Below are 57,671 nucleotides of genomic sequence, written 5' to 3'. Positions count from 1 at the left end.
ACTCCAGTATCCGAAATTAAAAAGGTCAAGATTTGACTTTCACCTGCATCGATTAAATTAGTCACTTGCAGTTTTACTTTTCCCGCAGGGGTAAACTTGATGGCATTGTTCAGAATATTATTAAGGATCTGACTGAACCTGCCGACATCACCAATCGGGCGCTTAGGCAGTGCGATATTTTCCTCATAAGTAAAGGTCAGCCCTTTGTCTTTCGCTTGCTGATAAGCCAAGGACTTGATTTCAGTTAAAGACTTTTGGAGGTCAAAAGGTTTATTTTCGAGGTTGAGTTCGCCTTTTTCAATTTTTGAGTAATCCAGAATGTCATCAATTGAGGACAGAAGCGATATTGATGAATACTTGATTACTTCTAGGTTTTCTCTAATTTTTTCGTCTGTAATCTCCGACATAATCGACTGCGAAAGTCCCAAAATCGCATTGAGTGGTGTGCGCAACTCATGGCTCATGTTGGAAAGGAAAAATGATTTGATTTCGTTGCTTTCCTCGGAGCGCTGAAGTGCCAGGTTTTGTGCCTTTTCTTTTTCATTTCGCAGGTCCCGAATACGGTTTGCCATCGAAAGTGATAGAAAAATTATTTCGAAGCCAGTTCCGATTTTAGCTGAATTTTCAGAAATAAAAGTTAGTGGAATCAAGCCAAAATTTGTGAGGATCAACATGACAAACCCAATAGTCAAGGAGCTAATACCTAAAGCAAAAAATAGATCAACCGGTTGTTTTTTGAGGATGCTGATAGTGACAGCATATACGCAAAGAAGAGTGAGCAATAATGCCAGTGCATTGACCAACGGATAATAAAGCGGTCTTCCTGCATTGACTATTAAAATCCCGACTAAAACGAATAACAAACCTATAATTATAACATTGAAAGTCTTATTTAATGATTTTGAGAAGCTCTTTAAGTGGATGAATTCTTGGGTATATTTTCCAAATAAAATTGCAGAAATGGTCGCAAAAATCAAGATACTTCGATCCGTAAACCATCCAGGATCTTTGGCTATATACTGGAAAAAGTAACCGTCCAAAGATGCATGAAGTAAGGCGACCGAGAGCACATAAAATGAATAGAGGAGAAAACTTTTCTCGCCAATTCCAAAATAAAAAAACAAGTAAATAAGGGCTGCCAAGGCCAATAGGCCATAAAAAAAGCCAAATACCAATTGATCTTGGAAGGTGGCTTTGATTAATGAAAAGTCGTCATGCAAAATGAGGGGCAAATTGATAGCCTCCCCATCACTTGACAGATGAAGATAAAATTGGATGTCTGAATTGCCTTCTAATTCAATAGGGAAAATTAGCTTTCTGTGCTCCAACTTCCTAGCTGAAAAAGGGGTCATATCACCATTTTCCTGCAAAGAGATTACCCCTGACTGATTGATTTGGTAAAGATTTGCTATATCAGTGATTGGCCTTGCTGTTTCCAAAAATATTTTCTTAGAATACTTTGAGTTATTGCTAAGCGTGAACTTGACCCAAAAATGATTTTTAGTGAAACCTAGGTTCGTGTTGGGACTCGTTAGTGGAGTGAATTCATAGGAGTTACGATTTGAAAGGATTGTTTCAAGCGGTACAAAATCGCTTTCCAAATCTAAAATTTCTGAATCAGCATGGATTGAGATGGGGAAATTATTGACAGAATTGACTTCAACTTTTTGAGCCAAAACCAAGAATGAAGTGGACAAAAGGGAAAGGGTCAGTAATACTTTAAGCATGGAATGAATGTAAAGTATCTTTAATTACGGTGAAAGGCCCTTTTTTGGATTTACTTTACAAAATCCTGCGCTTTGTATGTGGGGCTAGGATAAGTATAGAATCCTTCACCTGTTTTCTCTCCAAGTTTGCCTTGATCAATATATGTTTTAAGCAAAGCAGCAAAAGCGATCGAAGCTCGATCAGGCATTTTGTGAGTCACATGCCAAGCCGTATCCAATCCGATCGAATCCAGAATTCCAAAGGGACCCATGGGCATGTGAAAATTGACCATCCAAGATCGGTCGATGTCCTCGATGGATGCTACTTCTGCAGTCAATAACTTTCCAGCAGCTCCCAGTAAGGCCATCAGCATGGTATTGAAGATATAGCCTGGATTTTCCTTTTTCAGAATGACCGGAACTTGATTCAGTTTTCTGCCTAAATCTTCCAAAATTGGAATTAATGCTGGGTCTGTCCCCGGATGAGGCATGATATCGACTACCCGTGAATAAAAAACATCATGAAAGTGGAATGCACAAAATCGCTCTGGTCTTCCAGAGTCTCCAGCAAACATTGACGCTAGCATGTAGGAAGTATTGGTAGTAAAAATGGTTTTCTCCGGAGCGATTTCTCCAAATTGTTTCCAAACTTTCTTCTTGATATCAGCCTCTTCTGTCACGCTCTCATTGATAAAGTCGGCATCTTTCACAGCTGCAATTGGGTCCATGGTGAACTTCACTCGGGCAAGAATTTCTTGATCATCACCTTCTTGGATTTGACCTGCTTTGAATAATTGGCGCAGGATCTTTTTCATCGTGGCAAGAGCGAAATCCAAAGATTTCTGATGGATGTCATAGACTGTGACGTTGTATCCTGAAATTGCAGCTTGTAATGCAACTCTAGAACCCAGTGTTCCTGCGCCTAGAATGCAGATGTTTTTGATCGTCATTTGAATTAGATTTTTTCGTTAAGAATGCTTTTCTCTGCCATTTTTCCAGCGGCTTCCACTACATGAATTAATGCGGCAAATCTTGGGTCATTTGTGAATCCTTGCCTGAATCGCTTGTAAATCTGCTGCGCAATGACTCCAACTTTGAAAAGTCCAAAAACATAATAAAACAAGATGTTCCCAAGGTCAAAAGAGCCGCGTAAGTCGTAATAGCGAATCACCTCGGATCGAGTCATATTTCCAGGTAAATGCGTCAAATTAAACATTTTCAGAATTTCAGGATCATCAGCTTGCGCCCAATAGGCTAACGATGTCCCTAAATCCATCAATGGATCGCCAACAGTTGCCATTTCCCAGTCGAGTACTGCTTTTATTTCAGTTTTGGCATCTCGATCTAGGACCAAATTATCATATTTATAATCATTATGAATAAATCCGACATTTTCCTTTTTTGGAATATTAGCCTTGAGCCATAGTGCGACTTTTTCCATTTCTGGCAGTTCATTGGTTTTAGCCCTTTCATATCGATCCGTCCAGCCGGAGATTTGTCGCTCCACATAGCCTTCAGGTTTTCCGAGATTTATTAATCCAGATGTTTCCAATTCAAGAGAATGGAGTTCGATCAAACTGTCCAGCGTGTTTTCAGAAAGCTTTCTAAAATCATCTTCATTCAATGAAACCTCTGGATTGGGCTTATTCCTCAAAACATAGCCTTCCACAAACTCCATGACTAGGAGAGGAGCTTCATTGCCTTGTTGATCCTCAAAAAGTAAGATTGGCTTTGGAGCTTTCTTATAACCGGCTTTTTGAAGGGCTTCAAGGACCTGATATTCTCTGCCCATGTCATGGGCTTTGCTGATTTTTTCTCCGAATGGAGCTCTTCTCATCGCAAATTTTCCCAATGAGGTTTGGACCAAAAAAGTCAAATTAGAAAAGCCACCGGCGATTTGAGTGATATCTACAGAATTGGTGTCACAGGATAGCTTTTCGGATAGATGGATCTTGAAATTTGAAAAATCTAATAAATTAGCCATGGGAACGATAGTTTTTCAGAATACTTCTTGCCAAAGCGGATTTATGAACTTCATCCGGACCGTCATAAATCCTTGCTCCGCGCTCATGCCGATACCAAAATGAAAGTAAGGTGTCATCGGTAATTCCCAAGGCACCATGAACCTGAATCGCCCGGTCGATAACCTTCATCAGGACATCTGCCACAAAAAATTTGATGGTGGAAATGTCCTCACGAACAGCTTTTGCGCCATATTCCTGCATTTTTTCAGCCGTGTCGAGCACCATTAAACGACTTGCTTTGATTTCTGCCCGACTTTCTGCAATCCAGTTTTGGATGGTTTGCTTGTCAGCCAATGGTTTTCCATGATCCAGTTCTCTCGAAACTGCACGTTTGCACATCAGATCAAATACTCGCTCACAGATTCCAATCCAACGCATGCAATGATGGATTCTTCCCGGTCCTAGTCTTTCCTGCGCGAGAGCAAAACCCTGCCCTTCAGCACCGATAAGATTTGTGACTGGTATTAGGCAATTCTCAAATCGTATTTCAGCATGTGACATATAATCTTCTCCAGCCTCGCCCATGATGGGAATATTTCGGATAAATTTATAGCCCGGATTGTCCAAAGGGACGATAATCATACTTGCTCGTTGATAGGGTGATTCTGCTTCAGGATTTGTTACAGCCATCACAATTGTAAATCTCGCTCCATCAGCTGCTGTAGTAAACCATTTATGTCCGTTGATTCGGTAAACATCTCCTTCTCGAACAGCGGTCGTACTCATATTGATTGGATTACTGCCTGCGTGCTCAGGTTCAGTCATAGCAAAGCAACTTCGGATTTTACCTTCCTGAAGTGGTTTTAGCCATGTTTTTTTTTGCTCATCCGAGCCAAAAAGGTGAAGCAATTCCATGTTTCCGATATCCGGCGCATTACAATTGAATACATAATGACCGATTGGACTTTGGCCTAAAATTTCAGAAACCTGAGCAAATTGAACAAGATTCAACCCAATACCACCGTCCTCTCTTGAGAGATGAGGTGCAAAAAGTCCAAGAGTTTTAGCTTTTGATCGAAGTGCTTCAAGCTGTGGAAGGTAGGAGCGAAATGGACCTGTTACGACTTTCAAATCGATTGGGAAAAGCTCCTTTTTGACGAAGTCGCTATACTGATCAAGAAGTCTTTTTAAATCTTCCTGAGGGAAATTGTGGGTGGAATGCATGAGTAAGAATTAAATCGTAAAACCACCGTCGGCGGTAAAGACCGCTCCTGTGGTGTAGGAGGAAGCGGATGCAGCAAGGAAGAGCGCCATGGCACCGATTTCTTCGGAGGTGCCGGCACGCTTGATTGCCAACTGCTTCATGATCATATTCATAATTTTATCATTAGACCAAAGTGCTTCTGAAAATTTGGTCTGAATTAAACCAGGACATATTGCATTGACACGGATTTTGGCTTCACCCCATTCTTTGGCAAACACCTTTGTCAATGAAATTAAAGCAGCTTTTGAAACTGAATAAATCCCTAATCCATGTTCAGGTGAAATCCCACCAATCGAACTGATATTGATGACCGAAGCTCCGGAGGATCTTCTGAGATATGGGAAGCAAAGCCTACAAAGTTCAAAAGGTGCTTTGACATTCACAGCCATGATTTTGTCAAAAGCTTCCAGGGTCGTTTCATGGACAGGTCCAAAAACCGGATTGGAGGCTGCATTATTTACTAAGATGTCGATTGATCCATATTTTTCTACGGTTTTTTCAACCAGAAGCGGCAATTCTTCCATATTCCCCACATTACATGCAATTCCTGTGACTTCATATCCTTTGCTTTTCAGCTGATCTGCCATTTCATCCAGCAAGTTCTGTTTTCGGCTACTGATGACAACTTTGGCTCCTGCCGCTGCGAAAATTTCAGCTATAGAGAAACCAATTCCTTTACTTGCTCCCGTAATTAGAGCTACTTTTCCATGAAGGGAAAAAACAGTGGACAAATCCATATGTTTAGGTTTATATTGAACCTTAAGATAGGAAAATTTGCCTGAGAGAAAACTTTCTTTCATTACCGATCTTGATTAGTCTGATTAAAATCATATTTCTAAATCCAAAATGACAGAATTACTATTTGAACAAGCCGGCCAACCTCTAGAAGTTCTTCAACTTGTAGATAGTCCAATTCCGACTCCAAAGCCTCATGAAGTTTTGATTCGGGTGACCGCCAGGAATATCAATCCTTCAGACATCATGTTTGTGCGAGGAATGTATGGAATCACGCCTAAGTTCCCAAGCAGTGCTGGTTTTGAAGCCAGTGGAGTAGTGGAGAAAGGTGATGAAGCCGGAAAAGTGAAACCCGGAACATGCGTGATGTTCACTGCTATCGGGACTTGGAGAGAGTATCTTTGTCTGCCCGCAGCGATGGTGGTTCCGGTGCCTGATGGCATGCCGGATGAGGTGGCTTGTCAGGCTTTTGTCAATCCGATGACTGCATTTGGCATGATCGAAAAATCAGGATTAAAATCTGGCGAATGGCTTTTGATAACTGCTGGTGCATCAGCCTTTGGGAAGTTTGCTATCCAAATGGCAAAAGCAAAAGGGATCAAAGTAGCTGCCACTGTCCGTCATGATTCTCAAAAAGAGGTTTTAGAAAACCTGGGAGCAGACTTGGTGATAAATACTGAATCCGAGAAAATTCAAAAAATTGTTCCAGAGAAAACCGACGGAGGAGTGCATGTAATTTTTGATGCAGTAGGAGGGATGCTCGGTGCAAAAGCTTTGGCTTGCCTTAGACCAAAAGGTAGAATGATGGTTTTTGGGGCCTTGGCTTTGGATAATATGCCAATTAACAGCGGATTGTTGATTTTTAAAGATTTGAAAATCGAAGGGTTTTGGCTCTCTACTTGGATGGAAGAGATGAATGAAGCTGAGCGAGGAAAAGCTTTTAGATCGGTTTTTGGCTTTTTGATGAATGATAACTCTAAAATCGATATCGCTGGAAAATTCAAATTGGAAGAATTTAAGGAGGCTTTAGAAGCCTATTCTGAGCCTGGCAGAAACGGGAAAATTCTACTGATAAGTTAATTTCTCAGATATTTTTCGGGTAAAAAACATACTAATGGTCATCTTTGCACTTTAAACCAAACAGATTATTCAATGAATTGGGAACAGCTGGACAAGCAACTCACTGAAATCGTACAGAAAAGGAATCAACTCAGTCAGATGGATTATAGCGATGAAAGCTATGACGACCTTGAGGAAGAATTACATGACTTGGAGGACGATTTCAATGAAGCTTATGAGGAAGTGCTTGAACCTCAACTGGAAAAAATTTATTCCAAACTCAAATCAGACACAGATATTTTGCTGCCATCAGCTTATTTGGCAAATGCCTATAAAGAAATGCTGCCTGATGCAAATGGAGTTGTGACGTATGAAGTTGGGGGGAAAGTAGGTGTTCCAATAGAGTCAGATCAATTTGATAAGCTCGACGTTCGGATTGTTTTAATCCCAAATCCTGCCCGATTTGTGCTAGTCATGAATGGCAAGCAGATGAAAGATCTCTGGAAAAGTAGATGATTTTTCTAGTATCAAGTATCTAGATATTAGTATCAAGATCATAGAAGAAATTAGAAACAAGAGATAAGAAGCAAGAGCCAAGAAATTGAAAATATCAGTGTCTTGGCTCTTAATTTTTATGTCTTTGTAAGTTATGAAACGTAAGTGGTGAGTTGCAGTAGGCAGTCTCAGTTATTAGTGACATGTCACGTCTTGATTTTACTAAACACAATATATTACAAATTAACCGAAATTATTCAACCCTTTCAGGGTTGTCGTTCCTGATTTAATATCTTCAATTCCCCGCGTTTCACACGGGGCTATTCAAAGTTTAACCCTTTCAGGGTTGTTTATTTAGAATTTTTCGCTTGTTTCTTGTGTCTAAAGTCTTGCTTCTTGATACTTAAATCTTGATACTAATGTCTTAAAATAGACTTGTCTGGACGATCGCCGGACGGTTTGCCTGAATAGTACCTCTCAGCATTTCCTGCATCAATTTGATGTATCCAATCTTCCAAGCCTCAGCACTGATTTTGGTTTCCTTTCCTTCAAAGCCTACAAGACCGCTCATTTTTCCGAAACCAATAATCATACTCCACACGGTATAGAAAGTAATTTCGGGCTGCAGTTCAGGTCTAATACTTCCATCTTTGATTCCAAGCGAAACCATTTGCATTCCCAGCTTGACAGGCTCGTGATGGATTTCCAGTAGTTTGTGAAAATGAATGGAATCCAATATCATAGGATCAATTTCTTTTCTCAAAGATCGATCGTTGTATTTTTTTAACACATCCAAAAAGTTTACGATGGCATGGTAGTAAACAGGCTGTTCGATAGAAAAATTGATGATTTTTTCCATCAAATCAGTCAGCATCTCCAAGCCGTTCTTGCCTTTTGATCGCAGTACTTCCCTGAATTCTTCCTTAAACTGATCAAAGGCTTTTTTGGTCAAAGCCATGAAAAGATCCTCCTTGTTTTTATAATAAAAGTAGGTGAGTCCCTTGCTGATTCCCACACGTTTAGCGACATCTTCCATGCGGGTAGCATTGTATCCCTTTGTGGTGAAAAGTGCAACTGCTGAATCCAAAATGAGTTTTTCTTTATTTTTTTCCCCTGCCATAATTGTGAAACCAAGATTTAAAAGTCGACATCAAAGATATTAAATCAGGGTCAAAAACGCAGGGTAATTTTCAGTTTGGCCGGAATAAAAAAGGCCTCAAAATTTAACTTGAGGCCTTTTCGATTGGTGGTCAATTGATTATTTCACTTCCAGAATGTAATAGTTTTTCTTTCCTTTTTGAATCAGAAGATATTTGTTTTGAAGGAGGTTGAAATTTAAGCTTGCATTTGGATCATCAAGCTTTTCCTTATTGATACTGACACCACCGCCTTGGATCATCTTTCGGGCTTCACCTTTGGATGGGAAGATCTGTGCCTGTGTCTTTTCTCCGAATAGATCCAGCACATTTTCCACTGACTCATATTCAGTTTTGCTCAGCTGCACTTGAGGAACTCCCTCGAAAACTGCTAAAAATGTCCGCTCATCCAGCGAAGCCAAATCTTCAGTTGATGACTTTCCGAAAAGTATCTCAGAAGCCTTCACTGCCATTTCATAGTCTGCTTCGCTATGAACCATCATGGTTACTTGCTTCGCAATTTCTTTTTGCAGCAATCTCAAATGCGGTGCTTGTACATGTGCAGCCTCCAGATTTTCGATTGTTTCCTGATCAAGAACAGTGAAAATTCGAATGTATTTGGAAGCGTCTTCATCAGAGACATTCAGCCAAAATTGGTAAAAAGCATAGGGTGAAGTCTTCTCCGGATCGAGCCAGACTGATCCTCCTTCGGTTTTGCCAAACTTGGTTCCGTCAGCTTTGGTAATCAATGGAACAGTTAGGGCATAAGCACTTCCTCCGCCCATTCTTCGGATGAGTTCGGTGCCGGTGACGATATTTCCCCATTGATCCGAACCACCTAGCTGAATGGAGCAATCCATATTTTTCCAAAGATGATAGAAATCATAGCCTTGGATTAGTTGATAAGTGAATTCGGTAAAAGAAAGCCCATTTCCATCTTCCAGACGGCGTTTTACGCTGTCTTTGGACATCATGTAATTTACGGTGATATGCTTTCCCACATCCCGAATAAATTCCAGAAAGGAGAATTCAGACATCCAATCAAAGTTATTGACCAGTTCTGCTTTGTTAGTATTAGCACCCGAAAAGTCAAGGAACTTGGACAATTGGTTTTGAATACAAGCTACATTATGATCCAAAGTTACTTTGTCCAATAAGTTTCGTTCGGAAGACTTGAAAGAAGGATCTCCGATCATGCCTGTTGCACCGCCTACCAATGCAAAAGGCTTGTGACCCGCACGTTGGAAATGAAGCAAAGTCATCACACCGACCAAATGACCGATATGAAGCGAGTCAGCTGTAGGATCAAAACCCAGATAGGCAGAAGCCATTCCTTTGGTGAGGTGTTCTTCGATCTCCGGAGTCATGTCCTGCAACATTCCTCTCCATCTGAGCTCTTCTATAAATGAATTCATTGAAAAAGGGTCGTTTAATTAGCGTGCAAATATAGGTTGCCGCTCAGTAGTATGAAAACCAACGATTGCTTTCTCAACCAATAAATAATGCAATGGTGTTGCGTTGCTATTCCATTAATGGCGAATAGCGGCACAAATATTTTCAGTACTTTCGAACAAATCTTTTCACACCCTATGGAAAAACGACTATTCACATTAATGCTAGGTGTAGGAATGCTTTTCGCTTCCTCAGTCTTGGCACAAACAGCACCAAATTGGTTACGCTACCCGGCAATCTCTCCCGATGGAAGCCAAATTGCTTTTACCTATAAAGGAGATCTTTACCTAGTCCCAAGCTCAGGTGGCAAGGCCACCCAACTTACTTTTCACGAAGCGCATGACTTCAAGCCGATTTGGAGTTCGGATGGAAAGCAGATTGCATTTGCTTCGGATCGTTATGGGAATTTTGATGTTTTCATCATGAGTTCAGCAGGCGGAAATGCTACTCGCCTGACATATCATTCCACAGATGAGATGCCTTTTGACTTCAGTTCAGATGATCAAAAAGTCATTTTTGGAGCAGCCCGAATGGATATAGCAGCCCATCGTCAATATCCAACCGGATCTCAGCCTGAATTATATCAAGTGTCAAAATCAGGTGGTCGTATCGATCAAATTTGGACGATTCCCGCGGAATATGTGCAAACCAGTAAGGATGGTTCCAAGATGATCTATCACGACAAAAAAGGTGGTGAAAATGAATGGAGAAAACATCATCAGTCGGGAATCACCCGAGACATTTGGATGTATGACGCCGCTAAAAATGAGCATACCATGCTTACCAAATTCTATGGAGAAGATCGAAATCCGGTTTTTTCACCTGATGAATCCGAGATTTTCTACTTAAGCGAGGCAAATGGAAGCTTTAACGTTTACAGCATGCCAGTCTCAAATCCAGCTCAGACATCAGCTCTGACAACATTCTCTGGATTTCCGGTGCGGTTTCTCTCCATTTCGGATAATGGGCTAATGAGTTTCAGCTTTGACGGTGAACTTTATACTCTGAAAAAAGGGCAGGAACCGAAAAAACTGGAAGTATCCATTGCCACTCAGTCAATCTCTAATCCGGACAATTTCATTGCCATCAATGGGGGCGTACAGGAAATGACGCTTTCTCCTGACGGAAAAGAAATAGCCTTTATCGCTCGTGGAGAGGTATTCGTTACGTCAGTGGATGGCTCCTTAACCAAACGAATTACCAACACTCCAGAGCAGGAGCGATTTGTAGAGTTTGCTCCAGATGGGAAATCGATCATCTATTCCTCTGAACGGGACGGAAAGTGGCAAATATTTCAAGCTACAAAAATTCGTGCCGAAGAGCCATTTTTCTTTGCCTCCACTTTGATCAAGGAGGAAGCATTGGTTAAACTGGAGGCTGATGCCTATCTGCCTAAATTTTCTCCTGATGGAAAAAAACTAGCCTATGTGGAAGGTCGCAGAAGCCTGAAAGTTTTGGACTTAGCCGCAAAGACTTCAGTTACTCTCATGGGTCCTGAACTATTGTTTCACATGCGAGATGGTGACCAATATTACACTTGGAGTCCGGACAGCAAGTGGCTTTTGGCAAGTTACAGACCCACGATGACCAATTCTGAAGTTGTTCTTTTGGATGCTTCCGGGAAGGAAAAAATGCGAATGCTCACTCAAAGCGGCTATTCAGATACCAATGCCAAATGGGTAAATGAAGGCAAGCAGATGATCTGGTTTACCAATCGTGACGGTTTGAGAAGTTATGCCACCAGCGGTAGAAATGAAGATGATGTGTACACGCTGTTCTTCGATCAGGCGGCTTGGGACAAATTTCGATTAAGCAAGGATGAGTTTGATCTTTTGAAAGAAATCGAAAAAGCTAAAAATTCTGATGAAACAGGTGATAAATCAAAAACCGATAAGGCAGAAACAAAAGAGGTCAAGCCTATTAAATTCAATTGGGATGGTTTCGAGGAACGAAAGTCAAGGTTGACGATCCATTCTTCTAATATGGGTGATGCGGTCCTTTCCAAGGATGGAGAAAAGCTTTTCTATCTGGCTCGCTTCGAAAAGGGAATGAACCTCTGGAGCACAAATCTTCGAACCAAAGAAACCAAACAGGAAATAGCGCTGGATGCCAATTCCGGTCAATTGGTTTGGGACAAGGATCAAAAAAATCTTTTCCTGCTTTCAGGCGGTAGTATCTCCAAGATCAATCCTGAGACCATGAAGCGAGACAATATCAAGATTGCAGGTGAAATGACTTTTGATAAAACAGCAGAAACGGCCCACCTCTTTGAGCACATTTGGCTCCGGACCAAAGGGATCTTCTACACGCCGGATATGCATGGAATTGATTGGAATGCGATCAAGCCTGAATACCAAAAGTATCTTCCGCATATCGGTAACAGTTACGAGTTTGCAGAAATGATCTCTGAGATGATTGGAGAGCTTAATGTGTCTCATGCGGGAGCAAGATATTCCCGTCCAGTTCCTATGGCAGATGCTACGAGCGCTTTGGGAATTTTCTTCGATTATTCACATAAAGGAAATGGCATCAAAATTACAGAAGTAATTAAAGGTGGTCCATTGGACAAAGCCGATATCGAAGTGAAATCAGGAATGATCATTGAGAAAATAGATGGAGAACTCATCACCCCTGAAATGGATTTTGCGAAGCTTCTAAATAGGAAAGAAGATAAATTCACGCTTGTAGAAGTTCTTGATCCTAGTAATCAAAGCAGAAAGCAATACACGGTGAAACCAATTTCTCTGGGAGCGGAAAATCAATTGCTATATAAGCGTTGGGTGAAGAAAAATCAGGATGAAGTAGCAAAGCTCAGTGGTGGCAAATTGGGTTATGTACATATTCCAGGAATGAGTGATGGTCCTTATCGAAATGTATTTGAAGATATGATGGGTAAGTATTTTGAAAAGGATGGTATGGTGGTGGATACCCGTTTCAATGGAGGGGGAGACCTAGTCGCAGATTTGGCGATGTTCTTCACTGGTGAACCATTCTTAACTTATGCTACAGCTGACAAAGTAGTGGGAGGTGAGCCGACTGCGCGCTGGACCAAACCGACTTTGGCAATGTTTAACGAAGGCAATTACTCAGATGGACATTGTTTTGCCTGTGGATATACAGACTTGAAAATCGGAAAAACTGTGGGCATGCCTACACCGGGTACTTGCTCGTTTGCGGGTTGGGAAAGTCTTCCAGATGGATCTCGCTGGGGAGCTGTTCCTATTTCTGCAAAAAACAAAGCAGGAGAATGGCTGGAGAATAATGAAACTCGGCCACAATTTGAAGTGAAAAATATGCCGGGAAAAATTGATTCTGGTATCGATCAGCAACTTGAAAAAGCTGTTGAAGAATTACTCAAGGATATCAAATGACAGCAAAATATGTATAAAAAAAACCGACCATTTGGTCGGTTTTTTTTTTTATCCACGGTTCGTGTTTTATTGATACTGTTTGGTATTCAGCGATTCATCATTCTTGAAAAACTGAGAAAGTTTACCAAAAGAACTTTCGAAATAGCCTTCCAACATTCTCTTGATGATGAATGTTCTGTATTCATCTTTGGAGACGATAGGAAAGTACTCATGGCTTTTGCCGTAAGACTTGTGGCTCACAAAACCTTTTCGCTCAAGAATTCTCACGATGGTGGAAACTGTGTTGTATGCCGGCTTCTGCTCTGGCATTGGGGTTAGGATATCTTTCACGAAGCCTCGCTCAATATCCCAGAGGATTTGCATGATTTCCTCTTCTGCTCTGGTTAATGGTTTCATAAGGTGTTAAGTTTTAATTCGATAGAAAATTATTCGTTTAGTTTCTTAAATCCAAAGAAAATTGAAAAATATTTTTACTATTTAGTTATGCCTTCACCTAAAAAACTGATTTTTAGGCAGATAAAATAATCCAAAACCTTATATATGAAACCTTAATCTGGATAATCTAAACTTAAATGGCTCTTAATTTAATAATTCCGGTGGCATGTAAGAGTTTTACAATCGGGTAAGTAGGATCAAACTCGTACCATTTTACAGCAAAGTTCGGTCGATTAGGAAGTTTGTGGTGATTGTTTTGGAAAAGTTCACCTAGCATCAAAACATCGAGTAATAGCGAATTTTTTGATTTGTCATTGTTATCAAAATTGGCATAGCCATATTTATGTCCACTCCAATTTACGATTGCACCATGTACAGGTCCCATCAAAAAATGAATGGGCAACAAGAAATACATCCACCAATGAGTTCCGGGTAAATCAAAAACAGAAATACTCAGGACATAAATTGCTACATAAAATAGAAGCCAAGCGACTCTTACGCCCATGTTGTCGGCAAATTTGTCAAACTTATTCCAATCCGGAATGTCCTTAGAAAAACGATCCTCTGGCTTGAGTTTGAAGCTAAAGTAATCGTTGTAAATATTTTTAGTTTTCCACATCATGGTAAAAAGATTCTCGGTATGATGTGGGCTATGCGGATCTTTTGGAGTATCAGAATAAGCATGATGCATTCTGTGAAGAATTGCATAGGCCCTAGGGGAGAGATAGGAACTCCCTTGCCATATCCAAGTAAAAAAGTAAAAAAACTTTTCCCAATACTTGTTCATCACAAACATTTGATGGGCAGCGTAACGGTGGAGAAAGAAACTTTGGCAGAACAGGGAGAAATACCAATGCAGCAGGAAGAATATTATGATGATCACTTGAGAAACTTTAAATAAATTGTGCAAATATAAGACTGAGAGGAAAACAAAATCCATAAGCTAGTATTTCTAATCTGCTTACTTGGATGATAATTAAAGGTTTTTTAATAATTTTTGAATCAATTTTCTAAATTCGATGCGATGGAAGGAACAAACACGGCAACCTCGGTTTTAATTAAAATTTTATTAGGTGGGATTTCTGTATTGATAGCGGACTTTTTATTAAGTGGGGTAAGTATAAACACTTGGACTACAGGGTTTCTTCTAGCTGCGGTAATAATCCTGATCAATTTGACATTGAAACCGATCATGGTCATCCTCACCTTACCCATAACGCTCATTACCTTCGGCTTGTTTTTACTTGTGATTAATGCTCTTGTAATTTTGATGGCGGCGTATTTCATACCAGGTTTTTCGGTAGCGAATTTCTGGTGGGCTCTTGGCTTTTCTCTTGTTCTCAGTCTGATAAACGGGGTTTTTGGTAACAGTTTAAATTGAAATTGCAATTGTCCTGTCGTTGAAGCGTTTGAATGCTTTTAGTTCACCCGACTTATTTTTCCAAAAAATCAAAGGACCAGACGATTTTTTCACTTCAACAAGCAGCAGCGATATTTCTTCTTTATGTTCTTCAATTAATTCATTTTCCCCGTAGATCTTCAATTCATCGATGATCAAGGTCACTTGAGGGTAGCAATGTTCTTCATTTGCAGCCTCTACCATGTATCGTTCTTCCTCGGGGTCGATTCCAATGATTTTTTTCTTATCAGACATTCCTATGACAATAAAGCCACCTTCAGTATTTGCTAAAGCAGAAAGCGTTTTGGCGATTTTTTCTTTTGAGGTTATCTTCTGTTTAAAATCAAGTTTCAATCCCTCGTTTTCTTTTAAAAGACCTTTAATAAATTCTTTATCAAATTTTGCTGGTTTCATTATATTGATTTACTTTCTATCCTATTAACAATTGAACATTTAAAAGATCTATTCACCCTTAAAATAACTTAAAGTTACTACTTCAATTTTTGAGCTATGCAAGTTGCAAATCCGGGTTTTGACCCAAAAAACATTGAAAATTTAAAATCTGAACTTCAAAAATCAGGAAAGATTTTCAAGATCATTCCTGATGAAGAGAATTCTGAGGAATTTGTTAATTTTTATTTTCTTGGAATGTTTGAAGGAAAGGAGGCGATTTATGATGCAGCATTATATACCCTCCGGCTTCACCACTCCAGTGAAGTATACGAATTGGCAGAACATGAAGCGGCAAAGAAGTTTCCAAACTTCAAAGGAATAAACTATGAAGAAGACGAAAATGGCAATATGAAACCACTTTCAAGCGAGGAAGAGGAAATAGGCTGGTTCATCACTGAGATAATTATGGAAATAGAGGAGGAGGAAACAGTCAAAGTTCAGGAGTTTATAGATATCGATACTCATCATGATTATGGCGTTGGTTTGGATGCGGCATTAAACGTGGACGAAATAACCGAAAAAGTAATTTCAAAATTTGTCCAAGAGTTTAATGATGATACCCTAGTTTTGGACGATACAATGTATTCCTTTCTAACCGAGGACGATGAATCCTAAGCATCGAAAATTCTAAACATACCTTTGCAACGCTGGTTAATTAATCAGCGTTTTTTTATGCTCAAAGTTGCTCATTCCCCACTATATGCTCATTCATTGCCACAGGGCCATCGGTTTCCTATGGAAAAATATGAGCTATTGCCAGAGCAGCTGGTTTACGAAGGAACTTTGACACAGGAGAATTTCTTTGAACCTGATTATTTGGATGAAAAATGGATACTTAATACCCATGACGTTGGGTATTTCAATCGGCTCAAAAATCTGGAATTATCACGATCGGAAATTCGAGCGACTGGTTTTCCTCTTTCTGCTGAATTGATTGAACGTGAAATCCAAATAGCATCAGGTTCAGTTCAGGCTGCCATGTTTGCACTTGATCATGGTATAGGGATGAATATCGCAGGTGGTACCCATCATGCATTTACGGATCGGGGAGAAGGGTTTTGTTTATTGAATGACATTGCTATCACTGCCAATTATCTTATCCAAAACCACCTCGCTAAGCGAGTTTTGGTGGTTGATTTGGATGTTCATCAGGGCAATGGAACGGCACAGATATTTAAAGATCGCACTGACGTTTTCACTTTTAGTATGCATGGAGCCAAAAACTATCCTCATCGCAAAGAAAAATCACATCTAGATATAGGACTTCCTGACGGGACAGGAGACGAAGAATATTTAGCTTATTTGAAAGATAAGCTTCCGCTGATTTTGAATAAATTTCATCCCGACTTTATCATCTACCTATGCGGGGTAGATGTCCTCGGTTCAGATCAACTTGGGAGATTAAACATGAGTCAGACAGGGGTGAAAAAGCGGGATGAATTCGTTCTTTCAAATGCTGAAAAACTTCAAATTCCGGTAATGTGTTGTATGGGTGGTGGATATTCCAAACAGATAAAAGTGATTATTGAGGCGCATGCACAAGTTTTTCGCATAGCACAAGAGCTTTACGGCTAATCAGTTAACTGATTTTAACTTTCCAGCGAGCTGTCATTTCTTGCAAAATGAATACTTTCTATATATTTGCGGCCTGTGAACCAAAACGAATTCAAAGTGAAAAGAGGATTGAAAATCTTAGGAGTACTGGCATTTGCATCGGTGCTATTTTATTCATGTGATCAGAAAAGTGCAACCACGACCCCTGTTGAGTCGGCTGGAGATGGAATTGCGGCAGTTGATTTGAAGGTAGCCTTTGTTTATACTGACTCAGTAATCAATAAATATGATTACTTCAAAAAAATGTCTGAAGAGATCACTTCGAAAGGGAAAAGATTTGATTCGGATCTTCAATCCCGAGCAAGAGGTTTTGAGCAGGAAGTGGCAACCTTCCAGCAAACGGGTGGAAACATGACTCCAAATCAGGCAAGAGCAAAGCAGGATGAATTGGTTCAGAAAGAGCAAAACTTAATGACCTATCGAAACAACCTGATGCAGGAATTATCCGCGGATGAAGCCAAAATGATGAATGATATCTATGAGCAAGTTCAGCTATACATCAAAGAATATGCTGCTGAAAATGACATTGACATCATACTGAGCTATACCCGAGGTGGTGCTATGTGGTATGCTAGTGATGCAATGGATGTTACAGCTTCGGTAGTAGAAGGATTGAACAATAAATATTCTTCAAAAACGCCAGGAGCCACCACTACAAAAGCTGATTCAACTGCGAAAAAGTAATTCTTACTCGAAGCCAAAATCTAAAACCCGGATTTATTTCGGGTTTTTTTGTGGCTTAAAATTGGGTACTTTTGCAACGCTATTGATAAAATCAACAAAATGAAAATTACAGAATTTTTAAAACACAATTACCGCCATTTCAACGCTGCGGCACTGATAGATGCGGCTGAAGGATATAAAACTCACTTGGAAGAGGGTGGTAAAATGATGGTTACCCTTGCAGGTGCTATGTCAACTGCTGAAATGGGTATTTCTCTTGCTGAAATGATCCGTCAGGACAAAATACAGATCATTTCCTGTACAGGTGCAAACCTTGAAGAGGATGTTTTTAATCTAGTAGCTCATGACTATTATGAGCGGGTACCAAATTACCGAGAGCTTACACCTGCTGACGAACAAGCGCTTCTTGAGCGTCATATGAACCGTGTTACGGATACATGTATTCCTGAGATGGAAGCGATGCGTCGGATAGAAAATGTGATTTTGGAAGAGTGGGTAAAAGCTGATCAAGCAGGAGAGGCTTATTTCCCTCATGAGTTTTTCTATAAAATTTTATTGTCCGGTAAGCTTGACGCTTCTTTTCAAATAGATCCAAAGAACAGTTGGCTACTGGAAGCAGCCAAGAAAAATCTGCCTATCATCGTTCCAGGATGGGAAGATTCAACACTTGGAAACATGTTTGCCGGTCACGTGATAGCTGGAGATGTGAAGAAAGTTCACACCGTAAGGACTGGAATTGAATACATGATGTTCCTTGCCGAGTGGTACACTCAGAATGCTACTGACGAAAGTACTATTGGATTTTTCCAAATTGGCGGGGGAATTGCAGGTGACTTCCCAATCTGTGTGGTACCGATGTTGCATCAGGACTTACAGCGGACGAATGTGCCTCTCTGGGGCTACTTCTGCCAAATATCCGATTCGACCACTTCTTATGGTTCTTATTCAGGAGCAGTTCCAAATGAAAAAATCACTTGGGGTAAGCTTGGTCAGGATACCCCAAAATTCATCGTCGAATCTGATGCAACAATCGTGGCGCCCTTGATTTTCGCCATAGTGTTGGATCAATAAATATGAAAAATAGGAAATACATCTTTTTTAAAGCAAGTGGCCTAGCGCTACTTGCTTTTTGTTTTAATCTAAGTTCCATCGCCCAAGAGCTGCGTTCACTTTCAGGTGCAAATAGCCCAAATGATGATACCAACCCTGTTTGGATTGGCAACAATACCCTACTTTTTACTCGGGCATTTCATCCTCAAAATATCGGTGGGAAATCTGATCCCGGAGATATTTGGGAAACCAGAAAGGATGAATCCGGAGTATGGGGTATAGCTACTCATCGTCCTGATTTGAGTACCGCTGGTTATGATTTGGTTTTAGGCCTAGAGGATGTATTGACTCTTTTGGTTTTACGAAAGGATGGGAACCAAACGTCTTTGAATCAATTTTCCAAGTTTGGCCAAGATTGGAATTTCTTACGAAAAGTGAATCTTTTGGGCCTTGAGACTTTTGAAGGAATAGTCACAGGAAGAGTAGCTGAAGGAGGAAAACTTTTATTTCTAGCCGGTAAAAGACCCGGTGGATTTGGAAATGAAGACATCTACATCAGTGAAAAAAAAGGAACGATTGAATGGTCAGAATTAAAGAATCTTGGTCCAGCAATAAATGGTTTTGGGCAAGAAACGGGACCTCATTTTGATCCTAAGACCAGTCAGCTTTATTTTTCCTCTAATTCACATCCTGAAGCCACCGGGAAAGATATTCTAATTGCCAAAAAACTTGGCGAAGACTGGAATAGCTGGAGTAAGCCTGAAAAATGGGAACAAATTAGCTCCAGAGGTTCAGAAGCTTCCATCACATTTATCAGCAAAGATGAGGTGGTTTGGACAAGTACTCAGAACAGCGATGGCTTTGCTGATTTGATGACTTTTTCCATCCCCGTTCCATTGATAATTCCCACTGAGTTTGTTGCCCCAGTCGTTTCTGAACCTAAAACTGAGATCGTACGAAGACCATCAAGAACTTCTCAAACAAGCCAAACCAGTACACAAACCCAAAGAATACCCTTGTCCGACTCTACCAATGTTTATCTACCTGTACAGCCAATTACTCCATTAGAAGAAGTGGCAAATGAGCCCGAGCAACCCGTTACGTGGCTGGTTATGGATGCAAAAGAAAAGGTAGAAATTCCTTACATAGTTACTTTTATTAGTGCTAGTGAAACTGTTGATTTTCAGGAATCTCAAGTGATTTCAATTTTAAAAGAAAAAGGAATCACACAAGCGAAAATTTCCGCAAAAGGTTATTTTCCAAAGCAGGTAATGGTAGACAATCTAACTTCAAACGATAGAACGGTAGTCCTCTTGACAAAAGCAGAACCGGGAAGTACTGTATTATTAGAGGATGTGAACTTCAAACGGGGAACAGCTGAATTAGAGGGGGAGTCTACAGAAGCGAGTTTGTCAAATTTGGCTGCATTTCTTAAAGAAAATCCTGAAGTGAAAATCAGAATAAACGGGCACACGGATAACGTCGGTGATCCTGGACTAAATAAGCAGCTTTCTTTGGAAAGAGCCGGAAGTGTCAGAGATTTTTTAATTAAACAAGGCGTTGATTTTGAAAGTCTCAGAATTTCAGGTTGGGGAGGTACACGTCCAGTGGCTTCCAATGCAACTGAAGCTGGAAGGGCAAAAAACAGGAGAGTAGAATTAGCTGTTGAGCAGTAAAAGAAAGGGCTTCCAAAAATTGGAAGCCCATTTAAATTCTATTCTTTCCAAGATATTAAAGAGAAAAATTTCCTCGATACTCTCGCTTCACAAATTGATTCGCTGGCTCAAAATTCGTGATTTTCATTTGTGGACCATCCCAAACTAGTTTGATGCCTCTACCAGGATAATCAAATTGATTGTTTGCCCCTTCTCTTGGTGTTCGGTAGTCGTAGCTTCTTATTGCTAGGTTCCCCATCAAAACCGATTCTGTCAATGGACCAGCCACAGAGAATGGAGAACTTAATCTCTTGAATTCTTCTGAGCCATGACCGGCTATGCAAGCTTCCACCCAATTGTTGTAGTGACCTCGGTCTCCTTCAGGTACTCGATAGATGGTTTGGGGTACGCTTACTTCTTGTGTTCGACTCGTAGGAAGAAGTTTGGGGTTTGCTCCATAAGTTGAGCACATCATTTTTCCTTTTGTTCCTTCGATGATTACACCATTTCCACCGTCACCCATCATTTCATTTGGTCCCAATTCTTCTGGTCTGGTCGGTTGAATGCCACCATCCATCCAATGGAATTCCAGATCCGGCTTCCCTGGTTGATCAAATCTCAAGGTGATGTGTGAAGAAGGAGGACAGCTTTCAGGGAAATATCCTCTGGTGAACTCACCTATATACACTGATCCAACTGAGCATTCGGCTGACTTTGGATACCCAAGTCCTAAAACCCGAAAAGGAGGTTCCATTATGTGGCAGGCCATATCTCCTAATGCTCCTGTTCCATAATCCCACCAACCTCTCCAATTGAATGGCACGAGATTGCCTACATAATCTTTATAGGGTGCGGTTCCAAGCCAAAGGTCCCAATCCAGATCAGCCGGTGGTGTGACTGGTACTTTTGGCCATTCAATACCTTGTGGCCATACAGGACGATTGGTCCAAGAATATACTTTTGTTGCCTCACCAATGACACCGGCCTTATACCATTCCACCATTTGACGGACACCATCTCCTGAGGAACCCTGATTTCCCATTTGAGTAACCACTTTGTATTTCTCAGCAGCCTCAGTAAGCATTCTTGCTTCATGAATATCGTGTGACATTGGTTTCTGCACATAGACATGTTTCCCCATTTTCATGGCCATCATAGCCTGAACAGCATGCATGTGGTCGGGAGTAGAAACAGTCACCGCATCGATATTTTTTTCTTCCTTTTCGAGCATAATTCGGAAGTCTTTATAATATTTTGCTTTGGGATGATCATCTCGGCTCTTTTTGGCTCGGGTATCATCTACATCACAAAGTGCTATCATGTCTACTTTTCCACTTCTAAACACTCCGCCCACATCACTTGCTCCCATTCCACCCACACCGATACTCGCAACTCTTAAACGATCGCTTGGAGCTACAAAGCCCTGCCCACCCAAAACATGCCTTGGCACAATGTAAAAGCCTGCTGCTGCTAAAGCAGAACTTTTGATGAAACTTCTCCTACTATTATTCTCCAAATTAGATTCCTTACTTTTCATAAATATGGTTTGTGAGTTATTGTTAAAGTCCTTCGAAAAATATCAAAAAGCGTCCAGAGTTCCTTATTGTCGTCCCTTTATTAAATGGATTTGTAAAAAAATTCGGGAATTGGCTTTAGATCTATTCTCAAGAGGAGGTTATTCTTAGTTTTGAAATTTATTTGATTACCGTAAAATAGATTTGTAAAAAATTCAAGTAAGTTTAGATAAAATCAATAACTATGAAAAAATCTCTTTGGGCTCTAATGTTTGGTGTCTTGCTGGCATTAGGAGCTTGCAAAAAATCACCAACACTTTCGGAATCGGCTATAATTCCACTTCCCCAAGAAATTAGCAATGGTTCGGGAAGCTTTACACTAAATGCAGAAATAGGAATAAAACTCGTTGGTGCCAGTAATAATTTGACAAAGATAGGGGAGCATCTGGCGGAAAAGTTAAGGCCTGCAACAGGCTTTGATTTTCCTGTTTCATTTGATGCTGGTCAAGTCATTTTAGAGTTGACGGGAGAGGAGAATTCTGAAGCTTATGAAATAATGATTTCAGAAGATGAAGTCAAGATTACTTCATCTGGGGAAGCTGGTCTTTTCTATGGCGTGCAAACACTACTTCAACTATTCCCAAGTCAAATTGCCAGTTCAACAACTCAGTCAGTTGACTGGAATATTCCAACAGGATCTATCAAGGACGCACCTTCGTTCGAGTATCGTGGCTCCATGCTCGATGTAGCAAGACACTTCATTTCAGTGGAAGATGTTAAATATTACATCGACCAAATGGCAGTGTACAAACTCAACTACTTGCACCTTCACTTAACTGATGATCAGGGATGGAGAATCGAAATCAAATCTTGGCCAAAACTTACTGAAATCGGAGGAAGTACCGAAGTCGGAGGTGGAAAAGGAGGATTTTATACCCAAGAGCAATACAAAGATATTGTAGCATATGCGGCAGAACGTTTTATCACGATTGTTCCTGAGGTTGATATGCCAGGTCATACTAATTCGGCTTTGGCTTCGTATGCGGAATTGAATCCCGGAGTGAATTTACCGAATGGTAATAGAGACTCCGTCAATAAAGCTCCTTTGGATTATGAAATGCCTATGAAAAATCCTCAGGCATCTGAGCTTTATACAGGCACTGAGGTTGGCTGGAGTACATTCTCCTCTAAACTGGAATTAACCTATGCTTTCGTGGATAGTGTAGTCAGAGAAATTTCCGCAATAACACCGGGACCATATTTTCATATCGGTGGAGACGAATCGCATGTGACTGAGAAGGAAGATTATGTTTACTTCGTGGAGCGTGTTCAGGACATTGTCTCCAAATATGGGAAAACCAGTATTGGTTGGGATGAGGTGGCTACTACTAAGTTGCTTCCCGGAAATGTTGCTCAGTTCTGGGCACTGGAAGATAACGCCAAACTTGCTAAAGATCAAGGAAATAAAGTACTCATGTCACCGGCTAAAAAAGCTTATCTGGATATGCAATATGATAGCACTAGTCGAATTGGTCTGCACTGGGCGGCTTATGTAGAATTGGACGAAGCTTACCAATGGGAACCGACCAAGTATGCCGATGGAATTACAGCGGAGCATATCCTGGGGGTGGAAGCACCACTTTGGACTGAGACAGTGACAAATAGGGCAGACATTGATTACCTTGTTTTTCCAAGGCTTGCAGCTATTGCTGAAGTTGCGTGGACCAAAGAAGATCGAAGAAGTTGGGAAAGTTTCAAATCTCGAATTCCAGATCATGGAAAAAAATGGGACATCCAAGGCGTGGGATATTATAAGTCTCCGAAAGTAAATTGGTAAGAATAAATCCTTAAATAGCCCGCGGTTAGTAATGACTTCGGGCTTTTTTTGGCTCTATTATTTTAACTTTTTGATTTTGGATAAAATGGACCTATTATCGAAGTCAATTTGCAAAACAAGCATTTTCTAGAGACAAATAGTATTCATGGGAGACATTATCATAGAATTTAGTAATTGGATTTGGGGACCGCCCATTTTGGTATTACTACTTGGAGGGGGCACGTTCTTTTTTATTCATTCGGGATTTGTGCCCATTTTGAAAATCGGACATGCCATCGGATTACTTAGAGGTAAGCATGATGTTGAAAATGCTCCCGGACAAATCTCCTCTGCTCAGGCTCTTTCTGCTGCAATTGCTGCGACTGTAGGATTAGGCAATATCTCAGGTGTAGCTATTGCAATCAACATGGGTGGGCCTGGTGCTTTGTTTTGGATGTGGGTCGCCGCCTTTGTGGGTATGGCTACCAAATACTACACCTGCAGTCTTGCCATTATGTACAGAGGAAAGGACAGTTCGGGCGAAATCCAAGGTGGTCCCATGTATGTCATTGAAGAAGGAATGGGTAAAAAATGGAAATTTTTATCGGTGATTTTCTGTGTTGCTGGGATAATTGGTTTGCTGGCCATTTTTCAGGCCAATCAGCTCACTGCGGTGATTCAGGCAGTATTGATCCAACCGGAGACTATGGAAGAAACTGTCAGAAACCGATGGTTTATTGGTTTTGGAATGATGGGATTGACCGCCATCGTCATTTTGGGGGGAATCAAAAGAATTGCCTCAGTAGCATCCAAGATGGTCCCCTTCATGGTAGGAATCTACATGATCACTGTATTGATTATCGTATTTCAATATTTGGGACAAGTTCCTGAAATGCTCAAACTCATCGTGGTGGATGCTTTTACAGGTAATGCAGTAATGGGAGGGGCAGTAGGTTCGGTGATCGTGATAGGTGCAAGAAGGGCTGCATTCTCGAATGAAGCAGGAATCGGTACTGCGCCGATGGTTCATGGTGCTTCTAAAAACAATGAACCTATAAGAGAGGGATTGATCGCAATGCTGGGTCCATTTATTGATACAATCGTAGTTTGTACGCTTACAGCACTGGTAATATTACTTACGGGTGTCTGGGAAAACTCAGAAAATGACGGTGTCCGATTAACCCTTGAAGCATTTGAAGTGGGAATTCCGATCTATGGAAAATACCTCTTGATGTTATCTGTATTAGTTTTTGCATTATCCACGATGTTCACCTACTCATATTATGGGCACAAGTGTACCAATTATCTTTTTGGAACAGGCAAAGCGAATTACTACAACTATTTCTATTTGGCGACAATTGTAGTTGGAGCTGTTGCTTCACTGGAAGTTGTAGTAAGCCTGGTAGATGGTATGTATGCTGTAATGGCATTTCCAAATATGATTGCAGCACTTTATTTAGCGCCAAAAGTAAGAGCTGCATCCAAAGATTATTTTGCTCGAATGAAGGCAAAGAAATCATGAAATTCCTGATTGCCCCCAATGCCTTCAAAGGAACGATGTCGGCCGAGGAAGCTGCATTGATTATAGCAGAGAAAATTGGGCAGCAATCCGATTCCCAATACATCATTCAACCTGTAGCTGATGGGGGAGACGGGACCTGCGGTTTATTGATTGATTCGTTGGGTCTTGAAAAAATTCAAGTCTTAACGCTGAATGCAATTGGGCAGCCGATAATGGCGTATTTCGGATGGGATGCAGGTAATAAAAAGGCCTTTTTGGATGTGTCTACTGCTTCTGGATTAGGAGTTCTTGAGTCATGTCAAAAAGATCCCAATTCGGCATCAACTTTTGGGACTGGATTACTGATCAAAAAAGCGATTGAGCTTGGAGCAAATGAAATTATTATCGGGCTCGGAGGAAGTGCCACTGTGGATATGGGAACTGGCATTCTGAGCGCATTGGGTATTTTATTTTTGGATGAAAATGGCCGAGAGATCCCTGTTTTTTCACCCAAATTTTTACAAAAAATACAACACATTCAGAAGTCTCCTGAAATTCCCCAAGCCCATTTTACATGTCTTTGTGATGTCAGGAATCCCTTTTTGGGTGAAATTGGTGCGGTCAATGTTTTTGGTCCTCAAAAAGGATTGCCAAGTAATCAGGTTGATATTTTTGAAAATGATTGTGAAAGAGTACTTAAACTTTTGATCAAAAAATCCAAAAAAGAATGGAAAGATCTACCCGGGTATGGGGCTGCGGGTGGAATAGCAATGGGTTTGCAATTTTTTTTCCCATCAGAAATTAAATTTGGTGCTGACTATTTTTTGGACCTTGTGGGCATTAAGGAGAAAATTAAAACAGTCGATTGGATAGTTACGGGTGAAGGACAGTATGATGCTCAAAGTGACCAAGGCAAGGCGAGCTTTGCACTTTTGCAATTGGCAAAATCAATGGGTAAAAAAATCGCTTTGATTACTTCGGGATCGGGAGGTAGGAATGCCGGATTCGATGCTGTTTTGGAACTTCCAAAGTTAGATTTTTCAAGAAATGATTTTAAGGAAAAAGCCCGTCAGAATTTAGACAGGCTTTTACAGGATGCTTTTTCAGAAAGAAATTTTTCTTAAACCCTCCGGTAATCCCCTTGCCAATTCTTCACTTGGAGTTTTATCGCTTTTTGGCTTAGTTTTTCTTTGATCGCTTTTTCCATCAATTCCAATAATTCCTCATCGCCGGCAAAACGTAATGCGATGATTTGTCCAAGCTTTAATTGATTTTCTTTTGGGTAAAAGGATAATCCTGTTAGATGAAAGTAGCGTTGACGCATCTCCATAAGGATTATTCTGTTTTGAGCTTTGAGTGCATAAATCCTCGCCAATAATGGCAAAAGAACTATAATGATCGCTCCCAATAGCATGTAAATACTAGCAGATGTACTTTCTGAAGTACTGAAATCAGATCTATAAACGGCCAAACCTAGGTAGATTAATGTCAGAGGTGTAACAATAAAATGATGGAACGGATAGTACTGAGTGTGATTCTGATAGTTTTGAGTTTTCATTTTTTTGGTTTTGGGCAAAAAAAAGGAGGCAAAGCCTCCTTAAATGTAGTATTAAGAATCAATGATCAGTTTTCTTTTTCTTACTGAATGTACTTCTCGCATCGATTGCTGAAAGTCCTGCACCAAGACCTATGAGAATGCACACAATCAAAATAAACAATTGGGCACCAGGCATAATGGGGGAACTGAATATATCTAATAGGATCATTTTTCTATGTTTTTGAATTAAATCGATTTACGAAGATAAAGCCATAGGATGGTTTTGCAAAAGTAAATTGGATCAAGATGAAGAAAAAGTGAACTTATAAGTCTATATCGTCTTCAAAGTCATCTTCGGTGATTTCTTCGGTGTCATCGAAATCATCCTCTTCTTCTCCAAAATCTACAATATTATCGTCAATGAACTCAGTTTCTTCATCAAGATCATATTCATCTTCAAAATCGTCTTCGAATTCCTCTTCTTCTTCAAAATCGTCAATTTCCTCAAAATCTTCGTCTAAATCCTTCATAGCAATTTTTAAGTGGTTTAAAGGTTAATCGCTACGAAATAAGACAAAATTTTAATTACAGCAATACTGATAACTGTAATTTTTTTTCAGGAAGAATATAAAGTTCAGATTCATGTTCACTTAGCCATTTTTCCCTGAGAATTTTAGCCCAAGTTTCCATGTATAAAATGACATCTTCCCTCGAATTTTTGTTGATTTTATCTCTTTTATCCGATGCAATTCGTGATAAAATTTCCTTATCTGAAAGTCGTTCCAAATTTGCTAAATCGTCTAAAGACAATCCAAAATCAAGCATTTTTGAAATCATCAAGTCAATCGGATATCCACTGTTTGGACAATAATCCAGTATCTGTTCGTTCCAATCCCCATGCTTTTGCATGGCATATTGATGAATTTCTGCCTTACTAAAATGAGTGAGTTCCTGCGCAAGATTGCCACAATTACAGGCACCCATATGTCCCCATTGATAAGCCACACCATTGGACAGTTTAGCTACAGTTTTTTCAATTGCTTCAATTAACCTTGGATTCGCCTTTGCCATAATTATTGATTTTTAATATAACCAATTTTGACAAGGTAGGTTTGGAAAAATGCAGTCTAAAAAAATTTAAATTAGATTCGATCAATTAAAAATCAACTTGATGGATTTTTTAATTAGAGGTTTGGACAAATATTCTTTGACCAACTCGTACTGACTAGCTTTTGTGATGTCTCTTTGGTCAACTGAACTACTTAAAATATAAATTTGAGCATCGTTGTTCTCAGGATGAAAGCGATCTAAGAAATCCCAACCATTCATTTCAGGCATGTTGAGATCCAAAAAGAGGTAATTGGGACGTATTCCTGCAATTTCTTTAAGAGCGGTTTTGGCACTTTGATACTTGTAGAACTTACAAGGCTCCTTGACATTCTTGGAGATCAATTTTTCAGTCACGAATGTGCTGATTGGATCATCATCTATGAGAACTATTGTGAGCATTGAAGTGCAAAAATTTGATTTTGAAATACATAATTTACCATGCAAAATTACATTCATTTTCTATACTAACAAATTCTTTGCCATAAAATCTGTAACTTTTCAAAGAAATTTTGCATTATTTTTGAATTTCTCCTTTCCAGTCAAAAGTTCGAAAAACAAAATGAAATCGGAAGCGAGGCTGTAAAGTGGATATTGAAAGGTTGCTGGTTTGTTTTTTTCGAAGAAAAAATGTCCTACCCATGCGAATCCATATCCAACAAAAGGAATTGCTACTAGCCATAAATAGTTTCCGGTGTAGATTCCAATCCCAAGTATGACAAAGAGAAGTCCTGTTCCGATAAAATGAAGGCGACGACATGTAGGGTTCTGATGCTCCTGCAGGTAGTAAGGATAGAATTCTTTTAGTGTTTTATATTTCTTCTCCATTCTAATTTTGGGTTTTATTGTTTTGGAAAACAAATGATTTTAAAACGGAATTTAAGGTTTTTTCTACTTTTTTCTGTTTGTATTTTGGGTTACTTACTTCTGTTACTCCCGTTAAGGTCATTAGGAATTTATCCTTGCTAGGGTCAATAAAGTCTACGATAACTTGGAGGAGCTCATAATTATTGGTGGATACTCTATTGTTCTGGTAGGGGTTGAAGAACCAAGGATTGTAAACACGATAGCCCCAAAATGGGTAAGGGTTTGCATTATTAACAACTTCCCGCTGTCGTAAATCTTCATTAGAATAATATCGAATTACTAGGTCAGGTTGCTTGGTATCGTAAATCATCCCATTACTTTCAAGTGTTTCCTGGATTTGAATCTGCACCAATTCATCCATGAATTGCGAAGAAAATCCTCGCATTCCGACTTCCTTGTTGATGATAACAAAAGATTTATATGGTCGGACAATAGGCATTTCAGTATTTTCCTTGAAGACTTCTATTGACTTGCATGAAGTAAAAAATGCAAGTATCAATGCGAGACTGAAAATATGGATTACCCACTTCATTATTTAGAATTTTTTTACTTTGGAAACGATCAAGACGGTTGAAAGTTAGTTTTTCTTCTTAAACGAAAAAACACAATTCTTTATTCCAAATCTTTCCTCAATAATCCTTGGGTTTACTATTTTTGCCAAACGGATTTTCATGAGTAGACCTGATTTTGACGATATTTTTATGGAATTGGCAGTGAATCTTGCCAAGCGTTCCCATTGTATAAAAAAGCATGTCGGTGCAGTTCTGACTAAAGAAACTAGAATAATATCCATAGGATATAATGGTCCGCCAGCTGGAACTCATAATTGTGATGTGGAATTTCCAGAGCATGGATGTGCTCGCGATAGTAAGGGAAGCTGTTCACTGGCGCTCCATGCGGAGCAAAATGCAATTTTATATGCAGTGAAGAACAATACCGCAGTGGATGGTTCCACACTTTATGTAACACTAGCGCCTTGTCTTCCCTGTGCAAGAATAATTTTTTCCATGGGAATTTCTAAAGTGGTGTACCTCTTTTCTTATGCAGAGTATAAAGGGATCGGTACTGACGAAGGTGTGGATTTTCTAAAAAAATTCGGGGTGGAAGTAGAGCGTTATACCAAAACACTGGAGGTCTCTGATCAGCTTATTTAGATGAAATAGGGCTATTAAAATCAAATTTTAATCAAATGAAATTGACTTCAGGCTGAAGTTCGATTCCGAATTTTTCTCTGACTGAATGCCGGACTTGATCTGACAGTTCGATGATATCAGTACCTTGCCCTTCGCCATAATTGACCAAAACCAAGGCCTGTTTGGCATGAACACCTACTTCGCCAATTCTTTTTCCCTTCCAGCCTGTTTGTTCAATCAGCCACCCAGCAGGGACTTTGACACCGTTTTCAACTGGATATCCAGGGATGTCCGGGAATATTGACCTCAGTTCAGAATATTGATCCGTTCCAATTGTAGGGTTTTTGAAAAATGAACCAGCATTTCCAATTTCTTTAGGATCAGGTAATTTTGAACTACGAATGGCGATTACTGCATTGCTTATATCTCGAATGCTAAGTTGGTTCACTCCCTTTTCTTTCAAAATATCCTGAATGGCGCCATACTCGACTTTGTATGCTGGTGTCTTGCTTAGTTTAAAAACCACTGAACAGATCACATATTGATTCTTGAATTTGTGTTTGAAAACGCTTTCCCTATAACCGAATTCACAAGCATTTCCTGAGAATGTTTCAATAGTAAAAGTAGACCGATTCAATGCTTCAAGACTTTCAAAAACTTCTTTGAGTTCAACTCCATATGCTCCAATATTTTGCATAGGGGATGCTCCGACGGTTCCGGGAATGAGCGAAAGGTTCTCCAAGCCAGCCCAATTTTTTTCAATCGCATAGAGTACCAAGTCATGCCAGATTTCACCTGCACCGACTTTTATCCAAACATGCTCTTCATCTTCCTTGAGTAGTGCAATTCCTTTTATTTCAATTTTGATAACCAGACCCTCATAATCTCCAGTCAGTAAAATGTTGCTACCTCCACCCAAGATCAATACCTGTTGATTTTTTTCCTTAGCCCAAATCAAAGCTTCCATTAAGACATGAATGTTGTCTGCGACTATAAAAAACCGTGCGTTTTTAGCAATACCAAATGTGTTAAGTGACTTTAAGGAAATGTTTTCTTGTATATTCATGTACTTGGTCTTGTCCTGCGAAATAAGCAAGATTTTGATCCAATGTGAAACCAAACCACTAATCTTCCTTAGCATTTAATGAAAGAAGTTATTATTAATGGTGTCCGGATCAGCCCAGGTCAATCTGTTAACATCGAATTACCGATTGCAAAGCTCCCTACACATACACTGATAGACCTCCCAATTTTTATTCGATCAGCGGCAGTGGAAGGGCCTGTAGTTCTGATAAGTGGGGGAATTCATGGAGATGAAATCAACGGAATATTTGCTGCAAAGAAAATTCTGGAAGAAATTGATTCTAAATTAAAACTCCTCAAAGGGACACTAATCATCATGCCATTAGTCAATATATATGGCTTTTTATCCAACAGCCGGACTTTCCCTGATGGACGAGATCTGAATCGAAGTTTTCCGGGAAGTAAAATAGGCTCCCTTGCATCCAGAATCGCTTTTATTCTTCAGGATCAAATCATCCCCCAGATAGATTATGGTATAGATTTTCATACCGGTGGAAGAATGCTTTCCAATCAGCCTCAAATCAGAGTTGATTTCAAGGATAAAGTGGCTTTTGAATTAGCAAAGGCATTTGGGACTCATTTTGTAGTAAATTCTAAACATATCGAAAAGTCCTTTCGGAAAACTGCTTTTAATGCAGGGAAACACCTTTTGGTATATGAGGGGGGTGAAAGTATGCGTTTGGATTATTTTGCAATTGAAGAGGGTATTCTAGGGACGAAACGCTTGCTTCATCATCTGGAAATGATCGATTCTCCCCAACCTATCCAATCGACCTTGGTGCTAAAAGCCAGTGAATGGACACGGGGAAGAGCGGCGGGGATTTTTTATTCTTCCGTAAAACTTGGGGAGTCAATAAAGAAAGGTCAAATCGTAGCCCAGATTTCAGATCCTTATGGCCAAGTCATCGTACCGGTCAAAGCAAATACCAACGGCTTCGTAATCGGGCTAAATAATAAACCTGTTGTTAATGTCGGTGATGCATTGGTTCATATCGGAAGAGAATAAATATTATTCTGATTAACTTTTAGAATCCGGTCGGTGTCTAGTAAAGCAAAAAAGCACCGATCTCGCGGTGCTTTTTCTATTTGAACTAGAATTGATTAACTGAAATAGTTTTTCAGTCCATCTAATCTGGAGACTAATTCAGCCTCAACTTTTCGATAGTCTTTTGGATTTGAGAGAGGAGCACTTACTGAGAAATAGTACTTGATTTTTGGTTCGGTACCTGAAGGCCTTGCTGAAATCTTGCTACCGTCAGAAAGGTAAAACTGCATCACGTTGGACTTGTCCATATCAAGTGGTTCAACTTTTCCTGATTTCACATGTGTGATGGTGGAGTTTTTCACATCGATGATCCGCTCTACAGCTATCCCGTTCATTTCTGTAGGAGGATTGGTACGGAAACCATTCATAAGCGCCTGAATCTGCTCGGCACCGTCTTTTCCTTTTTTGGTCACGGAAATCAAGGTTTCTTTATAAAAACCGAATTTGGTATAGATTTCCGCCAAAATATCAATGACGTTTTTACCTTGGACTTTGTAGTAAGCAATCAATTCAGCAAAAATTGCCGCTGCACTTATAGCGTCCTTATCTCTCACAAAATCTCCGATGAGATAGCCATAAGATTCCTCTCCGCCTCCAATGAAGGTTTGCTTCCCTTCAAGTCTGAGAATGACAGCTGCGATATTTTTAAATCCTGTCAATACATTGAAGCATTTCACCCCAAATCCAGTCGCAATCTCATTGATCAATTCGGTGGTCACGATCGTATTGACCATGAATTGATTTCCATCGAGTTTTCCGGCTTCTTTCCATTTGCTGAGCAAATAATAAGTCAACATGGCTCCGGACTGATTTCCATTCAGCAATTCAAATTCCCCCTGTTCATTTGGGACAACAGCAGCAAATCGATCCCCATCCGGATCACAAGCCAATACCAATTCAGCATTTACTTTTTTACCCAACTCGATTGACATATCCAGCGCCTCGGCTTCTTCTGGGTTGGGATAGATCACTGTGGGGAAATTACCGTCGGGTTCGGCTTGTTCTTTGACGACATGGACGTTTTCAAATCCATAAGCTTTTAATGCGTCAGGAACCAATGTCCCGGCGGCTCCATGAATAGGGGAGAAGACGATTGGCATATTTTTATGTGCCTGAATTGCATCAGGTGAAAGTGTAAGGCTCTTTACCAATTTCATGTAAATCGCATCAAAATCCTCCTCGATGTATTCGAAAAGCGAATCATTTTTATTCCAATTCACTTGGTCAAAAGAAGTAATCTTTTGCACTTCATTGATGATGTTGGTATCATGAGGTGCTACCACCTGTCCACCATCTTCCCAATATGCCTTGTATCCATTATACTCCTTTGGGTTGTGGGAAGCGGTGACCATTACGCCACTTTTGCATCCAAAGTGCCTTATTGCGAAGGAGAGCATCGGGGTGGGGCGCATATCTCTGAAGTAGAATACCTTGATACCATTAGCAGTGAAAACATTAGCTGTGGTCATGGCAAACAGGGTATTATTAATCCGACAATCATGGGTAATGGCGACTTTGATTTGCTCACCCGGAAAGGATTTGAGCAGGTAATTTGCCAATCCTTGAGTCGCCATACCAATGGTATAGACGTTCATGCGATTGGAGCCCACACCCATGAGGCCTCTCAAGCCGCCAGTTCCAAATTCCAATTCCCGATAGAAGGAATCGATTAATTCGGTGGGATTGTCCAATATAAGTTTTTTGATTGATGCTTTGGTTTCAGCATCTACGTTTCCATCCAGCCAGCTTTGCGCTTTGCTGAGAATTGCAGGGTCGATTGAACTCATTTTTATAAAAATTTCAGTATGGTTCTAAGTTAGATAAAATGTCAAAAAATGCCAGTGAAATATGAAAAATGATCAAGTTCGATTTAGTAGAATTGAAGTCGAGTTTTTTATTTCTAGAGATTTTTAAAGTGTAGGATTAAGGCTACTTTAGGATTCTAAAAGTATATGCTGAAAATTATGCACCTTCGGATCTTGGTAATTAAGAGTTTGTTCCTTTGGTTTTTAGGAATGAATTTAATTTCAAATTTTGATATAAAATTAATTTCACTTTCGGTTTTTGACTTAACAGGAAATCCAACTTTAGATAGAATATCCGTTAGGGAATCCAATTATGAATTACAAGTATCAGTAGGGGATAAAATTTTCGTGTTTGGCAAAGCCAAAGGTACATTGGACAAAATAAAAGTGGGAATGAATGTGCTGCATTTTGCCCAAGTTGCTGAGATTGAAGGTAATTTTAATAGATTTTCTAAAGTTAGTTGGAAAAAGCTTAAAGATGGATCTATTCAAATTTTCTCCTCCTATGAACCCTGGCCTCATAGTTTATACTGGACGGTTTATGCAGATGGGCAATTGAAAATGGAGGCATCTGGACCTCCGGAGAATTTTAAAAATGTTAGGTGGCTAGGTTTGGGGTTTGATTATCCTGAACAAATGTTGAATCAAGTATCTTGGAAATCAGCATCGTCAGATTTTGGCCAATGGAAAAATTCAAATTTTGTTCCGATGGCTAATCCAGAAATAGAATTTAAAATTGCGAATCAGGGATTTTTTCAACCCATCCAATCTGTAAAACTTGAATTTGAAACGGTAACGCTAGATGTGAGTACAGAAACCTCCGGAGTTTTCCTAAGCCTGGGAGAAGATCAAAATCAGAATTTGCTCCTTCCTAAATTGAAAACTGATTTAGCCTTTTTCTTCAACCAACCTATTCAGAATTCTGAACTGCTACCTCAAACCCCATCAGCCACTTCACCTAGTAGACAAATTTCGGCAGTAAATCCTCTTGTTCTTTGGTTCCTTTTTCAATAAGTTTAATCACACCTTTCCTCTCAACTATGCGATACCTTTTTATCCTGGCAGTTTTTGGCTTCTGCTTTGAAGTGAATGCCCAAACGATACTAATGACTCCTTGGACAGAACAGGTTGATCCTAATAATCCGCATCCGGAATATCCGGAACCACAACTTGTAAGAAAGTCTTGGCAAAGTCTGAATGGACCTTGGGATTTTGCCATTTTGCCTAAAGGGAGTAGTCCCGAATCTGGATTTGCCGGTAAAATACTTGTGCCTTTTCCTGTGGAATCTTATTTGTCCGGAGTTCAGAAAACTGTTGGACCAGAAAATGAGCTCTGGTACGAAAAGAGTTTTGATCTCAAATTAAATCAAAAAGGAAAGCGAATCATCCTGAAGTTCGGTGCGGTAGATTGGGAGGCTGAAGTCTGGATTAATGGTAAGAGAGTAGGTTCGCATCAGGGTGGATTTGACTCATTTAGTTTTGATATCACTGATTATTTAGAAAAAGGAACGACTCAAAAAATACGCGTAAGAGTCTGGGACCCCAGTGATGCCGGGCCGCAACCTCGAGGAAAGCAAGTAAAAGATCCCAAAGGAATCTGGTACACCCCAGTGACCGGAATCTGGCAAAGTGTATTTATGCTAGAGGTACCATCAGCTCATATTTCTTCTACCTATTCCATGACAGATTGGGAGAATTCGATGCAGGTTTTCTACCCTGAAGTCACCAATCCAAAAGCTGGTCAAGAGGTGGAAGTGAGTCTTTCCGATAAGGGGACTATTGTCGCCAGTTTTAAAGGACAACCGAATAAGCCACTTCCTGTCAACTTGAAAAGCCCAAAAACCTGGTCACCTGACGAACCATTTTTATATGATGTTTCAATCAGAATTCTTGAGGGAAAAAAGGTCATAGACCAAGTGTCTTCCTATGCTGCTTTTCGTGATATCAGGATGGGAACAGACGAAAATGGCTATCAACGAATGTTTCTCAATGGAAAGGCACTGTTTCAGTATGGTCCCTTGGATCAAGGCTGGTGGCCTGATGGCCTCTACACAGCACCCACCGATGAGGCATTGCTTTTTGATATTGAAAAAACCAAAGAAATGGGCTTCAATATGATTCGAAAACACGTCAAAGTCGAGCCGTCACGTTGGTATCACCATGCTGATCGATTAGGGATACTTGTCTGGCAGGATATGCCAAGTGGAGACATGGGTAACCGTTGGGAAATCCGTCCTGGTGTACTTCGAGAAGGAATGTATAAGAATCGAACACCTGAATCAGAAGAAATATTCAAAAGAGAATGGAAAGAAATTATTAATGAATTTCGATTTTTCCCTTCAATTGTAGCTTGGGTCCCCTTTAATGAAGCATGGGGGCAGTTTAAAACCACTGAAATCACCGATATGACCAGAGACTTGGATCCAAGTCGATTGATCAACTCGGCAAGTGGTGGGAATTTTGAAATGATAGGTACTAAAGTAGTAGGGGATATCATGGATCTTCACAACTACCCAGATCCTGTTATGCCAGATCCTCAGGTTTTTGGAGAAAAAAATATCCTGGTACTAGGCGAATATGGCGGATTGGGATTGGCACTAGATGGACACACTTGGCAGCAGAAAGACAATTGGGGTTATCAAAGCTTCTCTACTCAGGAAGAGCTGAAGGCTCGATATATGATTCTTTTAGAAGACATGGCCAAATTAATTTCGAATGGATTGGCAGCAGCTGTTTATACACAAACCACTGATGTGGAAGTAGAAACTAACGGTTTGATGAGTTATGACCGTAAAGTGATAAAAATCGCTGTGGAAGAGCTAAGAAAAGCCCATGAGAAGCTTTACAAATAACTCCCATAAATCACAGGAGAACCAAGATATTGATCAGGTATTGAATCAATCTCCTCCAAAGTTTTGCACAACCTTGAAATATGGCATATTGTAAAAACTTTTTTCTAAGTACACACTAGCCCCGCATCCAAGGGTGGTGAAGTTGGGGTTAAGTATATTCTGACGATGTCCGGGAGAATTCATCCAGAGATTCACAACCTCTTTTGCAAAAGAAATGTAGGTATGTGCTGGGATAGTTTCTTTTTTTGAAGTAAATGCATAGGTGAATTCACCGGCGCGATAGGGAGGATTTACCTTCCTACCATTCTCGTATTGAAGTCCATAGGTTGAGCAAATATTCTCTCCATAATGCTGTGGATTTATTCCTTCTAAATGAAAACGGTCCAGAACAGTACGCTTGATTCGAATCTGGCTTGTATGGGAATAGAATCCATATTTTACCATATCCTGAGCATGACCTGAAGCTATTTTTTCAATGCTTGGATGAAATTTGAACGGTTTAAGTTTAGCTTTTTTTCGCTCTTCATTAGTCACAAAAAATATTGCTGCATGGAGTAGAGGCAAGTCCACTTTCTTGAAATCAATGACCTGGTAAAGTGCCTCAATTCTATAAAAAGTCGATTCATCAAAATCCTTATAAAAGTCAGCTTTCCAAGATTGGGATTTAACAACAAAGGGAATTAAAATAAAACTTAAGATCAGCAGTGTTCTCATTAGTAAGAAGCTTTCTTCCTCTATGACGAAGTCCTTTAGAAATTATTTCTTTTGAGCTGATTATTTCTTTTTCAATGGTTTTAGACCTCAATTTCGGGTTAAAGATTACTTCAATTTTCCTCTGGTAAATAATGTAGTCAAGGGTCAACTGGCAGTTACTTCTTAATCGTAAAGGTAAATTCAGAACCTTCGCCCACATTGGATTTTACATGTATTTCTCCCTCTAGGTATTCTACCGCTTTTTTTACGATGGCCAGCCCAATACCTGTTCCATTCACATCACGTTGTAAATGAAGCCTCTGGAAAATGATAAAAATCTTGTTGAAATACTCTGGATCAATCCCTATTCCATTGTCCACCACAGTAAATTCCCAATGATTGGTTAGTTCCCTAGATTTAATCGAAATCTCCGGTGGGGTGTCCGACTTGGAATATTTTAGGCTATTGCCTATTAGATTCTGAAAAATTTGAAGGAGTATAGTTCTATAGGATTTGATGGTAGGGAGTCCTTCATAGTTGATTGTGGCGTTTTTCTCATGAATGATTTTTCTTAAATATTGCTTGATTTGATCAATCATTTGATTAACAGGTAGGATCTCCTTGGTTTCAGTCATTTTTCCAACCCGAGATAATTCCAGCAGATCCAAAATAATATTTTGCATTTGTTTGGCGCCATTGGTAGCAAATGAAATATATTCCAATGCCTTGGTGTCAAGCTGATGCTGATATCGACGCTCCAATAGGCCCATGAAGCTGGTAATCATTCGAAGAGGTTCTTGCAGGTCATGCGATACCACGTAGGCAAATTGTTGAAGTTCGTGATTGGAGACAGCTAATTCCTTCACATTTTTCTCCAATTTTTCATTGAGATTTTTCAGGGACTCTTCATATTCTTTTTGCTTTGAAATATCCTGCATCGCCCCGACTACTCGGGTGATATTGCCGGCTTCATCTCGGATAAAAAGTGCCTTATCCTGAACTTTGGTGTAATTTCCGTCACTTTTAAGAAACCGATATTCTTCAAGCCAATTACTATTTGAACAGTTTGGTTGAAAATATTTCTGTATGAGCCGGTAGATTCTTTTTCGGTCATCAGGGTGTATCAAACTCAGAAGAAAATCAAAACTTGTCTCTGTTTTCTTCGGATCATAGCCGAACAGCTCAAGAAAACCCTCTCCCCAATACAGGTTGTTTTTTTTCATATCAAAATCCCAAATGGCATCATTTGTTGCCTTAGTGACCATTTGGTATCGCTCGATATGCTCTAAGGTGGACTTGCGGCTTTCTACCAATTCGGTGATATCCTGACCTGTTCCAAAAATGCAAAGCTTGTCCTTATAGATTAGCCTAGATACAGAAAAGAAAAATGGAATATCTTTGCCTGATTTGGAGTTTATCGTGAGAAAAACATCCTGATTTCCAACTTCAATTACTTTTTGAATTTGAGCATTGACTAATTCTTTATCGTTTTTTCCGAAAAAATCCGATGGTTTCATGCCTGCAATCTCCTCGAAACCAAATTCTGATATTTTTTCAAATTGATTATTCCAAAGCAAAAACTTACCATCTGAATCAAAAAGAAAGAATACACTTGGGAGTTGATGTAGAATTGACTGATTCAGGCTGATTTCCTCGTTGAGTGCTTTTTCTATGGCTTTTTGAGAAGTTATTTCCACCATCATTCCCTGAAGTTTTTTGGGCTTGCCGTTTTTCGAAATAACTTTTACGCGGTCGTTGAACCAAATAGTCTTTTTGTTTTTAGTCAAAAAGCGATAATCAAAAGAGTGATCCTTTAATTTTTGAGTTTCTGAGTGACAAAATTCAATCGAATATTGACGGTCCTCAGGATGGATATGATCTTGCCAAAAGGTCTTTGACGCCATCCATTCTTTTTCAGTGTAACCTGTAATTTGCTCAACTTGCGGACTAATGTAGGAGAATTCAAAAGTTTGGGCATCTGCCTCCCAAAAAACCCCATCAAGATTTTCTATCAGTGTACGATTCTTACGCCTTACTTTTTTAAGTTTCTCTTTGGTTTGGATAAAATCTCCAATGTTTTGAAATACCCCAATGAGTTTTTTTTCTCCCGTGAGGGGGTCTTGAATGACAGTTGCTATAGATATAATCCAAATGACTTTACCCTCGTTTGTAATCAGTCTTTTCTTGACTTTGTATTTCTGCAAGGAGGAAACGGTCTTTTCCATTTCGGAGCGTACTAGATCTCTGTCATCTGGGTGTATCGTCGAAAGTGCCAGATCAAATGTAACTTCAAATTCTTGAGGACGATACCCCAACATTCTGAAGACACCATCAGACCAGACAAGTTGGCCAGTTGTCAGATTGTATTCCCAGGTACCGGATTGGGTCAATTTCTCGAATTGTTCAAGAAGGATGTCTTTGGAAGTCGATTGATCTGTCAGGACCAGTGAACGAGCAGCGTTTTGTAGGTTCATCTTTTGCACTTAAATATCCCTCAGTTTGATACCATACAAGTATTGGCAGAAAATTGTATTCCAAATTTTTTTATGCACTTATAGGAGTTTGAAAAGGGAGGGTCGATAGATCTTTCAAAAATGCAAATAGTATGGTTTGGGTAAAATTTACTGTTTTGAAATGTAAATTAAAACCCTAATGCCTAAACCCCGAAACTCGCACAAATGTGGATATTCGGGAGATAGTGTTGCGAATATCCACAAGTAAAAAATGCCTTTAATGATTTCAAGCTCACAGGATAGGGCCAGGTCAAAGCTCTATTCATGAGTCAGCTTTCAAAGAAATTTTTGAAATGTTGCGCTGGAAAGCCCTTTAAAAAAGGTTGATCAATTGTCCTGAGGAATTGTCAATAAAAGTCTAATAACTTCTTTTGGTGTACAGGCTTTCCTTAGCATTTCATCCTGAAGGATAATGTGAAGATTGTACTCCAGTTCGAAGATCAGTCCGTTAATAAATACAGGATCCATATTGAGTTGTTGGATAAAGTGATCATTTTTTCGCTGACCGGATAAAGTGATGCCATAAGAGTGGAAGACTACTACTGCTTTTTTGAGTTGAGAAAAATGTTGGTTCATATTTTCAGATTTTTGGAGGTAATAATTTATACATCACCGGGGTGACAATTCGTGATAGTAATGTGGAACTGATCAGACCGCCGATGAGCACTATAGCAAGTGGAGAAATCAGTGGATTGGTACTTAAAGCAATGGGAGTTAAACCACCAATGGCCGTAATAGTTGTCAAAACGATCGGCAAAAATCGAATTTCTCCTGCCTCACGAATTGCAGCATCTAAAGGTTTGCCATCTTGTCTAAGTTGATTGGTAAAATCCACTAATAGAATGGAGGTTTTCACTTCTATACCTGCCAACGCTATCAATCCTATAATCGCTACAAAAGAGAGTGAATTTCCTGTAATCCATAGGGCAACAAGAGCTCCAACCATTCCCAGAGGAATTACTGAGAGAACGATGATGGTGCTTTTGAAAGTTTTAAACAGTAAAATTAGCACAGCGATGAAGAGAAAGACCGTGATGATGATTACTGTGTTAAATCCTGCAAATGATTCTTGTCGAGTTTCGTATTCTCCGCCCATTTTGAAGGAATATCCTTCGGGTAATTCAAATTGCTTCATTTTGACGATGACTTCATTGATTACTCTATCAGCCAGAAAGCTTTGATCTACAAAAGCAGTCACAGAAACAGACCTGGATTTGTTGTAGTGATCAATTGTCAGGGTGCTACTTTCCAATTCTAGGTTCGCAATTTGAGAAAGTGGAACGCCAGCTCCTTGTTGATTGGTGATGAAGAGTCCATCAAGGTTGGCAAGCGTAGCTTTTTCGACGCGAGGAGAAGAAAGTAAAATGTCTCGTTCTTGACCTTTTTGGTCTGTGAATGACCCCAAATTCAATCCAGCCAGTGCAAGTCTGACGGTAAGATCTACTTCAGCTATATTGACTCCTAGGTGTCTGGCTTTGTCTTTTTGAATAGCCACCCGTACGTCGGTTTTGAGGTTTGCAACAGGATTGTTAACATAAATAGTCCCGGGTGTATCCTTGATCAATTGCTCTACTTTTGCGGCTAAGGCTCGGAGGGAATCCAAGTTTTCTCCTGAAAGCCGTACTTCTACAGGCGCTGTAACCGGGGGTCCTTGTTCAAAATTTTTAACCTCCACCTTTGCCCCAACAAACCCTGAAAACTTTTGCTTGAGTTCCTCAATCACTTCCATTTTACGTGGTGGAGATGTTTCGGAGTCCAGCTGAACAAAGATCTGCGCATAGTCTGTCCGTTCATTTTCAGGAATTTCATTGTAGTAAATCCGGGGATTTCCCTTTCCTACGTTTGTGGCGTAGTTTTTTAATTCTGGAACCTGATTTAAGTCTGCTTCCACTTTTCGAGTGATTTCGTCAGTGGTGCCTAGATTGGATTGAAGTGGAGTGGTAATATTGACCAGAAAGGTGGGTTTTTCCGAAGGAGGAAAAAGACTAAATCCAATCAAAGGAAATAATCCCATGGAAACGATGAAGATCACAGCAGCGAGAATCAAAGTCTGTACTGGTTTGCGAAGCGCACGTTCCAAAAGTGGGGCATAGGTGGCATGAATCCCTCTTTGGAACAAATCAAAGATCTTGTTCGAGTGGTCGGCCCCTTTGTCTTTGAGCATCCATGTGGAAAGAAACGGGATGATCGTCAAGGAAACTAGCATCGAAGCAAGTACACTCATGATGACAGCCATTGGCAAACTGCGAACGAAATCCCCTGATCCCTCAGGAAGAAATACAAGCGGAAGAAATGCAATGATTAAGGTCACCGTGCAGCCTACGACAGATAATGATATTTGCTTGGTGGCCTTGAGGGCGGCTTCCTTTTTAGAAAACCCTTCACGAATCCATCGCTCAATATTTTCCACTACCACGATGCTGTCATCTACTAAAAGTCCCAACGCAACAACAAGTCCAACAATGCTGAGTTGATTCAATCCAAAACCCAATGCATTCAACAGTACCAATCCAATGGCAAGTGACAATGGAATAGAGATCATCACGATGATTGAAGCACGATTGCCAAGGGGCAGCAAAGTTATAAATACAAGACCAATAGCAATAAGGAAATCAAAGCCCAACCCGTTGAGCCTTTTATTGACGTAGTCAGCCTGATCAAAAGCAATGATCAAATCGATGTTTTCAGGGAGTTCACTTTTTACTCTTTCTATTGCCCATAGGTATTTTTCCTGCACATTGGAGATGTTATTGCCTTCTTTCAAAGCGGCCGTCACAAAAATTGATCGATAGCCATTCAGTCGCGTAATGTGCTTTGTATCCTCAAAATCATTTCTGACCTCAGCTACATCTTTGAGTTGGATTGATTTCCCCTGCACAGAATAGATGATTGTTTCGGCGATTTCTTCGGCAGACGTATAGTTTCCACTCGTTTTCACATTGAAGCTTTTGCTACCTGCATCTATTTGGCCGCCGGGAATATTGCTCAATTCGCTTTGAATATTACCGATGATTGCATTAATGGGAATATTCATCTCAGCAATTTGATCCAATTTGAGATCCACTCGGACGATTTGATTAGGAATTCCAAAGAGGTCAACTTTCTTCAATTCAGTGATTTTTTCCAGCTCGTCTTTTAGTCGATCACCATATTTTTTTAGGTTTTCCCGTGATGCATTTTCGCTGATCAGCGCAATTTGTAGGATGTTGACATCAGAAGGACGGACTTTGTTGATTTTGATTGAAAAGATATCCTTGGGAAGTTCAGGACGAAGCGTATTGACCTCTCGGACAAGTTCTTGATATTTTTCATTTACATCTTCGTTGTAGTTGTACTCAACTACCAAAACGGCAACGCCATCCTTGATCTCGGTTTTGATTCGTTTGATATCTTCCAAACCATAGATTACTTTCTCCAGAGGATCGACTATAAGCTCCTCCATATCTTCGGGGCTTGCACCCGGATAGATCACAATGACAGGGAATTGTGGCGATTCGATCACAGGATCCTCACTTCTTGGCATATTGAAAAAAGTGGTGAGACCGACGGCTACAGTCATCATGAAGATGACCAAGGTGAATTGGTAATTTTTTACCGCAAAATCAGAGATTCGCATCAGTCCTTAATTTGAATTTTGGAACCATCTGTAAGGTAGGCGCTACCGGAAGTAATCAGTTTGCTGTGATTTTCCAGTCCTCCAAGTACTTGAACTGAGTTTTCAGCAATTCTCCCGAGTTCAACTTTTATTTTCTTGGCAAGTTGATTTTCATCTGTGACAAAGACATATCCGCTGGAGCCCTCTGCATCAAGAAGGGATTCATAAGGGATGTTCCATCCCGCTTTTTGCAAAGTTGGTTTGACCACAACTTTACCAAACATGCCTGATGCTAAGCTTAGTTTTTTCGTATTCTCGGGAGCTACCTCGACCCAATATGAACCAGTCAATGGGTCAGCAGACTGACTTTTCCTGATCACTTGTCCAGGAATGCTGTCTAACTCAGGAGAAAGTATAACTGCCGGATCTCCGATAGAAATTGTACTCCAGTTTTGATCATTTACTGTCGCTTGTAGCACCCAAATTCCTTGACTTGCGCCGTTGATTTGAAGGACTGAAGCACCGGAACTTACCTGTTGTCCAGCATTGACAAATTTCCGGAGCACAAAGCCATTTTGAGTGGCTCGAATCTGAGAATAGGACAGGTTAAATTCTGCGGTCTTCAACTGCTGTTCAGCAATGTCCAACGCCGTTTTACTATTTTGGAATTGCTCCAAAGTGGCCACACTATCTCGATAAAGCCTTCCACCACGTTCGTGATCCCGGAGTGCTTTTTCATAGGCAAGTTTGGATTGATTCAATCCTGCTTGAATCTCGGTTAAATCCAAGGTTGCAAGTACTTGTCCCGTTTTGACAGCATCACCTTCTTGCACAAAGAGTTTTGAAATGATTCCGCCGACTTTAAAGGAAAGAATAGTTTCATCCTTTGTGGAAAAAGTACCACTTGCAGTGATAGGCGCTGAAAAGCTCGCCTGCTTCAATTCAATCACTCTCACAGGAATTATTTCTCCTTTAGTGATTGGTTTTTGATCAGATTCAGATTTGCCACATGCAAAAAGAATAGAAGTCAATGTCAGGATTGATAAAAGGGTTGTATATCGCATGGCTTAATAAGTTTCGGAAGTGAGTTGTCGCTCCAGCATGGCTAGGGATTTGAGAAGGTTATATGAGCTAATGTTTTTTTGGAGGGAAGCTTGAGTTAATTGGCTTCGTGCGTCGATGAATTCAATCAGAGAATTAGTTCCTTCTTTGAAACCTCTTTCAATTAATCTGAAATAGGCTGCAGACGAATCCAGTTTTTTATCAGCTGATCGGACAGATGCTTGATTTGATCTGACTTCATTTTTTGTAAGCTGAAGGTCCAGTGATAATTTGCCCTCGAGCAATGCTTTTTGATTTTGAAAAGACATCAATCCGAGCTCATTTCGGTTAATTTGATTGCGATTTCTTCCACCTTGAAAAATGGGCATACTCAAGTTTAAGCCCCAAATCGCATATCTTGACTGCTGGTCAAAAGCCCAATTAAAACTCTGTGAACCAAAATCCGCAAACGTATTTACCTTTGGAATCCAATAGTTTTTACTAGCTCTGATTGCTGTTTCCTGAATGCTTGTCGCTGTTTGAATTTGCAAGAATTCTGATCTTCCTCTAAGATCATTTTCTTCCATTAGCTCGGACAATTTGGAAAAATCAGCATGCTGATCTTCAAAAATCACCTCGGCTTCAACAGGTTTATTCAATAAAAAATTGACATAGTTGGCTGCATTTCTTTTGCGGCTTTCAGCTTCGATGAGCAGGGCATTGATATTTTCTACTTCGCTTTCTGCACGGAGGACCGAAGAGGGGAGACCCTTTCCATTTTTCAAAAGAGATTGATTATCCCGCAGGTTTTGTTCGACAAGTCCTTGACTACTTTTGATGACTTCTATTGCAGTGTGAGCAGCACAAAAATTGAAATAGGCCACTTTGATATCTTGAACTAGGTTTGCCTGATAGACTTTCAGCTCAAATTCCGATAGCAAAACTTGCTTTTCTCGTATCTGACGTTGGTAAATCAAGTCTGTATTGAGAATCGGCATGGAAGCACGAAAGCGTGCATCATAGAAATTATCCGGTAAAAACTGCTCAGAAACGTTTTCTAGTTTGGGGAAAGCTGTCGTTCCTGTTAGTTGATTTAGTGTGGAGTAAACCGGATTTAACAAATCGCCAATTGGAAAATCGATTGTCCGTCCTCCGGCCGCTAGTGTGTAACTCGCTCCAAAGTCAAGACTTGGAAGGAAGTAACTTTTCGCATCTTTTAGAGTCAGAAGTGCTCGTTGGAGCTCAATGTTTTTGTCTTTTAGGATTAGATTATTTTCTAAACCCTCTTGGATGTAGTGATCAAGGATTGACTGGGCTTTAGCCACTGATAAGGGACTAAAAAACAGATACCCCACAATTAAAAGAATGGTTCGCTTCATTATTATTCGGTGTTATAATTTTAAACAGTGTTTAATTAGAAGGCAAATTTTTTTAGAGTTTATCCAGAATCTTGAAAAACTCTTCCAATCCATCCCACACAATTGTATCCTGACGGTGCGGAAGGACAACTTCACATCGCTTTCTTATATTGAGTGAAACCATACCATGAACAGTAGACCAGATCATATAAGAAACGGCTTCAGCATCGTGACCTTTGAAATGTCCTGCATTTATACAATCCTCAATGGTCAATCGTAGGTAATTGAAAGTTCCGCCGCCTTCTTTCCAATGGTCATGCTCAGAATTGAATACATGGTCCAAAGGTGCTTCCTTGATAAACATAAGATCATACATATCAGGATTTTCCATAGCAAAGGTTATATAAATACTTCCCATTGCTTTCAGTCGCTCCATAGGGTTTCTAACGGAGGCCAATACCTGCATTTTCTCCATCAATTGAAGAAATCCACCCTGATGAAGCGCATGAAAAATCTCATTCTTATCCCGGAAATAATGGTAGATGATCCCTGGACTATATTCGATTCGATCGGCAATATTACGAATGGAAGTCTTCTCTACTCCTTTTTCAAGGAACAGTGATTTTGCGGCAACTAATATTCGTTCCCTCAATTCTTCTTTATCCCGTTCTTTACGATCTGCGATTCCCATTAATTTTTATTAAACATCCAAATGTAATTAAACAGTGTTTAATAATCAATATATTTTTAAAAATAAAAAAATCTTGCCTCGCAAGTTATTTATCCTTCATCTGATCACTATCCCAAGCGTGGTCATTGAGTGAGAACTTTTTGGAAAGCTCTCCGCTAAGCATCGCTTCTTGGATCTCAATCTCTTTTCTAACCTTGCTGATGTATTCGTTTTTATTGTCTTTAAAATTAACCAATACCTTGAGTGCCTGCTCGTCATATTCTCGGAATTGATGAGCCAGTCGATTCACAGTGTAAGCTCTAAAACCAAGTTTTGTCAATACATCAACACCCATTCTGATGGATGTGTCCAGATGTTCGCGATAAATATTCCGGATTCCCACTTCCATAAGTTCATAGGCATCAAATCGGTTTTCAGCCCGAATAAGCACCTCGAGATTAGGAAAATGCTCCTGACATATTTTGATAATTCGTTTACTTTGTTCCGTACTTGCGATTGCTGAAACCAGGATTTTGGCTTCCGCAGCACCGGCTGATTCCAGCAAATCTATCCGCGTCCCATCTCCATAGAAAACCTTGAACCCCATTTTTCTCAGGTTTTCAATCCGATCCGGATCGGAATCAAGTATGGTGGCTTCCACTCCGTTGGCACGCAGAAATCGTCCGATAGTGGATCCGAAATTACCGAAGCCCAGCAATATGACTTGATTCTTACTATCTATTGTGTCGGACTCAATTTCCTTTTTTTCCACTGGCTTCTCCAATCGTTTAAAGATTGTTTTTTCAAGCATAACCATCAAAATCGGGCTCAATGCCATACTCAATGCCGTAACAGCCATCAATAAATCCGTGATTTCTTTGGAAAAAATCTCCAACTGAAAAGCAAAAGAATAAGTCACAAAAGAAAACTCACTGACCTGTGCAAGGCCAAAGGCGAAATTTAAATTTTGTTTGGTAGCGAGTTTTTTGGAAAGGCCAAGTCCATAAAGAACCAAAGCTTTCATCCCCATCACTCCAAGTGTAAGAGAAATTACTTTGACCGGGTCACTGCTAATCAGATCGAAGTTGATTGTGGCGCCAACTGCCATAAAAAACAAGCCTAGCAAAAGCCCTTTGAAAGGTTCAAGGTCAGTTTCAAGTGCATGTTTGTAAGGTGAATTTGCCAATACCACCCCTGCAAGAAATGTCCCCAAAGCTGGGCTTAGACCTACGAGTTCCATCAAAAAAGCGATTCCTGTCACTATGAGCAAAGCCGCTGCAACAAACAATTCCCTAAGTCGAGTTTTAACAACCAATTGCAAAAGAGGCCCAAATGCATATCTGCCAAGCAAAATGACAGCTCCAATTGCCAGAAAAATAAATGCAGTTTGCATCCAAGCTGGGAAATCATCCAAAAAACCAGTGTGCTCTTGGCTTCCAATTTCCGATCCCTGACCTATTGCTAAAAGTGGTAGGATTGCCAAAATGGGTATCACAGCAATATCCTGCATGAGCAATACCCCAAAAGACATTTTTCCATCTTTTGTATCCAATTGGTGTTTCTCTTTTAGCGATTGAAGTACGATGGCTGTAGAGGAGAGCGCCATGGAAAGTGCCACTGCAAGACTGATGTTCCAATTTACCCCTAGAGAAATGCCCAATGCGAATAGCAAAACGGAAGTGATCAATACTTGGGAAAGACCCACTTTCAAGATCAGATCTCGCATTTTCCAAAGGTTTTTTGGCTCGAGTTCCAGTCCGATCAAGAAGAGCATCATCACTACACCAAACTCGGTCCCATGCATGATAGCCTGTCCTTCATTTTCATTGGAAATGAATTTCAGAACGTAAGGACCAATCAAAACTCCGGCAATGAGGTAACCAAGGATGGAACTCATTCCTAGTTTCTTTGCAAGAATTACACAGACAATAGCTGCGACGATATAGATAATAGATTGAGCAAAAAAACCTTCCATAGTTTAGTCTTTTTGTGTGAATGGCAATGTGATCTTCTCCGAATCCCGAAGCTCCAAAATCAGATTTCGATATTCGGCCGCTTTTTCATAAAGTTCAGATTTTGAGATTTTATGAGTGCCTCCAATTTGAAAAGAAGGCAAGTAACGCATGTTGCAGAGATATGCCGTCTGCTCAAATGGTCTCAAGAATTCTTCGATTGAAAATCTATTTCTCCCTTCACGTGAATAGACTTCCTCGGCGCCACCGGATGTGATAGCATTGAAGATGTATTTATTTTTCAAAAAAACACCTCCAGGCCCATATGCCCAGCCATATTCAAGCACGAGATCGATCCATTGCTTCATAAGAGGAGGGCAGGAATACCAATAGAATGGGTGCTGCCAGATAATTACGTCATGTTGGAAGAGTGCCTCCTGTTCCTCCTGCACGTTGATATTGAAATCCGGATAAAGCTCATATAGGTCTCGTATCTGAACATTCTCCAGATTTGAGATGGCGTTAATCAGCGCCTGATTTGCATCAGAATGCTCATATTTTGGATGAGCAAAAAGGATTAAAATCTTCCGCATTTGAATGTTTTTCGGATTAAAGGTCTTTACCCTCTTGAAAATAATAGCCTAATGCACCGGATGGGCATTTTTTAATCTGATTAATCAATTGTTCCGAGCTGGCATTTTCGATTTCAATCCAAGGTTTATTCTTAGGTTTGAAAACATTCGGAAGACCCCGAACACATTTGCCGGAGTGAGTACATTTTTCTGGTTGCCAAGTGATGATTACTTCACCATTGCTGTATTCTTTTTTTGGAGCGTTGTTCATGGAAAAATATTTTTATTGAAATCTTATAATTTCAAAATTTAAGGATTTGTTCCCTCGTAACTCTTCTAAAAAACAAAAAAAACTGCACCGGAATCCAGTGCAGGTTTAGGTAATTACTAATCAATCTTCTGTTTTTGGCTTTCTCAGAACGAGATAAAAGCAATAGACTGTAAAACCCAAAATCAAACTTTGGGTGAGGATCGCTAGAATCAAGGCTGAAGTATTCATTGAAAAAGGAAAAGGGTCCCTAATTATTAGGGAGCCCTTTTTGGAATTATTTGGTCAACTGCTGATTAATGATTTTTGCCCAACTGGATGCTAAGACCGTCTCACCCAATAAATCAGAGTATTCCTCAGCTGAATAAATAGGTAATTGAATCGCAGACTTATTCGAATTTTTGAATTGGACCTTCAGCGCTAGATTTTCGAGAATTTTTCTTGAATTGGCAGCATTAGCCGGTTCAAGGTAAAGTTCAGATATATCCACTTTGCTCACTTCAGGTAGTGCGATGGCAAGTTGTTTTCCATTTTCGCCAAAGTCACAATACACAAGTATTTTGTTTTGTTGATCCAAGCCCAAAACGTAGCGATTTCTCCAGTCTTCTTTAATGTTTGGATTCAGGTTTAATCCTGAGATAAACTGATTGAATTTATGTGCAAACTCCTTTCGGGCCTTCTTGCCTTTGAGGCTGTAGTAGAAGAAAATAGCAAAGGTAGCAGCTATAAATACACTTGCCAAAGCAAGTGTAGGAATATCAATATCGAACATGATTTTTTGGTAGTATAAATTAGAAATGTGTTATAAGGTGCTAATGCACAGCAATACAACAGATACTACCAAGTATAGAAGAAGTGTAAAAATGTGATCAAAACATCAAAAAGTGGTTTTGATTTAGAAAAGAAAGCAGGTGAATGATATTGAGAATGGGAGGGAAGCCAATCAATTCCAACAGTAGAATCTATAAATCCAGCGAAGCTTAAATCAGGCTTGAAACTAGGGACATCAGGATTGTTTCCTGAAACCCTCAAGGTTAACTCTGGAGAAAATAATTCACTCAGGACGGACTGATTGTCACTGTGCTCTACACCAGTTTTTACATGTGGTGGAAATGAAAAAGCAGCGGCCAAACCAATCAGCCAAAAGAGGCTAAGGAGTAAAGCGATTTTCTGTTTTTTCATTTTTTTGACTTTCAAATAATCCACAAATCTAGTCTTTAATTAATTGAAAAAACCTAGCGTCTCGGAGCTATTTTTTCAGATTAAAAATTGAAGCATTTTTGATACCATTTGTTAGCTCCACTGTTTTCCAAGGTGAACTTGGAAAAAGTAAGGAAGTCATCACCAATTCTCCATTATTCGCAAAAAGCTCAATCGAAGAAGCATCCAGAAAGATGCGCAGATCTTCGGCTTTCCAACTCATAGGTGCGGAATGCATAGCTGCAAAATCGGGATGAAAAGTAGCTTCTCCGGCATTAGTTCGGTCTATGGATACCAATCCCATTTCTTTGCTGATACTTACTTTTTCGCCGAGTTCATTGGAAAGTACAAGTGAAAATGCATCCGATCCATCAAGCTCAATAAAAAGTTCTACAGCTTGGGAAGGGAGGTTGCTCTTTTCGTTAAATGCAATTTCATCACCTCGAAAACTTTCCAATTCTTTGACCGGAGCTGATTTGAGAAGCAAGGTGCCATTAATGTCAAACAAGCTAAGTTCTCGAGCAAGTGTCATAGCAGATCGCCAAGTAGGAGTAGGGACGACTTGTCCATAAAGCCAATTGCTCATCCAGCCTATGAAGAGTGTACGGGTTTCTTCTTGAGGAAGATTGGACCAAGTCACCCCTGCATAATTATCGGGACCGTAATCCAGCCAACGGATCATGGTGTCATCGGGAGTAAATGTTCCATTTTCAAATTCCCCTATGAAATATTGAGTAGCAGAGCCCTTTTGGGGACCTCCAGGATTGATGCTTACTAATAAAACCCACTTTTGATCACCATTAGGTGCGGTAAATGGCAATAAGTCCGGGCATTCCCAAACTCCACCATGAGCACCGATTCCCTGACCAAAATCACCGGTAAACTCCCAGTTTTTCAGATCTGCTGATTCAAAAAACTGAATGCGATCCTGTGCTGCCAAAGTCATATTCCATCGCTTGGTTCCGTCAGTCTTTTTGATTTCCAAAACCTTTGGATCCCGGAAATCACGAATTCCCTGATTTGGCAGAACTGGATTTCCTTCAAATTTTGTCCAAGTTCTTCCTTTATCGAGGGAGAAAGCTATGCCCTGACTCTGAAAGTCTGTCGCCCCTGATTTTTCACCGACCATATTGTGATAAGTGAAAATGGCCACAATTGGAGGGGAATCGGAAGTTCCCAAACCTGATGTGTTTTCCTGATCATATACTGCACTACCAGAAAAGATATAGCCTAAGCTGTCCGGATAGATCGCAATTGGTAATTCCTCCCAATTGACCAGATCCTTGGAAATTGAATGACCCCAATGCATTGGCCCCCAAACAGTTGAATCAGGATAATATTGGTAGAATAAGTGATATTCTCCATCGAGGTAAAACATCCCATTGGGATCATTCATCCAACCCTTTTCAGGAGTGAAATGATACTCAGGACGAAATTGCTCGGTAGTAGAAGCAATGAAATTGACTTCCTGATTTGAACCGCAGGAATAAAGAATGATTAAAAAGGAAAGGAGCGAAAGGCGAACGTTTGAAATCATTTTCATGGAAGTTTTTTTAAATCTACTAAGCTTAATAGTTTTGGTAATTCATTTCTAACCTTTTTCTTAACATATGAAGGGAATTATTTTGGCCGGAGGATCTGGCACTAGACTTTATCCTCTGACAATTGCAGTCAGCAAGCAGCTGATGCCTGTCTATGACAAACCAATGATTTATTATCCGTTGTCAGTACTGATGATGGCAGGGATTCGAGAGGTCTTGATTATAACTACTCCGGAGGACTCAGCTTCTTTCCAAAAATTGCTTGGAGACGGATCACAAGTGGGATGCCGTTTTGAATATGCCATTCAGCCTAGTCCTGATGGTCTCGCTCAGGCATTTATCATTGGGGAAGAGTTTATTGGGAAAGACAAGGTGGCACTCGTCTTGGGAGATAATATTTTCTATGGATCTGGGTTATATCGGACACTTCAGGAAAATACCAATCCTGATGGAGGAGTGGTGTTTGCTTACCATGTCAATGACCCCGAACGCTATGGTGTGGTCGAATTTGATGAAAACCAAATGGCGATTTCCATTGAAGAAAAACCAGTTAACCCCAAATCAAACTATGCTGTTCCGGGACTTTATTTTTATGATAACGATGTAGTAGATATTGCTAAAAATATCAAACCAAGCCCAAGAGGTGAATTGGAAATCACGGATATCAATAATGAATATCTAAAGCGGGGTAAACTTCAGGTGGCCATATTGAATAGGGGTACAGCTTGGTTGGACACCGGCACCCATCAATCTTTACTTCAGGCCGCGCAATTTGTAGAAGTGATTGAAGAAAGACAAGGATTGAAAATCGGCTGTATCGAAGAAGTAGCCTATCGTAGTGGTTTTATTGGCAAGGAAGAGTTACTTAAGGCAGCAGAAAAATTAGGAAAAAGCGGGTATGGAGTTTACTTGAGAAAGCTGATCCACTAATCCGAAACCTCCGATATCTGGAAATAGACTGAAAGATATAATTTAGAAATAGGGGCCGAGGGAGATTTTCTTCCTCGGCTTTTTTGTAAAAGAACATTTCAATTACCAAAAAACGAGACTATTCCTCGTAAAGGTTGTGCTTAGTTAAAAACTCAAGAATATGTTTTCCGGTAAGAGGTTTGGTGATATAATCTGATACTTCTTTATATGAAAAAGCCTTTACCTTATCACTGGTATCAATAGAACTGGTGATAATCGAGATTAAAAAATGCTTTTTGATTTCCTGATCAAATTTTTTGAACTCATCCAAGAAAGCCCAAGCGTCCATGACGGGCATATTGATGTCCAATAACAAAAGAATCTTCTCACTGAAAAATTCCAAACCGTTTTCACTCACTTTTCTGGTAATTTCTTCGATGGCTATTTTGCCATTTTCAAAACCAAAAATTGGATTTTTGAATTCTATGTTTTTTAGAATTTTGCCCGCTACCATTCTTACGATAGCATCATCATCAACCAAATAGACTTCTCGTATTTTAAATGCACTCATCTTCCCAACTACTTTCAGTTAGCAAATTTATATGTTTAAAGCTATAAAAAATAGGATTTAGCTGATTATAACAAAATTTAATTTTATTCGAGCCTAAGTTTTTGAAAAAATCCATTAAAAACTTATGCCAAATCAAATCTTAGGCGATGAATATTTTGGAGGGGATCTTTAAAAAAATGTAAATCCCTGTTTACATAATTTTTCGACGCTTGAACCAGAAGAAAATAATCGCTGATATTCCTATCATAAATCCCCAAGTGAGGTAATAGCCATATTCCCAATTGAGCTCCGGCATGTTTTCGAAGTTCATTCCATACACACCCACAATGAATGTAAGTGGTAAAAAGAATGCCGAAAAAACCGTCAAGAGTTTCATCACCTCATTATTTTTTTGAGTGGTTAAGTTCAAATGAGTATTTAAAATTGAATTAGCACCATCAATAACTTCTTCATAATGGAGGATTAGATTTATGCAGGTCTCCTTTAAATCCTGTAAATCAGAATAATTGGTTTCGCCTACAACAATTTGATTTAGAACATTTTGCGTTAGTTGAAGTATTTTTTTACTTATACGGGCTTTAGCTTTTTGAAAGTAGAGTGATTGAACAGAAAGCTTGACTTGCCTGCTCAAAAAGATGTCTTTTTCAAATTCATCCATTTTATCACTTAACCAATCCAATGGTGCTTGAAAGGTTAATAACATTTCCTGAAGGATTCTAAGCATTAAACTTTCAGGATTGATAAAATCCTCCTCTGCTAGCTTTTTCAAAAATTCAAAGGGCTTTTGGTGGATAGTGATCAATCGATCTTTACTTACCACAAAAGCAATCTTGTTGGTGAGTTTAGAGACTTCGGAATGGTTATAACTTGGTTCGACAGAATAGGCTCGAAGGATCACAAATGTGGTTCCGTCCTGCTTTTCTATTTTTGGTAAGTGGCCATGTTGAAGCGAATCCTCCAGTAGTTTGTTTTGAATATGATATGGTTCTGTCAGTTCTAGAAGCTCTTTCTTTTTAGGTTTTTCGAGGTCTAGCCATTCAAAACTGCCGCAATTTTTTAGGGTTTGGCTCATAGAGATTTAAGGCTCGGTTTAATGGAATACTAAGCTTGAATATTTTTAATATCGATAAAAGTATCCGTTCACAACTTCGAAGGATTCAGATAAGCTTATCGCATGATTTGTTCCAAACTCAATCGAAGGATTTCCGCCATATTTTGACAGTTAAGAAAATCCGAGTTTTTGTAGTGTTTTGAAAGTTCCTCCCTCAATTGCTCCACATTTTGTATTGGAGCAATTCTGTCTTTTTCCATGGCCTGAAGCACGTCTTCAATTTCCTTATGTGATGACTTGAATCTAGTAGCTATCAATGCCCGCTCTTCCCGCTGATATTGGGCCATCGATTCGGGTGTGATATACTTCATTCCCAACTCAATCAGAATATTATTTTCTTTGAAATATTGCGGAAGGTAGATGGATTTTTTACCCTCATAGGACTGCTGATCAAAGTCAATGGCACGGATGCGGTAGTGGGTTTCCTCAAAATCTGGAGTGACATCTACGACAAAGTTGGAGCTATGCATATCACCTAAAAGTCGCACGAAACAACGTTCGTTGAATTTGACAAATTCTTTAGCAAGCCGAATTGGATTTAAATTGGGATCATCATACAATTGGCGCATGAATTTGTCGCCGGGAATCCCAGCTATATGCTCCTCGATCAGGGTATTTCTATGGACTAAATAGCTGATCCGATTTGGCGAAAGTAAATGCTCCAACTCTAGACCATAGACTCGTGATGCATCCGCATTTTTGATATAGAAATAATCAAAATTATCATTGATTCGATTGACAATCCTCACCCTAAAGGGCTGCGTATTTCCATAAATACACAAGTCAATTCGATCCACATAGAGGTGATTCATCACACTCATGTCACCACCGGCCTTCAGCAAAGCATAAATTTTCTTGACATTCAGGTGTATTTCTTCTCGGTCACTTTGATCGTAAAACACAGTCTCCCAAAGCGTATCCTGGTCTTTGGAGTCATAGAGTGCAATGGAACTGGTGTATCTCAATAATTCATGATAGTGGATAGGAATATCCACTTCTCTGGCATAGTCAATCAGATAGCGCCTTAATCCTTCGCTGATAGAATAAATCTGCTTTTTTCTACTGATTAGGGCCATGACTAGAGGTCCACATGCTGACTTTTCTTCAGGTTTCGATCAAAAATGAACGGCCCAAAAGGCAAGATCGATGCAATAAGTGCAAACAAGGTTCGCCCAAATTCCCATTTCAATTTTGCGGAAGTCGGGAATACGACATAGATGTAAATGACAAATAAAATTCCATGAACCCAACCTACATAGGTAACAGCTAAAGGTTCATCAAACATGTATTTTAAGGGCATTGCAATAAATAAAAGGATCAAGAAAGAGGTTCCTTCGATCAAGCTGATCCATTTAAATCGTTTGGCCCATATGGTTTGTTCTGTGTTCATTTTTTTCCTGGTGTGAGGTTAAAGAGTACCTGAAGTGAGGTCCAAAGTTTTACCTTAAGTTTTTTATCTTCAAAAATCTGACTCAGTGAATCAGCAAAAAGGAATTCTGTTTCAGATTCAGAATGAACTTCATAGAATTGATCAAACAAGGCATTAATTGGATGCTTGATTCGCCCGAATTTCAGCACAATATGAGCATTTATTGAATAGAACTCTTCCATACTTCTACCTTCCAAAACTTCGGAAGAAACCATTCCAACTTCATTCATGGAGTGACCTACAGCCTTGATCATGTTGACCAGCATATCCATTACCTCGGATTGAAGTACATCTTCTTCATGAAGGATCAAAATACCTTTTGTGAAATTACCTCTTATCGGTATGGGTTCAATAATAGGTTCATTGTTGGTCACTTCTTGTGCTATACCTGATTTTCCTGAAAGCTGTGCTAAAATGGCTTCTCTGTCTTCAGGAATTAAATAAATTTCTTCCGTCAACAAGGATTGAAGTTCTTGGATACTGTTATTTTCCATGGGAGGAAGTTGGTTAAAAATTGGCGCTTGGCAAAGCTTGATATCAATTATTAAATGAGGTTTTTATTCAACGGAAATGTTAAAACAATCGACACAGAATAGTCAAAACAATTATAGATCCTCTTCTTAAATCAAGATTTACTCAAAATCAGTAAATGCCGGATTTCAATTTCCTCACATCCTTGTAATATTTTAAATCCAATGCCTGAACTTAATCAAGATCATTTTGTCACCAAGGATTTTTGAAAAACCCCAAATAATCACAACAGTTTATTTAATATCCAGGTTGAAAATAGATCTCAGTTCCACCGCATCTTCAGGTTTCATTCGCTTGGCCAAAACCAATCGAAGTTGTCTTCTTCTCAGCGCACCTTCAAATAATTCTTTTTCCTCTTCTGATTCAGGTGATACCTCGGGAACTTCAATAGGTCTTCCATTTTGGTCCACTGCAACAAAAGTAAAAAAGGCACGGTGGGTCATGAGTTTTTTCCGAGCAGGGATATCTTCTGCAGTGACTTCAATAAATACCTCCATAGACGAGTTGAATGCTCTTGTCACTTGAGATCGGAGGGTTACGACATTTCCAAGATTGATGGGCTGCTTGAATGAAATGTTGTCAGCTGATGCCGTGACCACGATGCGATTGGAATGTTTCTGTGCGGCTATTGCAGCCACCACGTCCATCCAGTGCATCAATCGACCACCCATGAGGTTGTTGAGTGTATTTGTATCGTTTGGAAGGACCATTTCAGTCATGATGGTCACAGATTCTTTGGCAGGCTTTTGCTTTGTCATAAAATTGAATTTCAACAAAAATAGAAATAAAATTTCGCCAGTCTAGGGAAAAAGTCGAATTTCAGAATATTATATTGTTAAAAAAGAAGTTAGATTCAAGATATAAGAAGTTAGTACTTCCTTGCTTCCCAACATCCAAACCTCCTACTTCCAGAGAAAACTGCCAACTGCGACTGCCTACTCACCACTTACAATTGACCATTTACCCCTCTGAAAAAGTAAGCAGT

General features: G+C 39.8%; 56 protein-coding genes (1 of these 56 only partly in view). 17 read left to right on the top strand and 39 right to left on the bottom strand.

The window, feature by feature from the left end:
- The 5 genes in view from ACK4HU_RS02015 to ACK4HU_RS01995 are tightly spaced (at most 50 nt apart) and all read right to left on the bottom strand, a layout consistent with a single transcriptional unit that may run on beyond the window.
- On the bottom strand, positions 1-1,727 hold the 5' portion of the coding sequence (locus ACK4HU_RS02015; protein WP_409803162.1) for a 7TM diverse intracellular signaling domain-containing protein. The gene continues 661 nt to the left of window position 1, outside the view; 1,727 of the gene's 2,388 nt are visible here — the first part of the coding sequence; the start codon lies at positions 1,725-1,727; its stop codon lies off the left edge, out of view.
- Positions 1,728-1,777: 50 nt separating this feature from the next.
- Positions 1,778-2,656, bottom strand: a complete 879-nt coding sequence (locus ACK4HU_RS02010; RefSeq protein WP_409803161.1) for a 3-hydroxyacyl-CoA dehydrogenase — start codon at positions 2,654-2,656, stop codon at positions 1,778-1,780.
- A gap of 5 nt (positions 2,657-2,661) precedes the next feature.
- Complete coding sequence (locus tag ACK4HU_RS02005) at positions 2,662-3,690, bottom strand: phosphotransferase family protein (protein ID WP_409803160.1); 1,029 nt, start codon at positions 3,688-3,690, stop codon at positions 2,662-2,664.
- A complete protein-coding gene (locus ACK4HU_RS02000) occupies positions 3,683-4,894 on the bottom strand; it encodes an acyl-CoA dehydrogenase family protein (RefSeq protein WP_409803159.1) in 1,212 nt (403 codons plus the stop codon). Before ACK4HU_RS02000 ends, ACK4HU_RS02005 begins: the two co-directional genes overlap by 8 nt.
- Before the next feature lie 9 nt (positions 4,895-4,903).
- Entirely contained in the window at positions 4,904-5,671 is a 768-nt protein-coding gene (locus ACK4HU_RS01995; RefSeq protein WP_409803158.1) for an SDR family NAD(P)-dependent oxidoreductase, read from the bottom strand.
- Positions 5,672-5,780: 109 nt separating this feature from the next.
- Here ACK4HU_RS01995 and ACK4HU_RS01990 point away from each other — a divergent pair, with 109 nt between their 5' ends.
- Together ACK4HU_RS01990 and ACK4HU_RS01985 are read left to right on the top strand one after the other, a co-directional pair.
- Positions 5,781-6,749 carry a zinc-dependent alcohol dehydrogenase family protein gene (locus ACK4HU_RS01990; RefSeq protein ID WP_409803157.1) on the top strand — a complete coding sequence of 323 codons (969 nt, stop codon included), beginning with the start codon at positions 5,781-5,783 and terminating at the stop codon, positions 6,747-6,749.
- Positions 6,750-6,821: 72 nt separating this feature from the next.
- The gene (locus tag ACK4HU_RS01985; protein ID WP_409803156.1) at positions 6,822-7,244 is read left to right on the top strand and encodes a hypothetical protein; all 423 of its coding nucleotides are present in this window, start codon (positions 6,822-6,824) and stop codon (positions 7,242-7,244) included.
- Positions 7,245-7,647: 403 nt separating this feature from the next.
- Here the strand turns inward: ACK4HU_RS01985 and ACK4HU_RS01980 are convergent, their stop codons facing one another.
- A complete protein-coding gene (locus ACK4HU_RS01980; protein ID WP_409803155.1) occupies positions 7,648-8,343 on the bottom strand; it encodes a TetR/AcrR family transcriptional regulator in 696 nt (231 codons plus the stop codon).
- A 138-nt stretch (positions 8,344-8,481) separates the two neighbouring features.
- Positions 8,482-9,774, bottom strand: coding sequence for a tyrosine--tRNA ligase (gene tyrS, locus ACK4HU_RS01975; RefSeq protein ID WP_409803154.1), 1,293 nt, complete (start codon positions 9,772-9,774; stop codon positions 8,482-8,484).
- A 198-nt stretch (positions 9,775-9,972) separates the two neighbouring features.
- Here tyrS and ACK4HU_RS01970 point away from each other — a divergent pair, with 198 nt between their 5' ends.
- Complete coding sequence (locus ACK4HU_RS01970; protein WP_409803202.1) at positions 9,973-13,182, top strand: S41 family peptidase; 3,210 nt, start codon at positions 9,973-9,975, stop codon at positions 13,180-13,182.
- A 66-nt stretch (positions 13,183-13,248) separates the two neighbouring features.
- On the opposite strand, the gene ACK4HU_RS01965 is transcribed toward ACK4HU_RS01970, so the two are convergent.
- Positions 13,249-13,578: a BlaI/MecI/CopY family transcriptional regulator gene (locus tag ACK4HU_RS01965; RefSeq protein ID WP_409803153.1), complete on the bottom strand. Its 330-nt coding sequence runs from the start codon at positions 13,576-13,578 to the stop codon at positions 13,249-13,251.
- A 172-nt stretch (positions 13,579-13,750) separates the two neighbouring features.
- Positions 13,751-14,458 (bottom strand): acyl-CoA desaturase, encoded by a 708-nt coding sequence (locus tag ACK4HU_RS01960; RefSeq protein ID WP_409803201.1) that lies wholly within the window; start codon positions 14,456-14,458, stop codon positions 13,751-13,753.
- Positions 14,459-14,641: 183 nt separating this feature from the next.
- Here ACK4HU_RS01960 and ACK4HU_RS01955 point away from each other — a divergent pair, with 183 nt between their 5' ends.
- Positions 14,642-14,998 carry a phage holin family protein gene (locus tag ACK4HU_RS01955; protein ID WP_409803152.1) on the top strand — a complete coding sequence of 119 codons (357 nt, stop codon included), beginning with the start codon at positions 14,642-14,644 and terminating at the stop codon, positions 14,996-14,998.
- On the opposite strand, the gene ACK4HU_RS01950 is transcribed toward ACK4HU_RS01955, so the two are convergent.
- Entirely contained in the window at positions 14,990-15,430 is a 441-nt protein-coding gene (locus ACK4HU_RS01950) for a helix-turn-helix domain-containing protein (RefSeq protein WP_409803151.1), read from the bottom strand. The genes ACK4HU_RS01955 and ACK4HU_RS01950 overlap by 9 nt on opposite strands.
- A 96-nt stretch (positions 15,431-15,526) precedes the next feature.
- Between ACK4HU_RS01950 and ACK4HU_RS01945 the strand changes: the two genes are divergently transcribed.
- The 5 genes from ACK4HU_RS01945 to ACK4HU_RS01925 all read left to right on the top strand — a co-directional run bounded on the left by ACK4HU_RS01945 (position 15,527) and on the right by ACK4HU_RS01925 (position 20,493).
- The gene (locus ACK4HU_RS01945) at positions 15,527-16,084 is read left to right on the top strand and encodes a hypothetical protein (RefSeq protein ID WP_409803150.1); all 558 of its coding nucleotides are present in this window, start codon (positions 15,527-15,529) and stop codon (positions 16,082-16,084) included.
- Between the two features lie 57 nt (positions 16,085-16,141).
- The gene (locus ACK4HU_RS01940; protein WP_409803149.1) at positions 16,142-17,044 is read left to right on the top strand and encodes a histone deacetylase; all 903 of its coding nucleotides are present in this window, start codon (positions 16,142-16,144) and stop codon (positions 17,042-17,044) included.
- Between the two features lie 75 nt (positions 17,045-17,119).
- On the top strand, positions 17,120-17,767 hold the full coding sequence (locus ACK4HU_RS01935; protein WP_409803148.1) for an OmpH family outer membrane protein: 648 nt from the start codon (positions 17,120-17,122) through the stop codon (positions 17,765-17,767).
- Positions 17,768-17,866: 99 nt separating this feature from the next.
- Positions 17,867-18,838, top strand: coding sequence for a deoxyhypusine synthase family protein (locus tag ACK4HU_RS01930; protein ID WP_409803147.1), 972 nt, complete (start codon positions 17,867-17,869; stop codon positions 18,836-18,838).
- A gap of 2 nt (positions 18,839-18,840) precedes the next feature.
- Complete coding sequence (locus ACK4HU_RS01925; protein ID WP_409803146.1) at positions 18,841-20,493, top strand: OmpA family protein; 1,653 nt, start codon at positions 18,841-18,843, stop codon at positions 20,491-20,493.
- A gap of 55 nt (positions 20,494-20,548) precedes the next feature.
- Here the strand turns inward: ACK4HU_RS01925 and ACK4HU_RS01920 are convergent, their stop codons facing one another.
- A complete protein-coding gene (locus tag ACK4HU_RS01920; RefSeq protein WP_409803145.1) occupies positions 20,549-22,009 on the bottom strand; it encodes a Gfo/Idh/MocA family protein in 1,461 nt (486 codons plus the stop codon).
- Between the two features lie 221 nt (positions 22,010-22,230).
- Here ACK4HU_RS01920 and ACK4HU_RS01915 point away from each other — a divergent pair, with 221 nt between their 5' ends.
- The 3 genes from ACK4HU_RS01915 (at position 22,231) to ACK4HU_RS01905 (ending at position 26,427) form a co-directional block, all read left to right on the top strand.
- A complete protein-coding gene (locus ACK4HU_RS01915; protein ID WP_409803144.1) occupies positions 22,231-23,823 on the top strand; it encodes a beta-N-acetylhexosaminidase in 1,593 nt (530 codons plus the stop codon).
- A gap of 145 nt (positions 23,824-23,968) precedes the next feature.
- The gene (locus ACK4HU_RS01910; protein ID WP_409803143.1) at positions 23,969-25,324 is read left to right on the top strand and encodes an alanine/glycine:cation symporter family protein; all 1,356 of its coding nucleotides are present in this window, start codon (positions 23,969-23,971) and stop codon (positions 25,322-25,324) included.
- A complete protein-coding gene (locus ACK4HU_RS01905; protein ID WP_409803142.1) occupies positions 25,321-26,427 on the top strand; it encodes a glycerate kinase in 1,107 nt (368 codons plus the stop codon). The genes ACK4HU_RS01910 and ACK4HU_RS01905 overlap by 4 nt, the downstream gene beginning before the upstream one ends.
- On the opposite strand, the gene ACK4HU_RS01900 is transcribed toward ACK4HU_RS01905, so the two are convergent.
- The 7 genes from ACK4HU_RS01900 to ACK4HU_RS01870 all read right to left on the bottom strand — a co-directional run bounded on the left by ACK4HU_RS01900 (position 26,424) and on the right by ACK4HU_RS01870 (position 29,346).
- A complete protein-coding gene (locus ACK4HU_RS01900) occupies positions 26,424-26,861 on the bottom strand; it encodes a DUF6526 family protein (protein ID WP_409803141.1) in 438 nt (145 codons plus the stop codon). The two genes, ACK4HU_RS01905 and ACK4HU_RS01900, sit on opposite strands and share 4 nt — an antisense overlap.
- Positions 26,862-26,919: 58 nt before the next feature.
- Positions 26,920-27,069, bottom strand: a complete 150-nt coding sequence (locus ACK4HU_RS01895) for a hypothetical protein (RefSeq protein ID WP_409803140.1) — start codon at positions 27,067-27,069, stop codon at positions 26,920-26,922.
- A 94-nt stretch (positions 27,070-27,163) separates the two neighbouring features.
- Positions 27,164-27,370 (bottom strand): hypothetical protein, encoded by a 207-nt coding sequence (locus ACK4HU_RS01890; RefSeq protein WP_409803139.1) that lies wholly within the window; start codon positions 27,368-27,370, stop codon positions 27,164-27,166.
- 55 nt (positions 27,371-27,425) lie between these two features.
- Positions 27,426-27,911: a hypothetical protein gene (locus tag ACK4HU_RS01885; protein WP_409803138.1), complete on the bottom strand. Its 486-nt coding sequence runs from the start codon at positions 27,909-27,911 to the stop codon at positions 27,426-27,428.
- An 81-nt stretch (positions 27,912-27,992) separates the two neighbouring features.
- Positions 27,993-28,349 (bottom strand): response regulator, encoded by a 357-nt coding sequence (locus ACK4HU_RS01880; protein ID WP_409803137.1) that lies wholly within the window; start codon positions 28,347-28,349, stop codon positions 27,993-27,995.
- A gap of 99 nt (positions 28,350-28,448) precedes the next feature.
- The gene (locus ACK4HU_RS01875; RefSeq protein ID WP_409803136.1) at positions 28,449-28,775 is read right to left on the bottom strand and encodes an Mpo1-like protein; all 327 of its coding nucleotides are present in this window, start codon (positions 28,773-28,775) and stop codon (positions 28,449-28,451) included.
- A 1-nt stretch (position 28,776) separates the two neighbouring features.
- Positions 28,777-29,346, bottom strand: a complete 570-nt coding sequence (locus ACK4HU_RS01870; protein WP_409803135.1) for a DUF4136 domain-containing protein — start codon at positions 29,344-29,346, stop codon at positions 28,777-28,779.
- 139 nt (positions 29,347-29,485) lie between these two features.
- On the opposite strand from ACK4HU_RS01870, the gene ACK4HU_RS01865 reads away from it, so the two are divergent.
- The gene (locus ACK4HU_RS01865; RefSeq protein WP_409803134.1) at positions 29,486-29,968 is read left to right on the top strand and encodes a deoxycytidylate deaminase; all 483 of its coding nucleotides are present in this window, start codon (positions 29,486-29,488) and stop codon (positions 29,966-29,968) included.
- Positions 29,969-29,999: 31 nt separating this feature from the next.
- Here the strand turns inward: ACK4HU_RS01865 and murB are convergent, their stop codons facing one another.
- Complete coding sequence (gene murB / locus ACK4HU_RS01860) at positions 30,000-31,088, bottom strand: UDP-N-acetylmuramate dehydrogenase (RefSeq protein ID WP_409803133.1); 1,089 nt, start codon at positions 31,086-31,088, stop codon at positions 30,000-30,002.
- A gap of 3 nt (positions 31,089-31,091) precedes the next feature.
- Here murB and ACK4HU_RS01855 point away from each other — a divergent pair, with 3 nt between their 5' ends.
- A complete protein-coding gene (locus ACK4HU_RS01855; RefSeq protein ID WP_409803132.1) occupies positions 31,092-32,036 on the top strand; it encodes a succinylglutamate desuccinylase/aspartoacylase family protein in 945 nt (314 codons plus the stop codon).
- A 95-nt stretch (positions 32,037-32,131) separates the two neighbouring features.
- On the opposite strand, the gene ACK4HU_RS01850 is transcribed toward ACK4HU_RS01855, so the two are convergent.
- Entirely contained in the window at positions 32,132-33,862 is a 1,731-nt protein-coding gene (locus ACK4HU_RS01850; protein ID WP_409803131.1) for a phospho-sugar mutase, read from the bottom strand.
- 177 nt (positions 33,863-34,039) lie between these two features.
- Here ACK4HU_RS01850 and ACK4HU_RS01845 point away from each other — a divergent pair, with 177 nt between their 5' ends.
- Together ACK4HU_RS01845 and ACK4HU_RS01840 are read left to right on the top strand one after the other, a co-directional pair.
- Positions 34,040-34,894 carry a hypothetical protein gene (locus ACK4HU_RS01845; RefSeq protein WP_409803130.1) on the top strand — a complete coding sequence of 285 codons (855 nt, stop codon included), beginning with the start codon at positions 34,040-34,042 and terminating at the stop codon, positions 34,892-34,894.
- Between the two features lie 26 nt (positions 34,895-34,920).
- Positions 34,921-36,732: a glycoside hydrolase family 2 protein gene (locus ACK4HU_RS01840; RefSeq protein ID WP_409803129.1), complete on the top strand. Its 1,812-nt coding sequence runs from the start codon at positions 34,921-34,923 to the stop codon at positions 36,730-36,732.
- A gap of 45 nt (positions 36,733-36,777) precedes the next feature.
- Here the strand turns inward: ACK4HU_RS01840 and ACK4HU_RS01835 are convergent, their stop codons facing one another.
- The 13 genes from ACK4HU_RS01835 to ACK4HU_RS01775 form a co-directional block, all read right to left on the bottom strand.
- Positions 36,778-37,446, bottom strand: coding sequence for a CAP domain-containing protein (locus ACK4HU_RS01835; protein ID WP_409803128.1), 669 nt, complete (start codon positions 37,444-37,446; stop codon positions 36,778-36,780).
- 155 nt (positions 37,447-37,601) lie between these two features.
- Positions 37,602-39,899 (bottom strand): PAS domain-containing protein, encoded by a 2,298-nt coding sequence (locus tag ACK4HU_RS01830; RefSeq protein WP_409803127.1) that lies wholly within the window; start codon positions 39,897-39,899, stop codon positions 37,602-37,604.
- 366 nt (positions 39,900-40,265) lie between these two features.
- The gene (locus ACK4HU_RS01825; RefSeq protein WP_409803126.1) at positions 40,266-40,514 is read right to left on the bottom strand and encodes an acyl carrier protein; all 249 of its coding nucleotides are present in this window, start codon (positions 40,512-40,514) and stop codon (positions 40,266-40,268) included.
- A 4-nt stretch (positions 40,515-40,518) separates the two neighbouring features.
- Complete coding sequence (locus tag ACK4HU_RS01820) at positions 40,519-43,554, bottom strand: efflux RND transporter permease subunit (protein WP_409803125.1); 3,036 nt, start codon at positions 43,552-43,554, stop codon at positions 40,519-40,521.
- A complete protein-coding gene (locus ACK4HU_RS01815) occupies positions 43,554-44,597 on the bottom strand; it encodes an efflux RND transporter periplasmic adaptor subunit (protein WP_409803124.1) in 1,044 nt (347 codons plus the stop codon). Before ACK4HU_RS01815 ends, ACK4HU_RS01820 begins: the two co-directional genes overlap by 1 nt.
- Before the next feature lie 3 nt (positions 44,598-44,600).
- Entirely contained in the window at positions 44,601-45,953 is a 1,353-nt protein-coding gene (locus tag ACK4HU_RS01810) for a TolC family protein (RefSeq protein WP_409803123.1), read from the bottom strand.
- A gap of 52 nt (positions 45,954-46,005) precedes the next feature.
- Positions 46,006-46,623 (bottom strand): TetR/AcrR family transcriptional regulator, encoded by a 618-nt coding sequence (locus tag ACK4HU_RS01805; protein WP_409803122.1) that lies wholly within the window; start codon positions 46,621-46,623, stop codon positions 46,006-46,008.
- Positions 46,624-46,708: 85 nt separating this feature from the next.
- Positions 46,709-48,577: a monovalent cation:proton antiporter-2 (CPA2) family protein gene (locus ACK4HU_RS01800; RefSeq protein ID WP_409803121.1), complete on the bottom strand. Its 1,869-nt coding sequence runs from the start codon at positions 48,575-48,577 to the stop codon at positions 46,709-46,711.
- 3 nt (positions 48,578-48,580) lie between these two features.
- The gene (locus ACK4HU_RS01795; protein ID WP_409803120.1) at positions 48,581-49,147 is read right to left on the bottom strand and encodes an NAD(P)H-dependent oxidoreductase; all 567 of its coding nucleotides are present in this window, start codon (positions 49,145-49,147) and stop codon (positions 48,581-48,583) included.
- 16 nt (positions 49,148-49,163) lie between these two features.
- Entirely contained in the window at positions 49,164-49,397 is a 234-nt protein-coding gene (locus ACK4HU_RS01790) for a (4Fe-4S)-binding protein (RefSeq protein WP_409803119.1), read from the bottom strand.
- Positions 49,398-49,671: 274 nt separating this feature from the next.
- Positions 49,672-50,166 carry a hypothetical protein gene (locus ACK4HU_RS01785; RefSeq protein WP_409803118.1) on the bottom strand — a complete coding sequence of 165 codons (495 nt, stop codon included), beginning with the start codon at positions 50,164-50,166 and terminating at the stop codon, positions 49,672-49,674.
- A 65-nt stretch (positions 50,167-50,231) separates the two neighbouring features.
- A complete protein-coding gene (locus tag ACK4HU_RS01780; RefSeq protein ID WP_409803117.1) occupies positions 50,232-50,576 on the bottom strand; it encodes a hypothetical protein in 345 nt (114 codons plus the stop codon).
- Between the two features lie 67 nt (positions 50,577-50,643).
- Positions 50,644-52,131 carry a glycoside hydrolase family 32 protein gene (locus ACK4HU_RS01775; protein ID WP_409803116.1) on the bottom strand — a complete coding sequence of 496 codons (1,488 nt, stop codon included), beginning with the start codon at positions 52,129-52,131 and terminating at the stop codon, positions 50,644-50,646.
- Positions 52,132-52,204: 73 nt separating this feature from the next.
- Between ACK4HU_RS01775 and rfbA the strand changes: the two genes are divergently transcribed.
- Complete coding sequence (gene rfbA, locus ACK4HU_RS01770; protein WP_409803115.1) at positions 52,205-53,065, top strand: glucose-1-phosphate thymidylyltransferase RfbA; 861 nt, start codon at positions 52,205-52,207, stop codon at positions 53,063-53,065.
- Positions 53,066-53,183: 118 nt separating this feature from the next.
- Here the strand turns inward: rfbA and ACK4HU_RS01765 are convergent, their stop codons facing one another.
- The 6 genes from ACK4HU_RS01765 to ACK4HU_RS01740 form a co-directional block, all read right to left on the bottom strand.
- Entirely contained in the window at positions 53,184-53,615 is a 432-nt protein-coding gene (locus ACK4HU_RS01765; RefSeq protein ID WP_409803114.1) for a two-component system response regulator, read from the bottom strand.
- A 190-nt stretch (positions 53,616-53,805) separates the two neighbouring features.
- Positions 53,806-54,687 carry a CorA family divalent cation transporter gene (locus tag ACK4HU_RS01760; protein ID WP_409803113.1) on the bottom strand — a complete coding sequence of 294 codons (882 nt, stop codon included), beginning with the start codon at positions 54,685-54,687 and terminating at the stop codon, positions 53,806-53,808.
- 95 nt (positions 54,688-54,782) lie between these two features.
- Positions 54,783-55,802: a hypothetical protein gene (locus ACK4HU_RS01755; RefSeq protein ID WP_409803112.1), complete on the bottom strand. Its 1,020-nt coding sequence runs from the start codon at positions 55,800-55,802 to the stop codon at positions 54,783-54,785.
- 2 nt (positions 55,803-55,804) lie between these two features.
- Positions 55,805-56,116 (bottom strand): DUF3817 domain-containing protein, encoded by a 312-nt coding sequence (locus tag ACK4HU_RS01750; RefSeq protein ID WP_409803111.1) that lies wholly within the window; start codon positions 56,114-56,116, stop codon positions 55,805-55,807.
- Positions 56,113-56,649 carry a hypothetical protein gene (locus ACK4HU_RS01745; RefSeq protein WP_409803110.1) on the bottom strand — a complete coding sequence of 179 codons (537 nt, stop codon included), beginning with the start codon at positions 56,647-56,649 and terminating at the stop codon, positions 56,113-56,115. Before ACK4HU_RS01745 ends, ACK4HU_RS01750 begins: the two co-directional genes overlap by 4 nt.
- 270 nt (positions 56,650-56,919) lie before the next feature.
- Positions 56,920-57,444, bottom strand: a complete 525-nt coding sequence (locus ACK4HU_RS01740; protein WP_409803109.1) for an acyl-CoA thioesterase — start codon at positions 57,442-57,444, stop codon at positions 56,920-56,922.
- Positions 57,445-57,671: the final 227 nt, after the last annotated feature.

The organism is Algoriphagus sp. (assembly GCF_046296635.1).
Classification (GTDB): Bacteria; Bacteroidota; Bacteroidia; order Cytophagales; family Cyclobacteriaceae; genus Algoriphagus.
The sequence above is the reverse complement of the archived record's forward strand: the minus strand, read 5'-3'. Positions and strand labels throughout refer to the sequence as shown.

Coding starts and splice junctions, on each gene's coding strand:
- ACK4HU_RS01800 (WP_409803121.1), bottom strand. CDS start 48,577: ATGGAAGGTTTTTTTGCTCAATCTATTATCTATATCGTCGCAGCTATT.
- ACK4HU_RS01900 (WP_409803141.1), bottom strand. CDS start 26,861: ATGAAAACTCAAAACTATCAGAATCACACTCAGTACTATCCGTTCCAT.
- ACK4HU_RS01855 (WP_409803132.1), top strand. CDS start 31,092: ATGAAAGAAGTTATTATTAATGGTGTCCGGATCAGCCCAGGTCAATCT.
- ACK4HU_RS01785 (WP_409803118.1), bottom strand. CDS start 50,166: ATGTTCGATATTGATATTCCTACACTTGCTTTGGCAAGTGTATTTATA.
- ACK4HU_RS01820 (WP_409803125.1), bottom strand. CDS start 43,554: ATGCGAATCTCTGATTTTGCGGTAAAAAATTACCAATTCACCTTGGTC.
- ACK4HU_RS02000 (WP_409803159.1), bottom strand. CDS start 4,894: ATGCATTCCACCCACAATTTCCCTCAGGAAGATTTAAAAAGACTTCTT.
- ACK4HU_RS02010 (WP_409803161.1), bottom strand. CDS start 2,656: ATGACGATCAAAAACATCTGCATTCTAGGCGCAGGAACACTGGGTTCT.
- ACK4HU_RS01825 (WP_409803126.1), bottom strand. CDS start 40,514: ATGAACCAACATTTTTCTCAACTCAAAAAAGCAGTAGTAGTCTTCCAC.
- ACK4HU_RS01805 (WP_409803122.1), bottom strand. CDS start 46,623: ATGGGAATCGCAGATCGTAAAGAACGGGATAAAGAAGAATTGAGGGAA.
- ACK4HU_RS01755 (WP_409803112.1), bottom strand. CDS start 55,802: ATGGCCCTAATCAGTAGAAAAAAGCAGATTTATTCTATCAGCGAAGGA.
- ACK4HU_RS01760 (WP_409803113.1), bottom strand. CDS start 54,687: ATGAGCCAAACCCTAAAAAATTGCGGCAGTTTTGAATGGCTAGACCTC.
- ACK4HU_RS01765 (WP_409803114.1), bottom strand. CDS start 53,615: ATGAGTGCATTTAAAATACGAGAAGTCTATTTGGTTGATGATGATGCT.
- ACK4HU_RS01955 (WP_409803152.1), top strand. CDS start 14,642: ATGGAAGGAACAAACACGGCAACCTCGGTTTTAATTAAAATTTTATTA.
- ACK4HU_RS01810 (WP_409803123.1), bottom strand. CDS start 45,953: ATGAAGCGAACCATTCTTTTAATTGTGGGGTATCTGTTTTTTAGTCCC.
- ACK4HU_RS01950 (WP_409803151.1), bottom strand. CDS start 15,430: ATGAAACCAGCAAAATTTGATAAAGAATTTATTAAAGGTCTTTTAAAA.
- ACK4HU_RS01790 (WP_409803119.1), bottom strand. CDS start 49,397: ATGAACAACGCTCCAAAAAAAGAATACAGCAATGGTGAAGTAATCATC.
- ACK4HU_RS01940 (WP_409803149.1), top strand. CDS start 16,142: ATGCTCAAAGTTGCTCATTCCCCACTATATGCTCATTCATTGCCACAG.
- ACK4HU_RS01780 (WP_409803117.1), bottom strand. CDS start 50,576: ATGAAAAAACAGAAAATCGCTTTACTCCTTAGCCTCTTTTGGCTGATT.
- ACK4HU_RS01880 (WP_409803137.1), bottom strand. CDS start 28,349: ATGCTCACAATAGTTCTCATAGATGATGATCCAATCAGCACATTCGTG.
- ACK4HU_RS01815 (WP_409803124.1), bottom strand. CDS start 44,597: ATGCGATATACAACCCTTTTATCAATCCTGACATTGACTTCTATTCTT.
- ACK4HU_RS01870 (WP_409803135.1), bottom strand. CDS start 29,346: ATGAAGTGGGTAATCCATATTTTCAGTCTCGCATTGATACTTGCATTT.
- ACK4HU_RS01970 (WP_409803202.1), top strand. CDS start 9,973: ATGCTAGGTGTAGGAATGCTTTTCGCTTCCTCAGTCTTGGCACAAACA.
- ACK4HU_RS01850 (WP_409803131.1), bottom strand. CDS start 33,862: ATGAGTTCAATCGACCCTGCAATTCTCAGCAAAGCGCAAAGCTGGCTG.
- ACK4HU_RS01915 (WP_409803144.1), top strand. CDS start 22,231: ATGAAAAAATCTCTTTGGGCTCTAATGTTTGGTGTCTTGCTGGCATTA.
- ACK4HU_RS01980 (WP_409803155.1), bottom strand. CDS start 8,343: ATGGCAGGGGAAAAAAATAAAGAAAAACTCATTTTGGATTCAGCAGTT.
- ACK4HU_RS01835 (WP_409803128.1), bottom strand. CDS start 37,446: ATGAGAACACTGCTGATCTTAAGTTTTATTTTAATTCCCTTTGTTGTT.
- ACK4HU_RS01995 (WP_409803158.1), bottom strand. CDS start 5,671: ATGGATTTGTCCACTGTTTTTTCCCTTCATGGAAAAGTAGCTCTAATT.
- ACK4HU_RS01895 (WP_409803140.1), bottom strand. CDS start 27,069: ATGATCCTATTAGATATATTCAGTTCCCCCATTATGCCTGGTGCCCAA.
- ACK4HU_RS01985 (WP_409803156.1), top strand. CDS start 6,822: ATGAATTGGGAACAGCTGGACAAGCAACTCACTGAAATCGTACAGAAA.
- ACK4HU_RS01910 (WP_409803143.1), top strand. CDS start 23,969: ATGGGAGACATTATCATAGAATTTAGTAATTGGATTTGGGGACCGCCC.
- ACK4HU_RS01865 (WP_409803134.1), top strand. CDS start 29,486: ATGAGTAGACCTGATTTTGACGATATTTTTATGGAATTGGCAGTGAAT.
- tyrS (WP_409803154.1), bottom strand. CDS start 9,774: ATGAATTCATTTATAGAAGAGCTCAGATGGAGAGGAATGTTGCAGGAC.
- ACK4HU_RS02005 (WP_409803160.1), bottom strand. CDS start 3,690: ATGGCTAATTTATTAGATTTTTCAAATTTCAAGATCCATCTATCCGAA.
- ACK4HU_RS01775 (WP_409803116.1), bottom strand. CDS start 52,131: ATGATTTCAAACGTTCGCCTTTCGCTCCTTTCCTTTTTAATCATTCTT.
- ACK4HU_RS01745 (WP_409803110.1), bottom strand. CDS start 56,649: ATGGAAAATAACAGTATCCAAGAACTTCAATCCTTGTTGACGGAAGAA.
- ACK4HU_RS01740 (WP_409803109.1), bottom strand. CDS start 57,444: ATGACAAAGCAAAAGCCTGCCAAAGAATCTGTGACCATCATGACTGAA.
- ACK4HU_RS01795 (WP_409803120.1), bottom strand. CDS start 49,147: ATGCGGAAGATTTTAATCCTTTTTGCTCATCCAAAATATGAGCATTCT.
- murB (WP_409803133.1), bottom strand. CDS start 31,088: ATGCTAAGGAAGATTAGTGGTTTGGTTTCACATTGGATCAAAATCTTG.
- ACK4HU_RS01885 (WP_409803138.1), bottom strand. CDS start 27,911: ATGGCAAAGGCGAATCCAAGGTTAATTGAAGCAATTGAAAAAACTGTA.
- ACK4HU_RS01990 (WP_409803157.1), top strand. CDS start 5,781: ATGACAGAATTACTATTTGAACAAGCCGGCCAACCTCTAGAAGTTCTT.
- ACK4HU_RS01875 (WP_409803136.1), bottom strand. CDS start 28,775: ATGGAGAAGAAATATAAAACACTAAAAGAATTCTATCCTTACTACCTG.
- ACK4HU_RS01965 (WP_409803153.1), bottom strand. CDS start 13,578: ATGAAACCATTAACCAGAGCAGAAGAGGAAATCATGCAAATCCTCTGG.
- ACK4HU_RS01930 (WP_409803147.1), top strand. CDS start 17,867: ATGAAAATTACAGAATTTTTAAAACACAATTACCGCCATTTCAACGCT.
- ACK4HU_RS01945 (WP_409803150.1), top strand. CDS start 15,527: ATGCAAGTTGCAAATCCGGGTTTTGACCCAAAAAACATTGAAAATTTA.
- rfbA (WP_409803115.1), top strand. CDS start 52,205: ATGAAGGGAATTATTTTGGCCGGAGGATCTGGCACTAGACTTTATCCT.
- ACK4HU_RS01830 (WP_409803127.1), bottom strand. CDS start 39,899: ATGAACCTACAAAACGCTGCTCGTTCACTGGTCCTGACAGATCAATCG.
- ACK4HU_RS01890 (WP_409803139.1), bottom strand. CDS start 27,370: ATGAAGGATTTAGACGAAGATTTTGAGGAAATTGACGATTTTGAAGAA.
- ACK4HU_RS01750 (WP_409803111.1), bottom strand. CDS start 56,116: ATGAACACAGAACAAACCATATGGGCCAAACGATTTAAATGGATCAGC.
- ACK4HU_RS01905 (WP_409803142.1), top strand. CDS start 25,321: ATGAAATTCCTGATTGCCCCCAATGCCTTCAAAGGAACGATGTCGGCC.
- ACK4HU_RS01845 (WP_409803130.1), top strand. CDS start 34,040: ATGCACCTTCGGATCTTGGTAATTAAGAGTTTGTTCCTTTGGTTTTTA.
- ACK4HU_RS01840 (WP_409803129.1), top strand. CDS start 34,921: ATGCGATACCTTTTTATCCTGGCAGTTTTTGGCTTCTGCTTTGAAGTG.
- ACK4HU_RS01925 (WP_409803146.1), top strand. CDS start 18,841: ATGAAAAATAGGAAATACATCTTTTTTAAAGCAAGTGGCCTAGCGCTA.
- ACK4HU_RS01920 (WP_409803145.1), bottom strand. CDS start 22,009: ATGAAAAGTAAGGAATCTAATTTGGAGAATAATAGTAGGAGAAGTTTC.